The organism is Variovorax raffinosi (genome assembly GCF_051216615.1).
Classification (GTDB): domain Bacteria; phylum Pseudomonadota; class Gammaproteobacteria; order Burkholderiales; family Burkholderiaceae_C; genus Variovorax.
This window is the reverse complement of record NZ_JBPJZR010000003.1, coordinates 226,533-280,891: the sequence shown is the minus strand read 5'-3', so window position 1 is coordinate 280,891 and position 54,359 is coordinate 226,533. Positions and strand designations below refer to the sequence as shown.

At 65.9% G+C, this 54,359-nt stretch carries 58 protein-coding genes (2 of these 58 cut by a window edge); 26 read left to right on the top strand and 32 right to left on the bottom strand.

Going from position 1 to position 54,359, the window contains the following annotated elements:
- The 3 genes from ACSFB7_RS12405 to ACSFB7_RS12395 form a co-directional block, all read left to right on the top strand.
- On the top strand, positions 1 to 661 hold the 3' portion of the coding sequence (locus ACSFB7_RS12405; protein ID WP_435470439.1) for a Kdo hydroxylase KdoO. 209 nt of this gene lie to the left of the window's left edge; the window shows 661 of its 870 coding nt (coding positions 210-870); its start codon lies beyond the left edge, outside the window; its stop codon occupies positions 659 to 661.
- A gap of 65 nt (positions 662 to 726) precedes the next feature.
- Positions 727 to 1,203, top strand: coding sequence for a transcription elongation factor GreA (gene greA, locus ACSFB7_RS12400; protein ID WP_435470437.1), 477 nt, complete (start codon positions 727 to 729; stop codon positions 1,201 to 1,203).
- Between the two features lie 11 nt (positions 1,204 to 1,214).
- On the top strand, positions 1,215 to 1,631 hold the full coding sequence (locus ACSFB7_RS12395; protein WP_187110587.1) for a DUF4149 domain-containing protein: 417 nt from the start codon (positions 1,215 to 1,217) through the stop codon (positions 1,629 to 1,631).
- 33 nt (positions 1,632 to 1,664) lie between these two features.
- Here the strand turns inward: ACSFB7_RS12395 and ACSFB7_RS12390 are convergent, their stop codons facing one another.
- Positions 1,665 to 2,423: a glycosyltransferase gene (locus ACSFB7_RS12390; protein ID WP_435470435.1), complete on the bottom strand. Its 759-nt coding sequence runs from the start codon at positions 2,421 to 2,423 to the stop codon at positions 1,665 to 1,667.
- A gap of 2 nt (positions 2,424 to 2,425) precedes the next feature.
- Entirely contained in the window at positions 2,426 to 2,905 is a 480-nt protein-coding gene (locus ACSFB7_RS12385; protein ID WP_435470434.1) for a YhbY family RNA-binding protein, read from the bottom strand.
- A 31-nt stretch (positions 2,906 to 2,936) separates the two neighbouring features.
- On the opposite strand from ACSFB7_RS12385, the gene ACSFB7_RS12380 reads away from it, so the two are divergent.
- The 5 genes from ACSFB7_RS12380 to ACSFB7_RS12360 all read left to right on the top strand — a co-directional run bounded on the left by ACSFB7_RS12380 (position 2,937) and on the right by ACSFB7_RS12360 (position 8,439).
- Positions 2,937 to 3,605 carry an RlmE family RNA methyltransferase gene (locus ACSFB7_RS12380; RefSeq protein ID WP_435470432.1) on the top strand — a complete coding sequence of 223 codons (669 nt, stop codon included), beginning with the start codon at positions 2,937 to 2,939 and terminating at the stop codon, positions 3,603 to 3,605.
- Positions 3,606 to 3,772: 167 nt separating this feature from the next.
- A complete protein-coding gene (gene ftsH, locus ACSFB7_RS12375; RefSeq protein WP_187110583.1) occupies positions 3,773 to 5,689 on the top strand; it encodes an ATP-dependent zinc metalloprotease FtsH in 1,917 nt (638 codons plus the stop codon).
- 115 nt (positions 5,690 to 5,804) lie between these two features.
- Complete coding sequence (folP, locus tag ACSFB7_RS12370; protein WP_435470430.1) at positions 5,805 to 6,620, top strand: dihydropteroate synthase; 816 nt, start codon at positions 5,805 to 5,807, stop codon at positions 6,618 to 6,620.
- On the top strand, positions 6,617 to 7,954 hold the full coding sequence (glmM, locus tag ACSFB7_RS12365) for a phosphoglucosamine mutase (protein ID WP_435470428.1): 1,338 nt from the start codon (positions 6,617 to 6,619) through the stop codon (positions 7,952 to 7,954). The genes folP and glmM overlap by 4 nt, the downstream gene beginning before the upstream one ends.
- Entirely contained in the window at positions 7,951 to 8,439 is a 489-nt protein-coding gene (locus ACSFB7_RS12360; protein ID WP_435470426.1) for a GNAT family N-acetyltransferase, read from the top strand. The genes glmM and ACSFB7_RS12360 overlap by 4 nt, the downstream gene beginning before the upstream one ends.
- An 80-nt stretch (positions 8,440 to 8,519) precedes the next feature.
- Here ACSFB7_RS12360 and ACSFB7_RS12355 read toward each other — a convergent pair whose 3' ends face one another.
- From ACSFB7_RS12355 to lexA, 9 genes are all read right to left on the bottom strand, one after another.
- Positions 8,520 to 9,791, bottom strand: coding sequence for an acyl-CoA dehydrogenase family protein (locus ACSFB7_RS12355; RefSeq protein ID WP_187110580.1), 1,272 nt, complete (start codon positions 9,789 to 9,791; stop codon positions 8,520 to 8,522).
- 87 nt (positions 9,792 to 9,878) lie between these two features.
- Positions 9,879 to 10,985: a phosphotransferase gene (locus ACSFB7_RS12350; protein WP_435470424.1), complete on the bottom strand. Its 1,107-nt coding sequence runs from the start codon at positions 10,983 to 10,985 to the stop codon at positions 9,879 to 9,881.
- A 9-nt stretch (positions 10,986 to 10,994) separates the two neighbouring features.
- Positions 10,995 to 11,714: a Crp/Fnr family transcriptional regulator gene (locus tag ACSFB7_RS12345; protein WP_435470422.1), complete on the bottom strand. Its 720-nt coding sequence runs from the start codon at positions 11,712 to 11,714 to the stop codon at positions 10,995 to 10,997.
- A 61-nt stretch (positions 11,715 to 11,775) separates the two neighbouring features.
- Positions 11,776 to 12,555: an oxepin-CoA hydrolase, alternative type gene (locus ACSFB7_RS12340; protein WP_435470420.1), complete on the bottom strand. Its 780-nt coding sequence runs from the start codon at positions 12,553 to 12,555 to the stop codon at positions 11,776 to 11,778.
- Between the two features lie 42 nt (positions 12,556 to 12,597).
- Positions 12,598 to 14,118, bottom strand: a complete 1,521-nt coding sequence (locus ACSFB7_RS12335) for a 3-hydroxyacyl-CoA dehydrogenase (protein WP_435470418.1) — start codon at positions 14,116 to 14,118, stop codon at positions 12,598 to 12,600.
- A 113-nt stretch (positions 14,119 to 14,231) separates the two neighbouring features.
- Positions 14,232 to 15,407: an MFS transporter gene (locus tag ACSFB7_RS12330; protein ID WP_435470416.1), complete on the bottom strand. Its 1,176-nt coding sequence runs from the start codon at positions 15,405 to 15,407 to the stop codon at positions 14,232 to 14,234.
- Positions 15,408 to 15,411: 4 nt separating this feature from the next.
- The gene (locus tag ACSFB7_RS12325) at positions 15,412 to 16,419 is read right to left on the bottom strand and encodes a D-2-hydroxyacid dehydrogenase family protein (protein WP_124462567.1); all 1,008 of its coding nucleotides are present in this window, start codon (positions 16,417 to 16,419) and stop codon (positions 15,412 to 15,414) included.
- Between the two features lie 90 nt (positions 16,420 to 16,509).
- Positions 16,510 to 16,890: a hypothetical protein gene (locus ACSFB7_RS12320; RefSeq protein ID WP_435470414.1), complete on the bottom strand. Its 381-nt coding sequence runs from the start codon at positions 16,888 to 16,890 to the stop codon at positions 16,510 to 16,512.
- Positions 16,891 to 17,028: 138 nt separating this feature from the next.
- Entirely contained in the window at positions 17,029 to 17,712 is a 684-nt protein-coding gene (gene lexA, locus ACSFB7_RS12315) for a transcriptional repressor LexA (RefSeq protein WP_187110573.1), read from the bottom strand.
- A 73-nt stretch (positions 17,713 to 17,785) separates the two neighbouring features.
- Between lexA and ACSFB7_RS12310 the strand changes: the two genes are divergently transcribed.
- Complete coding sequence (locus tag ACSFB7_RS12310; RefSeq protein ID WP_435470412.1) at positions 17,786 to 18,748, top strand: asparaginase; 963 nt, start codon at positions 17,786 to 17,788, stop codon at positions 18,746 to 18,748.
- Between the two features lie 43 nt (positions 18,749 to 18,791).
- Here the strand turns inward: ACSFB7_RS12310 and adk are convergent, their stop codons facing one another.
- From adk to ACSFB7_RS12280, 6 genes are all read right to left on the bottom strand, one after another.
- Entirely contained in the window at positions 18,792 to 19,448 is a 657-nt protein-coding gene (gene adk, locus ACSFB7_RS12305) for an adenylate kinase (RefSeq protein WP_435470410.1), read from the bottom strand.
- Positions 19,449 to 19,584: 136 nt separating this feature from the next.
- Positions 19,585 to 20,358 (bottom strand): 3-deoxy-manno-octulosonate cytidylyltransferase, encoded by a 774-nt coding sequence (gene kdsB, locus ACSFB7_RS12300; RefSeq protein ID WP_435470408.1) that lies wholly within the window; start codon positions 20,356 to 20,358, stop codon positions 19,585 to 19,587.
- Entirely contained in the window at positions 20,355 to 20,537 is a 183-nt protein-coding gene (locus ACSFB7_RS12295; protein ID WP_057596378.1) for a Trm112 family protein, read from the bottom strand. Before ACSFB7_RS12295 ends, kdsB begins: the two co-directional genes overlap by 4 nt.
- Positions 20,518 to 21,543 carry a tetraacyldisaccharide 4'-kinase gene (gene lpxK / locus ACSFB7_RS12290; protein ID WP_435470405.1) on the bottom strand — a complete coding sequence of 342 codons (1,026 nt, stop codon included), beginning with the start codon at positions 21,541 to 21,543 and terminating at the stop codon, positions 20,518 to 20,520. The genes ACSFB7_RS12295 and lpxK overlap by 20 nt, the downstream gene beginning before the upstream one ends.
- The gene (locus ACSFB7_RS12285) at positions 21,544 to 21,969 is read right to left on the bottom strand and encodes an ExbD/TolR family protein (protein ID WP_410010807.1); all 426 of its coding nucleotides are present in this window, start codon (positions 21,967 to 21,969) and stop codon (positions 21,544 to 21,546) included.
- 11 nt (positions 21,970 to 21,980) lie between these two features.
- A complete protein-coding gene (locus ACSFB7_RS12280; RefSeq protein ID WP_093241076.1) occupies positions 21,981 to 22,613 on the bottom strand; it encodes a MotA/TolQ/ExbB proton channel family protein in 633 nt (210 codons plus the stop codon).
- 313 nt (positions 22,614 to 22,926) lie between these two features.
- Here ACSFB7_RS12280 and xseA point away from each other — a divergent pair, with 313 nt between their 5' ends.
- Entirely contained in the window at positions 22,927 to 24,240 is a 1,314-nt protein-coding gene (gene xseA, locus ACSFB7_RS12275; RefSeq protein WP_435470403.1) for an exodeoxyribonuclease VII large subunit, read from the top strand.
- Positions 24,241 to 24,290: 50 nt separating this feature from the next.
- Positions 24,291 to 24,872 (top strand): superoxide dismutase, encoded by a 582-nt coding sequence (locus ACSFB7_RS12270; protein ID WP_042578222.1) that lies wholly within the window; start codon positions 24,291 to 24,293, stop codon positions 24,870 to 24,872.
- A 69-nt stretch (positions 24,873 to 24,941) separates the two neighbouring features.
- Here the strand turns inward: ACSFB7_RS12270 and ACSFB7_RS12265 are convergent, their stop codons facing one another.
- The 3 genes from ACSFB7_RS12265 to ACSFB7_RS12255 all read right to left on the bottom strand — a co-directional run bounded on the left by ACSFB7_RS12265 (position 24,942) and on the right by ACSFB7_RS12255 (position 26,178).
- On the bottom strand, positions 24,942 to 25,400 hold the full coding sequence (locus ACSFB7_RS12265) for a DUF192 domain-containing protein (RefSeq protein ID WP_435470401.1): 459 nt from the start codon (positions 25,398 to 25,400) through the stop codon (positions 24,942 to 24,944).
- An 89-nt stretch (positions 25,401 to 25,489) separates the two neighbouring features.
- Positions 25,490 to 25,687, bottom strand: coding sequence for a hypothetical protein (locus tag ACSFB7_RS12260; RefSeq protein ID WP_435470399.1), 198 nt, complete (start codon positions 25,685 to 25,687; stop codon positions 25,490 to 25,492).
- A 152-nt stretch (positions 25,688 to 25,839) separates the two neighbouring features.
- Positions 25,840 to 26,178, bottom strand: a complete 339-nt coding sequence (locus tag ACSFB7_RS12255) for a cell envelope biogenesis protein TolA (RefSeq protein ID WP_435470397.1) — start codon at positions 26,176 to 26,178, stop codon at positions 25,840 to 25,842.
- A gap of 218 nt (positions 26,179 to 26,396) precedes the next feature.
- Here ACSFB7_RS12255 and icd point away from each other — a divergent pair, with 218 nt between their 5' ends.
- The 10 genes from icd to ACSFB7_RS12205 all read left to right on the top strand — a co-directional run bounded on the left by icd (position 26,397) and on the right by ACSFB7_RS12205 (position 36,439).
- Positions 26,397 to 27,656 carry an NADP-dependent isocitrate dehydrogenase gene (gene icd / locus ACSFB7_RS12250; RefSeq protein WP_435470396.1) on the top strand — a complete coding sequence of 420 codons (1,260 nt, stop codon included), beginning with the start codon at positions 26,397 to 26,399 and terminating at the stop codon, positions 27,654 to 27,656.
- A 362-nt stretch (positions 27,657 to 28,018) separates the two neighbouring features.
- Entirely contained in the window at positions 28,019 to 28,141 is a 123-nt protein-coding gene (locus tag ACSFB7_RS12245; protein WP_435470394.1) for a hypothetical protein, read from the top strand.
- A complete protein-coding gene (locus tag ACSFB7_RS12240; RefSeq protein WP_435470392.1) occupies positions 28,138 to 28,764 on the top strand; it encodes a hypothetical protein in 627 nt (208 codons plus the stop codon). Before ACSFB7_RS12245 ends, ACSFB7_RS12240 begins: the two co-directional genes overlap by 4 nt.
- Positions 28,765 to 28,900: 136 nt before the next feature.
- Complete coding sequence (gene clpS, locus ACSFB7_RS12235) at positions 28,901 to 29,260, top strand: ATP-dependent Clp protease adapter ClpS (RefSeq protein ID WP_187110542.1); 360 nt, start codon at positions 28,901 to 28,903, stop codon at positions 29,258 to 29,260.
- A gap of 67 nt (positions 29,261 to 29,327) precedes the next feature.
- Positions 29,328 to 31,649 (top strand): ATP-dependent Clp protease ATP-binding subunit ClpA, encoded by a 2,322-nt coding sequence (clpA, locus tag ACSFB7_RS12230; protein WP_435470390.1) that lies wholly within the window; start codon positions 29,328 to 29,330, stop codon positions 31,647 to 31,649.
- Between the two features lie 127 nt (positions 31,650 to 31,776).
- On the top strand, positions 31,777 to 33,222 hold the full coding sequence (gene cls, locus ACSFB7_RS12225) for a cardiolipin synthase (protein ID WP_435470388.1): 1,446 nt from the start codon (positions 31,777 to 31,779) through the stop codon (positions 33,220 to 33,222).
- A complete protein-coding gene (gene sbcB / locus ACSFB7_RS12220; protein WP_435470386.1) occupies positions 33,223 to 34,662 on the top strand; it encodes an exodeoxyribonuclease I in 1,440 nt (479 codons plus the stop codon). It abuts the gene before it with no gap.
- 27 nt (positions 34,663 to 34,689) lie between these two features.
- Positions 34,690 to 35,421, top strand: a complete 732-nt coding sequence (locus ACSFB7_RS12215; protein WP_435470384.1) for a CatB-related O-acetyltransferase — start codon at positions 34,690 to 34,692, stop codon at positions 35,419 to 35,421.
- A gap of 24 nt (positions 35,422 to 35,445) precedes the next feature.
- Positions 35,446 to 35,895, top strand: a complete 450-nt coding sequence (locus tag ACSFB7_RS12210) for a DUF3574 domain-containing protein (protein ID WP_435470382.1) — start codon at positions 35,446 to 35,448, stop codon at positions 35,893 to 35,895.
- On the top strand, positions 35,882 to 36,439 hold the full coding sequence (locus tag ACSFB7_RS12205) for a GNAT family N-acetyltransferase (protein ID WP_435470380.1): 558 nt from the start codon (positions 35,882 to 35,884) through the stop codon (positions 36,437 to 36,439). Before ACSFB7_RS12210 ends, ACSFB7_RS12205 begins: the two co-directional genes overlap by 14 nt.
- Before the next feature lie 380 nt (positions 36,440 to 36,819).
- Here the strand turns inward: ACSFB7_RS12205 and ACSFB7_RS12200 are convergent, their stop codons facing one another.
- The gene (locus tag ACSFB7_RS12200) at positions 36,820 to 38,103 is read right to left on the bottom strand and encodes an amidohydrolase family protein (protein ID WP_435470378.1); all 1,284 of its coding nucleotides are present in this window, start codon (positions 38,101 to 38,103) and stop codon (positions 36,820 to 36,822) included.
- Between the two features lie 89 nt (positions 38,104 to 38,192).
- Between ACSFB7_RS12200 and ACSFB7_RS12195 the strand changes: the two genes are divergently transcribed.
- Together ACSFB7_RS12195 and ACSFB7_RS12190 are read left to right on the top strand one after the other, a co-directional pair.
- Positions 38,193 to 39,029 carry an AraC family transcriptional regulator gene (locus ACSFB7_RS12195; protein WP_435470376.1) on the top strand — a complete coding sequence of 279 codons (837 nt, stop codon included), beginning with the start codon at positions 38,193 to 38,195 and terminating at the stop codon, positions 39,027 to 39,029.
- A 30-nt stretch (positions 39,030 to 39,059) separates the two neighbouring features.
- Positions 39,060 to 39,446 carry a hypothetical protein gene (locus ACSFB7_RS12190; protein WP_435470374.1) on the top strand — a complete coding sequence of 129 codons (387 nt, stop codon included), beginning with the start codon at positions 39,060 to 39,062 and terminating at the stop codon, positions 39,444 to 39,446.
- Positions 39,447 to 39,465: 19 nt separating this feature from the next.
- On the opposite strand, the gene ACSFB7_RS12185 is transcribed toward ACSFB7_RS12190, so the two are convergent.
- The 11 genes from ACSFB7_RS12185 to ACSFB7_RS12135 all read right to left on the bottom strand — a co-directional run bounded on the left by ACSFB7_RS12185 (position 39,466) and on the right by ACSFB7_RS12135 (position 52,705).
- The gene (locus ACSFB7_RS12185) at positions 39,466 to 39,927 is read right to left on the bottom strand and encodes a hypothetical protein (protein ID WP_435470372.1); all 462 of its coding nucleotides are present in this window, start codon (positions 39,925 to 39,927) and stop codon (positions 39,466 to 39,468) included.
- Entirely contained in the window at positions 39,927 to 40,850 is a 924-nt protein-coding gene (locus tag ACSFB7_RS12180) for an ABC transporter permease (RefSeq protein ID WP_435470370.1), read from the bottom strand. The genes ACSFB7_RS12185 and ACSFB7_RS12180 overlap by 1 nt, the downstream gene beginning before the upstream one ends.
- Before the next feature lie 136 nt (positions 40,851 to 40,986).
- Positions 40,987 to 42,051, bottom strand: a complete 1,065-nt coding sequence (locus tag ACSFB7_RS12175; RefSeq protein ID WP_435471033.1) for an ABC transporter permease — start codon at positions 42,049 to 42,051, stop codon at positions 40,987 to 40,989.
- The gene (locus tag ACSFB7_RS12170; RefSeq protein ID WP_435470368.1) at positions 42,051 to 43,652 is read right to left on the bottom strand and encodes an ABC transporter ATP-binding protein; all 1,602 of its coding nucleotides are present in this window, start codon (positions 43,650 to 43,652) and stop codon (positions 42,051 to 42,053) included. Before ACSFB7_RS12170 ends, ACSFB7_RS12175 begins: the two co-directional genes overlap by 1 nt.
- Complete coding sequence (locus tag ACSFB7_RS12165) at positions 43,649 to 44,344, bottom strand: alpha/beta fold hydrolase (RefSeq protein ID WP_435470366.1); 696 nt, start codon at positions 44,342 to 44,344, stop codon at positions 43,649 to 43,651. Before ACSFB7_RS12165 ends, ACSFB7_RS12170 begins: the two co-directional genes overlap by 4 nt.
- Before the next feature lie 47 nt (positions 44,345 to 44,391).
- On the bottom strand, positions 44,392 to 45,357 hold the full coding sequence (locus ACSFB7_RS12160) for a 5'-methylthioadenosine/S-adenosylhomocysteine nucleosidase (protein ID WP_435470364.1): 966 nt from the start codon (positions 45,355 to 45,357) through the stop codon (positions 44,392 to 44,394).
- Positions 45,357 to 48,164, bottom strand: coding sequence for a polysaccharide deacetylase family protein (locus ACSFB7_RS12155; RefSeq protein WP_435470362.1), 2,808 nt, complete (start codon positions 48,162 to 48,164; stop codon positions 45,357 to 45,359). Before ACSFB7_RS12155 ends, ACSFB7_RS12160 begins: the two co-directional genes overlap by 1 nt.
- A gap of 15 nt (positions 48,165 to 48,179) precedes the next feature.
- Positions 48,180 to 49,184 carry a BMP family protein gene (locus ACSFB7_RS12150; protein ID WP_435470360.1) on the bottom strand — a complete coding sequence of 335 codons (1,005 nt, stop codon included), beginning with the start codon at positions 49,182 to 49,184 and terminating at the stop codon, positions 48,180 to 48,182.
- A gap of 95 nt (positions 49,185 to 49,279) precedes the next feature.
- Positions 49,280 to 49,909 carry a uracil phosphoribosyltransferase gene (gene upp / locus ACSFB7_RS12145; RefSeq protein WP_435470358.1) on the bottom strand — a complete coding sequence of 210 codons (630 nt, stop codon included), beginning with the start codon at positions 49,907 to 49,909 and terminating at the stop codon, positions 49,280 to 49,282.
- Positions 49,910 to 49,943: 34 nt separating this feature from the next.
- Positions 49,944 to 51,350: a URC4/urg3 family protein gene (locus ACSFB7_RS12140; RefSeq protein WP_435470356.1), complete on the bottom strand. Its 1,407-nt coding sequence runs from the start codon at positions 51,348 to 51,350 to the stop codon at positions 49,944 to 49,946.
- Positions 51,347 to 52,705: a GTP cyclohydrolase II gene (locus ACSFB7_RS12135; protein WP_435470354.1), complete on the bottom strand. Its 1,359-nt coding sequence runs from the start codon at positions 52,703 to 52,705 to the stop codon at positions 51,347 to 51,349. The genes ACSFB7_RS12140 and ACSFB7_RS12135 overlap by 4 nt, the downstream gene beginning before the upstream one ends.
- A 112-nt stretch (positions 52,706 to 52,817) precedes the next feature.
- Between ACSFB7_RS12135 and ACSFB7_RS12130 the strand changes: the two genes are divergently transcribed.
- The 3 genes from ACSFB7_RS12130 to ACSFB7_RS12120 all read left to right on the top strand — a co-directional run.
- Positions 52,818 to 53,411, top strand: a complete 594-nt coding sequence (locus ACSFB7_RS12130) for a sigma-70 family RNA polymerase sigma factor (protein ID WP_435470352.1) — start codon at positions 52,818 to 52,820, stop codon at positions 53,409 to 53,411.
- Complete coding sequence (locus ACSFB7_RS12125) at positions 53,408 to 54,049, top strand: NrsF family protein (protein ID WP_435470350.1); 642 nt, start codon at positions 53,408 to 53,410, stop codon at positions 54,047 to 54,049. Before ACSFB7_RS12130 ends, ACSFB7_RS12125 begins: the two co-directional genes overlap by 4 nt.
- A gap of 125 nt (positions 54,050 to 54,174) precedes the next feature.
- On the top strand, positions 54,175 to 54,359 hold the start of the coding sequence (locus ACSFB7_RS12120) for a DUF6351 family protein (protein ID WP_435470348.1). It continues 2,179 nt past the right edge of the window; the window shows 185 of its 2,364 coding nt (coding positions 1-185); the start codon lies at positions 54,175 to 54,177; the stop codon falls past the right edge of the window.

Sequence of the window (54,359 nt, the reverse complement as noted above, 5' to 3'; positions counted from 1 at the left end):
GGGCGCCGTAGGTGATGAGGCGGTGCAGCACACGGCGGCCGCGATGGTCGGGCGGTTCCGTACGCAGGCGCAGCAACTGATTCATGGGCTGCTGCCGCACTACACGCCGGCCCTGCGCCTCGCACCCACGAGCTACCGGCCGGCACAGGTCGAGACGCGCGTGCAGTCGTGGCGTGCCGACGACCGGCGGCTGCATGTCGACGCCTTCCCGTCGCGGCCCAACTACGGCGAACGCATCCTGCGGGTGTTCACCAACGTCAATCCCGAAGGCGCACCGCGCGTGTGGCGCGTGGGCGAGCCTTTCGAGGACATCGCCAAGCGCTTCCTGCCGCGTGCCAAGCCCTACGCGCGCTGGCAGGCGAAGCTGCTGCAGGCGCTGCATGTGACCAAGTCGTTCCGCAGCGAGTACGACCACCTGATGCTGCAACTGCACGACGCCATGAAGTCGGACATGGCGTACCAGGAAAGCTCGCCGCAAGAGACAGCGAAATTCCCGCCCGGCTCGGTGTGGGTTTGCTTCTCCGACCAGACCTCGCACGCCGTGATGGCGGGCCAGTACATGCTCGAGCAGACGCTTCATCTGGCCGCGTCGAAGCAATACAATCCCGAATCGAGCCCGCTCGCCATCCTGAGCCGGCTGACCGGACGCACACTCGTCTGATCTTGTCCCTCATCGACCGCCGAACGGCAGCGTTCGGCGGTTTCGCTTTATGGAGAACCAACAACATGGCCACCATCCCCATCACCAAGCGCGGCGCTGAAAAACTGCGTGCGGAACTGCATCAACTCAAGACGGTGGAGCGTCCCTGGGTCATCAACGCCATCTCGGAAGCGCGTGCCCAGGGCGACCTGAGCGAGAACGCCGAATACGAAGTCGCGAAAGACCGCCAGGGCTTCATCGAAGGCCGCATCCAGGAAGTCGAAGGCAAGCTGTCGGCCGCACAGATCATCGATCCGAGCGAGCTCGATGCCGGCGGCAAGGTCGTCTTTGGCTCGACCGTCGAGCTCGAAGAAGAAGAGAGCGGCGACGCGGTGAAGTATCAGATCGTTGGCGAAGACGAGGCCGACCTGAAGCTCGGTCTCATCAACATCTCCAGCCCGATCGCGCGTGCGCTGATCGGCAAGGAAGAGGGCGACACGGCCGAAGTGCAGGCGCCGGGCGGCCTGAAGCGCTACGAGATCGTGGCTGTTCGCTACCTCTGAGCACGCATTCGATGAAAGACCGCGTGGCGCTGATGCTGGCCGCCTTCTGGTGGGGCAGCCTCACCACGATCGGCTTTCTGGTGGTGCCGATGCTGTTCGCCAGGCTCGGCAACCCCTCGGTGGCTGGCAACTTCGCCGGTCAGTTGTTCGAGGCGCAAAGCTGGATTGCGATTGCCTGCGGGCTGATCCTGCTGATCCATTTCCGCGCCAAGGCGGACGAGCGCATGGATGGCCCTGCGTTGACGGCCATCTTCCTGATCCTGGGGGCTTTGCTGCTGGCGCTGCTTCAGCAGTACGCCGTGGCGCCGCGCATTCTTGCGCGTGAAAACCTCAAGCTCTGGCACGCCGTGGGCAGCGGCATGTACCTTGTGCAATGGCTGTGCGCCGGTGTGCTGCTTTGGCGCATGGGCGCTCGCGCGCCGCGCTGAACGGAAGTGGCGGCCTTCGAGGCCGCCAGCTGCTCACTCTTTCCAGAACTTCGCGACCCAGTTCGCCGGCCGGATGTAGCGGAAGGCACGGTTGCGCCGACCAGCCAATGCATCGGGCGGATTGCACTCGCCATGGAACACCATGATGCGTGCGCCTTCGGGCACGAAAGGTTCTTCCCAGTAATTGGTGGGCCAGGTCGGGATGCCGTGGTACTTGAAGCTCGGGCACCAGGCTTCGGGCCAATAGGCGAGCTTGCCCTGGCCATGGAGCACATCCGAGAGGTAAGCCTGCTCGTTGCGGTACTCGGCCTGGACCTTGTTCATGTTGGCGCGAAAGTACGCCAGCACGTCGGCATGGGCACCCAGTTCGAAGCGGTAGACCGACGAGTTGCCTGTGATTCGTCCGCGCCGCCAGGGGCGTGCGTAGTCGTGAATGATCAGGAATTCGCCGGGCTGCTCGAAGAAGGCGTCCAGGCTGCCCACGATGACCACGTCGACATCGAGGAACAGGGCGGTGCCGCGCAGGCCGTGCAGGTCCTGTTCGAAGGTCGTGAGCTTCTTCCAGGCACCGTCGCGCTGGCCAGGGGCCAGTTGCAGGTTGAGCGGGGGAATCGGCAGGCACGTCACCTCGGGGCGAATGCCATTGCCATCGTCGGTCAGGCACACGAACTTGAAGTCGCCGCTGAGGTTGCGGCGGACCATCGCATAGAGCCGGTTGACGTATTCGGGGCCGTACTTCGTGCCCCACTTCATGCAGAGGATGTGGCGCTGTGCGCCTTGCACTGCCGCCAAGCTCAGTCTGCCTGGTTGCGCTTCTTGGCCGACAGCGGCCGCTTGGCCTTGGCGCGCTTGATGGTGCCGCCAGGCGTGAGGCGCTGGTTGCCGAGCACGCGCAGGGTCTTGATTTCGGGGCGTTGGCCGCCGCGCTTGCTGTACTTCAGGATCTTGACGTCGCGCGGACCGGGCATGCGGTCTTCATCGATCACCTTTTCCTTTTCGGGGATCGGGCGCCAGAGCACCAGCAGCTTGCCGATGTGCTGGATCGGGGCCGCATTGAGCTCGTTGGCGAGTTCTTGCAGCATGGCGTCGCGGGCGAGACGGTCGTCGGAGAACACGCGCACCTTGATCAGGCCGTGGGCCTTGAGGGCGGCATCCGCCTCTTTTTTCACGGCAGGGGTGAGCCCGTCTCCACCGACCATGACGATCGGATCCAGGTGGTGAGCTTCGGCGCGGTGCACCTTGCGCTCGGCAGGGGTAAGTTGAATGGCGGGCATCCCCGTATTATCGAGGGTAGATAAGCACCTCATGAGCACTAAAGCAAAAAGCAAAAAAGTCAATAAAGCCTGGCTTCACGATCACATCAATGATCCATACGTGAAATTGGCCACGCGAGAGGGGTACCGCGCACGCGCTGCCTATAAGCTCAAGGAGATCGACGAGTCACTCGGATTGATCAAGCCGGGCCAACTTGTGGTCGACCTGGGCTCCACGCCCGGGGCCTGGAGCCAGTACCTGCGGCGGCGCATGTCGCCCGGAGGCGCCGCAGCCGGCGAGCTGAACGGCACCATCATCGCCCTCGACATGCTGCCGATGGACCCGATCGAGGGCGTGACCTTCCTGCAAGGGGATTTCCGTGAGGCAGAGCTGCTGGAGCAGGTCCTGGGCGTGCTGGCGGGCCGCAAGGCGGATGTGGTGGTGTCGGACATGGCGCCCAACCTGTCGGGTATCCATTCGGCCGATGGCGCCCGCATTGCGCACCTGATCGAGCTTGCGATCGACTTCGCCCAGCACCATCTGAAGCCCGAAGGGGCACTGGTGGCCAAGCTCTTCCATGGCGGCGGATATGACGAATCGGTCAAGCTCTTCAAGGCCAGCTTCCGTACCGTCAAGCCGTTCAAACCCAAGGCGTCCCGGGATAAATCATCCGAGACTTTCCTGGTCGGCATGGGTCTAAAGGCCACAGATACGCCTTGATACCTTGCCGCAGGGGCGTGCGCCCAGGGCGCAAACCCCTGTCAGCCTATGGCTGCTTTAGGGAAATGCCCGCTTTTCGCAGCTTGAAAAGCCTAAAATGGGGCGCAATTGCGTACCCACAGCGCGTATTTCACATTCTCGTCACGCGCTTTCGACTGGAGCTTCGTTTGAACAATCAGTGGTTTTCCAAAGTTGCCGTATGGCTCGTCATTGCCATGGTGTTGTTCACTGTGTTCAAGCAGTTCGACACCCGCGGTGGCGTCGGCTCTGGAGCAGTCAGCTACTCCGAGTTCCTTGACCAGGTCCGGAACAACCAGATCAAAAGTGCCGTCATTCCCGAGGGCGCCGGCGGCGGCGAGATCATCGCCGTCACCAATGACGACCGCAAGATCCGCACGACCGCCACGGTCCTTGACCGCGGCCTCGTGGGCGACCTGATCGACCACAACGTCAAGTTCGACGTCAAGCCGCGCGAAGAGGGCTCGCTGCTCATGACGCTGCTGGTCAGCTGGGGCCCGATGCTGCTGTTGATCGGCGTCTGGATCTACTTCATGCGCCAGATGCAGGGCGGCGGCAAGGGCGGGGCGTTCAGCTTCGGCAAGAGCAAGGCCCGCATGATGGACGAGAACAACAACACGGTGACCTTCGCCGACGTCGCGGGCTGCGACGAGGCGAAAGAAGAAGTCCGTGAAGTGGTCGACTTCCTGAAAGACCCGCAGCGCTTCCAGAAACTCGGCGGCCGCATTCCGCGCGGTCTGCTGCTGGTCGGCCCTCCGGGTACCGGCAAGACCTTGCTGGCCAAGTCGATCGCCGGCGAAGCCAAGGTGCCTTTCTTCTCGATCTCCGGTTCCGACTTCGTTGAAATGTTCGTCGGCGTGGGTGCTGCCCGTGTCCGCGACATGTTCGAGAACGCCAAGAAGAACGCGCCTTGCATCATCTTCATCGACGAAATCGATGCGGTGGGTCGCCAGCGTGGTGCCGGTCTCGGCGGTGGCAACGACGAACGCGAACAAACGCTCAACCAGATGCTGGTCGAGATGGACGGTTTCGAAACCAACCTTGGCGTGATCGTGGTGGCTGCCACCAATCGCCCGGACATCCTGGACGCCGCTCTGCTGCGCCCCGGCCGTTTCGACCGTCAGGTGTATGTCACGCTGCCCGACATCCGCGGCCGCGAACAGATCCTCGGCGTGCACATGCGCAAGGTCCCGCTGGGCCAGGACGTGAACCCGAGCGTGATCGCCCGCGGCACGCCCGGCATGTCGGGTGCCGACCTGGCCAATCTCTGCAACGAAGCAGCCCTGATGGCTGCCCGCCGCAATGCGCGCGTGGTCGAGATGCAGGACTTCGAGAAGGCCAAGGACAAGATCTTCATGGGCCCCGAGCGCAAGAGCATGGTCATGCCCGAGGAAGAGCGTCGCAACACGGCCTACCACGAGTCCGGCCACGCCCTCATCGGCAAGCTGCTGCCCAAGTGCGACCCGGTCCACAAGGTCACCATCATTCCGCGTGGACGCGCTCTGGGCGTGACCATGAGCCTGCCGGCGCAAGACCGCTACAGCTACGACCGCGAATACATGCTCAACCAGATCAGCATGCTGTTCGGTGGCCGTATCGCCGAAGAAGTGTTCATGCACCAGATGACCACCGGCGCCAGCAACGACTTCGAGCGTGCGACCTCCATCGCCCGCGACATGGTCACGCGCTACGGCATGACCGACGCGCTGGGCCCGATGGTCTACGCCGAGAACGAAGGCGAAGTGTTCCTGGGCCGCTCGGTCACCAAGACCACGACCATGAGCGAACAGACCATGGAAAAGGTTGACGGCGAAGTGCGCCGTATCATCGACGAGCAGTACGCCCTGGCGCGTGGCCTGATCGAAGCGAACAGCGACAAGATGCACGCGATGGCGAAGGCGCTGCTCGAATGGGAAACCATCGACAGCGAGCAACTCGACGACATCATGGCCGGCCGCGCACCGCGTCCGCCCAAGGACTGGACGCCGCGCACCCCTCCTTCGGGCAGCGGTGGCAGTGGCGGCACGCCGGCCGTCAATACCGACCCGGCGCCAACCGCCGCTTGAGGTGGGCTTGATATCAAGCAACAACGGGGCCTCTGGCCCCGTTTTCCATGGTGCACCGTCGGGAGCGGTCTGGCAGACCTCGCGTTTCGCGATCGATCTTGCGCAGCCGCGTGTGATGGGCATCGTCAACGTCACGCCCGATTCCTTTTCCGACGGCGGTGCGCACGCGTCCACCGGCACCGCGCTTAAGCACTGCGAGCAGTTGCTGAAAGAGGGCGCGGACATTCTCGACATCGGCGGCGAATCGACCCGCCCCGGCAGTCCGGCTGTGCCGCTTGACGCCGAACTGGCGCGTGTGCTGCCCGTGGTGCGCGAGGCCGTGAAGCTGAACGTGCCGCTGTCCATCGACACCTACAAGCCCGAAGTCATGCGCGCCGTGCTCGACCTCGGCGCTGACATCGTCAACGACATCTGGGCGCTGCGCCAGTCGGGCGCGCTCGAAGCCGTCGCCGCTCATCCGTCATGCGGCATCTGCCTGATGCACATGCACCGCGATCCGCAGACCATGCAGGCCACGCCCATGGATGGCGACGTCATCCCCGAGGTGCTGTCGTTCTGGGCCGAGCAGGTGGCACGGCTTCGGGCACTGCGCATCGATCCTTCTCGCATCACGCTCGACCCGGGCGTCGGCTTCGGCAAGACCGTGGCGCAGAATTTCGCGCTGCTGGCGCGGCAGGGCGAACTGCTCGAAGGCGGCTATCCGCTGCTGCTGGGCTGGTCGCGCAAGTCGTCCATCGGCGCCGTCACCGGGATCGATGCGGCGAACGAGCGCATCGCGCCCAGCGTGGCTGCGGCGCTGCTTGCCGTCGAGCGCGGCGCGGCTGTGGTGCGCGTGCACGACGTGCGTGACACGGTCGCAGCCATCGCGGTATGGCGTGCCATGAGGGCGCAAGAGTCACAACAAACACAAGAACGAACACCATCACCATGACCCGCAAATATTTCGGCACCGACGGCATCCGTGGCACCGTCGGCCAGGCGCCCATCACACCCGACTTCGTGCTGCGCCTGGCGCATGCCGTGGGCCGCGTGCTCAAGAAAACCGAGGCCCGGCCTCGTGTGCTGATCGGCAAGGACACCCGCATTTCCGGCTACATGCTCGAATCGGCGCTCGAATCGGGCTTCAATTCGGCCGGTGTCGACGTGGTGCTGCTGGGCCCGCTGCCCACGCCCGGCGTGGCGTACCTCACGCGCGCCCAGCGCGCGAGCCTCGGTGTGGTGATCAGCGCGAGCCACAACGCTTTTCCCGACAACGGCATCAAGTTCTTCAGCGCGCAGGGCACCAAGCTCGACGACGCCTGGGAGCTGGCCGTCGAAGCCGCGCTGGAGGAAGCACCGGTGTGGGTGGACTCCGTCAACCTCGGCAAGGCCCGGCGCCTGGACGATGCGTCCGGCCGCTACATCGAGTTCTGCAAGAGCACCTTCGCCAACGACCTCTCGCTGCGCAACATGAAGCTCGTCGTCGATGGGGCGCATGGTGCGGCCTACCAGGTGGCGCCCAACGTGTTCCACGAACTGGGCGCGGAAGTCACCAGCATCGGCTGCGCCCCTGACGGGCTCAACATCAACAAGGGCTTCGGCGCGACGCATCCCGAAGCGCTGGTCGCCGCAGTGACGGCGCAGAAGGCCGACTACGGCATCGCACTCGATGGCGACGCCGACCGCCTGCAACTGGTCGATGCCAGCGGCCGCCTGTTCAATGGCGACGAGTTGCTTTACCTGATGGTGGCAGAGCGCATCGCGCGCGGTGAAAAGCCGGCAGGCGTGGTCGGCACGCTGATGACCAACAAGGCCGTCGAAGTGGCGTTGCGCGGACAGGGCATCGAGTTCGTGCGCGCCAAGGTCGGCGACCGCTACGTGCTCGAAGAGTTGGACAAGCGCGGCTGGCTGCTCGGCGGCGAAGGCTCGGGGCACTTGCTGGCGCTTGACCGCCACACCACGGGCGACGGCATCGTGAGCGCGCTGCAGGTGCTGCAGGCTTGCGTGCGCAGCGGCAAGACGGTGGCGCAACTGCTCGAAGGCGTCACGCTGTTCCCGCAGACCCTGATCAACGTGCGCCTTGCGCCCGGCCAGAACTGGAAGGACAACGAGGCGCTCGCCAGCGAAACGCAGCGCATCGAGGCCGAACTCGGCGATGCCGGCCGCGTGCTGATCCGTGCGAGCGGCACCGAGCCGCTGGTGCGCGTGATGGTCGAGGCGCGTGATGCAAAGCAGTCGCTGTCTTGCGCGCAGCGCCTCGCCGCAACGCTGGAGCCGGCGAAATGAGCAACAACATCGAAACCCTGGTGGCGAACTACCGCGATGCGGTGCAGGCAGCGGCCGTGGTCGACCTGCTCAACGCCTACGCGAGCGACCCCGCGGGCGGCGGCACACCGCTCGATACAGCCGTGCGCGACAAACTGCCTGCCGCACTGGCGGCACGCCCGCAAGCCTTCAGCGTACTGGCCTTCGACGGCGACACACCGGTGGGCCTCGTCAACTGCATCGAAGGCTTCTCGACCTTCGCCTGCCAGCCGCTGGTGAACGTGCACGACGTGGTCGTGCTGCCCAGCCATCGCGGCCAGCGCGTGGCGCAGAAGATGTTCGCGCAGGTGGAGCTGGAGGCGCGCAGGCGCGGTGCCTGCAAGCTCACGCTCGAAGTGCTGTCGGGCAACGCGCCCGCGCTGCGCACCTACGAGCGCGAAGGCTTCACCAACTACCAGCTCGATCCCGCCTTCGGCAGCGCGGTCTTCCTGCAGAAGAAGCTCTGAAAGCAAAAAGGGCCGAGGCGAGTTCATCGCCGTCGGCCCTCACCTCAACCCTCTCCGCGAGGGAGAGGGGGTAAGACAGATCAGAAGCGGGTGACAGGCATGTCGGCTTCGGTCTTGTCGGCCGAGTAGCGGCCCAGCTCCCACTTGGCAATCGCGTTGCGGTGCACTTCGTCCGGGCCGTCCGCAAAGCGCAGCGTGCGCGCGTGGGCATAGGCGTTGGCCAGCGGGAAGTCATCACACATGCCGCCACCACCGTGGACCTGCATGGCCCAGTCGATCACCTGGCAGGCCATGGTCGGTGCCACCACCTTGATCATCGCGATCTCGTTCTTGGCGACCTTGTTGCCGGCCACGTCCATCAGCCATGCGGCCTTGAGCGTGAGCAGGCGCGCCATGTCGATCTTGCAGCGCGCTTCGGCAATGCGTTCCTGGGTCACGGTCTGCGAGGCGACGGTCTTGCCGAAGGCCACGCGCGACGAGGCGCGCTTGCACATCAGCTCCAACGCGCGCTCGGCCAGGCCGATCAGGCGCATGCAGTGGTGGATGCGTCCGGGGCCAAGGCGACCTTGGGCGATCTCGAAGCCGCGGCCTTCGCCGAGCAGGATGTTGCCCACCGGCACGCGTACGTTCTCGAAGTACATCTCGACGTGGCCGTGCGGCGCGTCGTCGTAGCCCATCACGTTCAGCGGGCGCACGATGCGGATGCCCTTGGCGTCCGCCGGCACGATGACCATGCTCTGCTGCGAATGGCGGGGCGCATCGGGGTCGGTCTTGCCCATGGTGATGTACACCGCGCAGCGCGGATCGGCCGCGCCGGAAATCCACCACTTGTGGCCGTTGATCACGTACTCGTCGCCCTGGCGTTCGATGCGCGTCGAGATGTTGGTGGCGTCGCTCGAGGCCACTTCGGGCTCGGTCATCGCGAAGGCCGAGCGGATCTGGCCTTCGAGCAGCGGCTTGAGCCAGCGCGCCTTGATCTCTTCCGAGCCGTAGCGCGCGATGGTTTCCATGTTGCCGGTGTCGGGCGCCGAGCAATTGAAAGCTTCACTCGCCCACGGCACCGCACCCATGATCTCGGCCAGTGGTGCGTATTCCTGGTTGGTCAGGCCCGCACCGGCATAGCCGGAGGCCGAGGCGCTGTCGACCGGCAGGAACAGGTTCCACAGGCCCTGGGCCTTGGCCTTGTCCTTGACCTTCTCGACCGTCTTCAGCGCGGTCCAGCGCTTGCCCGCGACCGTGTTGGCGGCCAGCTCGGCGCTGTACTCGGCTTCGGCCGGGTAGATGTTTTCATCCATGAACGCCTTGACGCGTTTCTGCAGATCTTTGGTTTTGGCCGAGTATTCGAAATCCATCTTCGTCTCCTGGTGGGTGTAGGGGGCTGGTTTACTGAGTAACCTTCGCCTTCGGCTGCGGTATTCGCCTTGGGGCGGCCCTGCGGCTCATGCCTTTTGGGCAAACTGCCAGGCCATGTCGGCCATCGGACGCGCGCCGCGGGCCGAAGCCACAGCTTGCTCGCTCGATGCGGTACCGGCCTCGACCCGCTTGGCAATGCCTTGCAGGATCGCGGCCATGCGAAACAGGTTGTAGGCCTGGTAGAAATTCCAGTCGGGCGCCAGCGCCTCGGGCGTGCTGATGCGCGTGCGCTCGCAATAGCGGCGGATGTATTCGCTCTCGGTGGGAATGCCCAGCGAGGCGACGTCCACGCCGCCGATGCCGCGCCCCGTGGTGGGCGGCATGTGCCACGACATGCAGTGGTAGCTGAAGTCGGCCAGCGGATGGCCCAGCGTGGAAAGCTCCCAGTCGAGCACCGCGATGATGCGCGGCTCGGTGGCGTGGAACATCACGTTGTCCAGGCGGTAGTCGCCATGGACGATCGACACCTTGCTTTCGTCGCGTGCGCTGGCCGGCATGTGGGCGGGCAGCCAGTCGATCAGCCGCTCCATCGCCTCGATGGGCTGCGACAGCTCGCCGGCGCCATCCGCCGAGGCCTTGTACTGCTTGCTCCAGCGACCGATCTGGCGCTCGAAGTAGTTGCCGGGCTTGCCGTAGTCGGCCAGGCCGCGGGCGGCGAAGTCGACGGTGTGCAGCGCCGAGATCACGCGGTTCATCTCGTCGTAGTAGGCGGCGCGCTCGGCATTGCTCATGCCGGGCAGCGACTGGTCCCACAGCACGCGGCCCTGCATGAACTCCATCACGTAGAAGGCGCGGCCGATGATGGCTTCGTCTTCGCACAGGCAGTGCATGTGCGGCACCGGCACGTCGGTGCCGGCAAGGCCACGCATGACCTTGAATTCGCGTTCGACCGCATGGGCCGAGGGCAGCAGCTTGGCGACCGGGCCCGGCTTGGCGCGCATCACGTAGCTCTGCGAAGGCGTGACCAGCTTGTAGGTCGGGTTCGACTGCCCGCCCTTGAACATCTCGACCGTCAGCGGTCCCTTGAAACCATCGAGATTTTTTTCGAGCCAGGCGGAGAGCGCATCGACGTCGAAAGCGTGCTGTTGCGAAACGGCGCGGGTGCCGATGAAGTTGGAGAAGTCCTGGCTCATTTCAGTTTTCTAGCTTTCTGCTTCCGAGACGCGCATCAAGGCCGAGCGGTCGAGCACGACCAAGCCTGCCGGCTCGATGCGGATGGTGCCCTCGCGCTCCATGGTCTTGAGTTCCTGGTTGACCCGCTGGCGCGACGCGCCCAGCAGTTGCGCGAGTTCTTCCTGCGCGAGCTGCAGGCCGATACGCGTCTGGCTGCCGTCTTCCAGATTGGGCACGCCGTAGCTGCGCACGAGGTGAATGAGCTGCTTGGCCAGCCGTGCCCGCAGGGGCAGGGTGTTGAGGTCTTCCACCAGGCCGAACAGCGTGCGGATGCGGCGCGCCTGCAGCCGCATCAGGGCTTCGTACAGCTCGATGTGCGACGCCAGAATTTTCTGGAAGTCGGCCCGCGCCACGCAGAGAACGGTGGTTTCGCCGTGCGCATAGGTGTCGTGCGTGCGTCGCTCCCCGTCGAACATCGACACGTCGCCGAACCAGATGCCCGGCTCGACATAGGTCAGCGTCACCTGCTTGCCCGAGACGGACGTCGAGCTCACGCGCACCGCACCCTTGGCACAGGCGATCCAGCGTTCGGGCGGATCGCCACGGGCGGCCATCAGGTCGCCGTCTTTGTAGCGTTGAACAAAAGAGCATCGAAGGATGTCGTGCCGTAGCGATGGAGATAGGGAAGAAAACCAGCGACCACTGTTGATCGCTTCACGTTCTTCGATGGTAAGAATGGGGTCGTCCATTGGTCTGTCCTCTCGGCGACTGAAAAGCTGAAGGGTGTCACGGGAGCGACGCCGTCAGGCGTTACTCGTATTGCGGCGGTTTCTTGTCGAGGAACGCGGCGATGCCGATGCCCGCGTTCGCATGGTGCAGGTTGCGCACGAAATGGTCGCGCTCCTGCGAGAGCTGAGAGGCCAGCGTGGCGCCGTGCGCCTCGCTCAGCAGCTCCTTGATGCTGGCCAGCGAGTTCGGCGCGCGTGCGTTGAGCTTGCCGGCAAGCGCCAGCGCGCCCGCAAGCGCCTGGCCGTTTTCGGTCAGCTCGTTCACCAGCCCGAGCGCATGCAGGCGCGGTGCGCCGATGCGCTCGCCGTTCATGAGCCATTCGCTGGCCAACTGGCGCGGCAACTGCTGCCCCAGGTGCCAGCTGAGGCCTCCGTCGGGCGACAGCGCCACGTTGCTGTACGAGGCCGCAAAGACCGCGTCGCGCGCGGCCACCACGAAGTCGCAGGCCAGCGCGAGCGAGAAGCCCGCGCCCGCCGCCGCGCCTTCGACCGCCGCGATGATCGGCTTGGGAAAGGTGCGGATCGAGTCGATCCAGTTGTGCAGGCCCTCGATGCTCTCGGCCTGTACCGAGCGATCGAGCTGGCGGTTGGCCAGCAGCCGCTGCAGCGAGCCGCCGGCGCAGAACCATGCGCCTTCGCCCACGATGACGACGCTGCGGATCTCGGCGCTGCCCTCGGCGCCATTCAGCGCCTCGATGCCGGCGGCGTAGATCTCGGGGCCCAGCGCATTGCGCTGGGTCGGGTTGGCGATGGTCAGCACCATGGTGCTGCCTTCGCTGGTGCTCTTGAGTTCGGCGGTCATCGCTGTGTCGCGTTTCCAGTCGGTCGGTTGTTGGTTTCTTATTTATTCTTCTTCGTGCAGCAGGCTCAGGCCCAGCGCGCCACGGCGGCGCAGCCACGGGCTCGGGCGATAGCGCGGATCGCCGTACACGGTCTGCAGGTTGAACAGCACTTCGAGCATGTTGGTCGGACCGTAGAGGTTGCCCATGGCCAGCGGGCCGCGCGGATAGCCCAGGCCCAGTTGCACCGCGGTTTCGAGGTCGGCCGGCGAGCACACGCGCTGCTGGCACATGTCGGTGGCGATGTTGACGATGGTGCCGATCACGCGCTGCGTGACGAAGCCGCCGCTGTCGCGGATCACGCTGACCGCCTTGCCGTCGCGTGCGAAGAGGGCGTGCGCGGCATCGCGGATGTCGCGGCGCGTGGCGGGGTTGGTGGCGAGCACGCGGCGCTTGGTGGCGGCGTCGTCGATCAGCATGTCGATGCCGATGGTGCGCGTGGCGTCCAGCCGTTCGACGGCGGCGACGGTGGTCACGTCGAAGCCCAGCGGCGCGACCAGGACCAGCGAATGCGGCGCGGCGGCGGCGCCGCTGTCGATCTGCGCGCCGAGCGTGTTGACCAGGCGCAGCAGTTCGGCACGGCGTGCGGCGCGCGGCGACACCCACACCGAAGGCGTGCCCTCGACCACGGGCGCCGGCGCCTCGGGCGTCTGCTGCATCACGCCGTCGGTGTAGCGGTAGAAGCCTTCACCGGTCTTGCGGCCCAGTGCGCCGGCCGCCAGGCGCTGCGCGGTGATCACGCTCGGGCGAAAGCGCGGTTCCTCGAAGTACTGGTGGTAGATCGACTCCATCACCGGATGCGACACGTCGAGCGCCGTCAGGTCCAGCAACTCGAAGGGGCCGAGGCGAAAGCCTGCCTGGTCTTTCAGGATGCGATCGACGGTCGCGAAGTCGGCCACGCCTTCGCTGACGATGCGCAGCGCCTCGGTGCCGTAGCCACGGCCTGCGTGGTTGACGATGAAGCCGGGCGTGTCTTGCGCTTGCACGGCGCTGTGGCCCATCTGGGTGGCGTAGCCGGCGAGTTGCTTGCAGACCTCGGGCGCGGTCTTGAAGCCCGCGACCACCTCGACCACCTTCATGAGCGGCACGGGGTTGAAGAAGTGAAAGCCCGCGATGCGTTCGGGACGCGCCAGCCCGGCTGCGATGGCCGTGACCGAGAGCGACGAGGTGTTGGTGACCAGCGTGGCCGTCGGGGCCACCACGGCTTCGAGTTCGCGGAACAGCTTGCGCTTGACTTCGAGGTCTTCGATCACGGCCTCGATGACCAGATCGCAGCCGGCCAGGGCCTGGATGGAGTCGACCGCCTTGACGCGGGCAATCTGGGCATCGCGCGCAGCGGCGTCGATCTTGCCCTTCTCTTGCAGCTTGTTCCATTGGGCGACGAGGGCTTCGCGGCCGCGCTCGGCGGCGCCGGCAAAGCTGTCGAGCAGCAGCACCTCGCTGCCCGCCTGGGCGGCGATCTGAGCGATGCCGCGACCCATGGCGCCGGCGCCGATCACGCCGATTCGGGTGTAGTTCACTGTCATTGGATGAAGATTTTCGCTGGTTGAGTGGTATCCGGGCCGCAGCGCCGAGAGGGGGCGAGGCGCGGCGGCAAGCTCCGATTTTGCAATCCCGCGCGGGCAGGGCGTGACGGGTTTTACGCGGAGGCGCGATTCAGGGCCGAACGCTGGCTGCGGTCGATGGCCGCGCTGAGGGCGATGGCGACCAGCAGCAGCGCAAAACCGACCCAGCTCATCCATGCCGCCGCGTCGTTGGCCAGCAGCCAGCCGCCCAGGGCCGCGCCCACCGCCTGGCCGGTATAGATGCCCGAACTGTTCAATGCCACGGAGCCCGGCGCGAGAGCGGGCGCCAGGCCCACCAGACGGGCCTGCTGGGCCGAGTTGGCGGCAAAGCAGCCCAGACCCCAGGGAATCAGCACCACGGCCAGCCAGGCGAGCGTGGAAGCCAGCGGCCACAGCAACAGGCTCAGTGCAATCAGCACCGTCGTGACCAGCACCATGCGCCCGGCGCCGATGCGGTCGATGAAGCGGCTGACCACCATGTTGCCCACCAGCCCGCAGGCGCCGAACAGGGCCCACATCACGCTCAGCGTGGTGGCATCGGCACCGAAGCTCTGCTTGAGGATCGGGCCGAAATAGCTGAAGAGCACGAACTGGCCCGCGCCCTGCAGCGCGGTGACCGAGACGATGCCCATCAGCACCGGGCTGCGCAGCACGCGCGACCACGCTGCCGCCGTCAGCGCGGCCGGGCGAATGCCTTGGGGAAGGGTGAGCCAGATCGACGCGGCGCTCACGACACTCAGCGCCGCAATCGCCATGAAGGCCATCCGCCAGCCCAGGTGGCCGCCGATCAGCGCGCCGATGGGCAGGCCCAGCACCGAGGCCATCGACCAGCCCAGGAAGACGAAGGTCACGGCCCGCCCGCGCTGGTCGGGCGGCACGAGCATGCCGGCGCAGGCGGCGGCCTGCGGCGTGAAGATCGCGGGGGCGATCACCGTGAGCATGCGCATCGGCAACAAGGTGCCGAAGCTCGGCATCAGCGCCGACAGGGCGTGTCCTGCGGCGTACCAGAGCAGGGTCAGGGCCAGCAACTGCCGGCGGTCCCAGCCTGCGACTGCAGCAGCCAGCAGCGGCGCGCCGATGCACATCACCGCCGCGGCGGCTGCGATCAGTTGGCCCGCGGTTGCGGCACTGACGGCGAGCGATGTGCTGATTTCATTGAGCGTGCCGGGCACGACCATCACGCCCGTGCCGATCACGAAGTTGCCGGCCAGCAGCGCCCAGAGGGCGCCCCGTGGCGCAGGCCGGCTCATGATTTCACCGCCGAACCTGCAGCGCGCCTGGATTCACGATGTTCGTGGGGTTGCCGTTGATGTAGCTCACGACGTTGTCGAAAGCCTGGCCGAAATAGCTCTCGTAGCTTTCCTGCTCGACATAGCCGATGTGCGGCGTGCAGATGCAGTTTTCCAGGCGCAGCAGGGCGTGGCCCTGCAGCGGCGGCTCGCTCTCGAACACGTCGATGGCGGCCAGCCCCGGGCGGCCGCGATTGAGCGCGGCAAGCAGGGCGTCGGCTTCGACCAGTTCGGCGCGGGAGGTGTTGACGAACAGCGCCGTCGGCTTCATGCGCGAGAGGTCTTCCAGCGTGATGAGTCCGTTGGTTTCTTCGTTCAGCCGCAGGTGCACCGACAGCACGTCGGCCTGGGCAAAGAATTCGTGGCGGTTCTGCGCCACCTGGAAGCCGTCGGATCGGGCCTTGGCGCAACTCGCTTCGCGGCCCCAGATCACGACCTGCATGCCGAAAGCCTGCCCATAGCGCGCGACCAGTTGGCCGATGCGGCCGTAGCCCCAGATGCAGAGCGTCTTGCCCTTGAGCACCGAGCCCAGCCCGAAGTTGGGCGGCATCGAGGCCGACTTGAGCCCCGATTGCTGCCACGCCCCGTGCTTGAGGTTGCTGATGTACTGCGGCAGCCGGCGCATGGCGGCCATGATCAGCGCCCATGTGAGCTCTGCAGGCGCCTGGGGAGAGCCAGTACCCTCGGCCACCGCAACGCCCCGCTCGGTGCAGGCCGTGACGTCGATGTGGCCGCCGACCCGACCGGTCTGCGAAATGAGCTTGAGCTTGGGCAGTTTTTCGATCAGCTGGCGCGAGATTTGGCTGCGCTCGCGGATCAGCACGATCACGTCGGCATCCTTGAGGCGAACCGACAGTTGCCCGATGCCCTTGACCGTGTTGGTATAGACCTTGGCCGCGTACGCGTCCAGCTTGGCGGCACAGCGCAATTTGCGCACGGCGTCCTGGTAGTCGTCGAGGATCACAATGTTCATGGCGTGCCATTGTGCCTCGCAGCATTGGGATGTCGCGCGTGTGAACGTTTGGATACCCGCCCCCGAAGGGGCTCGCAGGGGCGTTTGGGCTCAGTGCAGGCGTGTGGAGCGGGGCACCGTGCTCATGGTTTCCGCAGTCTCGAGCGCCGCGAGGCGGTCGAGTTCCGCGCACACGTCGGCCATGCGGCCGGAGATGACGACGCGGTTGCTGGTGCGTTGCGAGCCTTGCCGGTCGACCACGCGAACCACGCGCAATGGGCGCGCTGGTGCGGCGGCTGCCGTTGCCGACGCGGCGGCGTTGCCGGACCGGGTGGTGCAGGCGGGGCGCACCGCGACATAGCGCAGCCCCGCCGAGCTTTCGCTGTGATCGAGCGGGTCCCGGCGATGAGGGCGGCGAGCGGGCATCAGGCGGCTTGCGAGCGATTGCAGCGGCATCCAGAAATCAGCGATGGCGAGGAGGGCGATTCCCATGTGAACTCCAAAAAAATATGAGGTTGAACACAGGCAGGATTTCTTGAATCGGCCGCGACAGGGTGATGGCGACTTTGCGCCATACGCCCGCCACCTGTTGCGGCCGGATGAGGTGCTGCTGCGAGCAGGCCGCGCGGCCTACATCAGCATGGTGTTGCGGATGAGTCCGACGGCGAGGCCTTCGATTTCGAAAGGCTCGCCGGGCTGCACGATGATGGTCGGGTAGTCGGGGTTTTCGGCGTGCAGCTCGATCACCAGCTTGTTGCGCTTCAGGCGCTTGACCGTGACTTCGTCGCCAAGGCGCGCCACCACGATCTGGCCGTTGCGCGCTTCCTTGGTGGCCTGCACGGCGAGCAGGTCGCCGTCCATGATGCCGGCGTCGCGCATCGACATGCCGCGCACCTTGAGCAGGTAGTCGGGCTGGCGCTGGAACAGCGTGTTCTCGACGTAGTAGGTCTGGTCGATGTGCTCTTGCGCCAGGATGGGCGAGCCGGCTGCGACGCGGCCGATGAGCGGCAGCGCCAATTGCGCCATGCCGGGCAGCGAGAGCGAGAACTGGCCGCCTTCGCGATGGCGTGTTTCGTTGAGCGAACGCAATGCGTCGCCCTTGAGGCGGATGCCGCGCGAGGTGCCGCTGACGAGTTCGATCACGCCCTTGCGGGCGAGTGCCTGCAGGTGTTCTTCGGCGGCGTTGGCCGACTTGAACCCCAGCTCGTTGGCGATTTCGGCGCGCGTTGGCGGCGCACCGGTACGAGCGATGGCGCTCTGGATCAAGTCCAGGATCTGCTGCTGGCGGGCTGTAAGCTTCACGGCGAACTGCATATGTGGTTCCTTGCGGCACTGGCTATTTATCCAGTGCCTGTATTTTTAACCAGTTTTTAGAAGTTGACAAGCCATGGCCAATTCCCCTTTGCCCGAGTTGCGTCGCGTGGTGGTTCTGGGCACCGGCGGCACCATTGCCGGCCGGGCCGCCAGCAGTGGCGACAACATCGGCTACACCGCCGGACAGGTGGGGGTGGCCGATCTGCTGGGAGGCATCGAGGCGCCGGAGGGTGTGACGCTGGTGGCGGAGCAGGTGGCGCAGCTCGACAGCAAGGACATGTCGTTCGACATCTGGCAGAAGCTGGCGCAGCGCTGCGTGCATTGGCTGGCGCAGCCCGATGTGGCCGGCGTGGTGATCACGCATGGCACCGACACGCTGGAAGAAACGGCGTTCTTCCTGCATTCGGTGCTTGCGTCGGCCAAGCCCGTGGTGCTGACCTGCGCGATGCGTCCGGCCACTGCCTTGGCGCCGGACGGCCCGCAGAACGTGCGTGACGCCATCGTGGTGGCGGCAACGGCTGGTGCGCAAGGTGTGACGGTGGTTTGCGCCGGCACGGTCCACAGTGGTGTGGACATTCAGAAGGTGCACACCTACCGGCTCGATGCCTTCGCCTCAGGCGATGCCGGCCCGATCGGATATGTGGAAGAGGGCGCGGTGCGGCGTGTCAGGGCATGGCCTGAAGGTGCTGTACCCGGGGGCTCGAAAGCCCTGGACGCCGTGGGTCAGTGGCCCCGCGTCGAGATCGTCATGAGCCACGCCGGCGCAAGCGGTGCGCTCGTCGATGCGCTGCTGCAGGCGGGTGGCGCCGAGCCTGTGCGTGGACTGGTTCTGGCCGCGACCGGCAATGGCACGCTGCACCATGCGTTGGAAGCGGCAGCGCTCAAGGCGCAAGACAGTGGTGTTGCAGTGCTACGCGCCACGCGATGCGCCAACGGACGCATCCTGCCCAGGCCGGACGACCGGCTGCGCGATGCCGGCGCGCTCACGCCCGTGAAGGCGCGCATCGCGCTGATGCTGGAATTGCTGGGGAAATAAAAACCGCCGTCTCGACTTGTCGAGGGGCGGCTGGAAAGTCAGATCAACTGCTCAGTGCAGCCAGTGCACGTTGCGTGATTTCATCGACCGTGCCCACGCCCTTGATGGCGCGGTATTTCGGCGCGGCGGCCGGATCGGTCTTGGCCCAGGCCGAGTAATAGTCAACCAGCGGGCGCGTCTGCTGGCTGTAGACGTCGAGCCGCTTGCGCACGGTTTCTTCCTTGTCGTCCTCGCGCTGGATCAGCTCTTCGCCGGTCACATCGTCCTTGCCCTCGACCTTGGGCGGATTGAACTTGACGTGGTAGGTGCGGCCCGAGGCAGGGTGCGAGCGGCGACCGCTCATGCGTTCGATGATGTCGCCGAAAGGCACATCGATTTCAAGCACGTAGTCGAGCTTGACGGCTGCCGCCTTCATGGCGTCGGCCTGCGGAATGGTGCGCGGGAAACCGTCGAACAGAAAGCCACTGGCGCAATCGGCCTGTGCAATGCGTTCTTTCACGAGATTGATGATCAGGTCGTCGCTGACCAGCGCACCGGCGTCCATCACGGCCTTGGCTTGCAGCCCCAGCGGCGTGCCGGCCTTGACGGCGGCGCGCAGCATGTCGCCGGTCGAGATTTGAGGGATGCTGTATTTCTGGCAGATGAAGGCCGCTTGCGTGCCTTTGCCCGCTCCGGGCGCGCCCAGCAAAATTAGTCTCATGGTGTCCTCGGACGGTTCTTAGATTTTGTGTCGCGCCGAGCGTCGGCCCGAAGGCTGGGCAAGGCGGAATTGCATCGAGGATAGCACGCGTGCCAGTGAGGATTTTCCCTTGTCTTCACTCGGGCGACACCTCGCCTCAGGGGCCGGTTTTCGCTGCGAAGACCGCGCGCACGCGCGCCAGGTCTTCGGGGGTGTCGATGCCCGGTCCGGGGGCAACGTGGCTCACATGCACCGCAATGCGATGCCCATGCCACAGCGCGCGCAACTGCTCGAGCGCTTCGGTCGCTTCGACGGGAGACGGTGGCAGCGACGGAAACTTGCGCACGAAGCCCGCGCGATAGCCGTAGATGCCGATGTGGCGTAGGGGGGCGGGCGTCGGCAGCACGGTCGGCGCCGCACCGTTGGCGGAGCCATCGCGCCACCAGGGAATCGGCGCACGGCTGAAGTAAAGGGCGTGGCCCTGCGCGTCGAGCACGGCCTTCACCACGTTCGGGTTCATGAAGTCGCCGATCGAATCGATCTCGTGGGCCGCGGTGCTCATTGCGGCTTGCGGATGAGCCGCCAGCTCGGCCGCCACGGCGTCGATCAGGGCGGGGTCGATCAGTGGCTCGTCGCCCTGGACGTTGACGACGATGTCGTCACCGTCCAGGCCCAGTTGCTCGCAGGCTTCTGCCAACCGGTCGGTGCCGCTGGGGTGATCCTGGCGCGTCAGGATGGCTTCGACACCATGCGCTTCACACGCCGAAATGATGGATGCATCGTCCCCGGCGACGACCACGCGCGCGGCACCCGATTCACTGGCGCGCTGGGCCACACGCACCACCATGGGCACGCCGGCGATGTCGGCAAGGGGTTTGTTGGGCAGCCGTGTCGACGCCAGTCGCGCCGGCACAAGGACGGTGAAGCTCACAGCCCCAGCTCGTCGTCGGACAGCGTGCGGGCTTCGTTCTCGAGCAGCACCGGGATGCCGTCGCGCACCGGATAGGCCAGACGCGCACTGCGCGAGCACAGCTCCTGCTTCTCGGGGTTCCAGGTCAAAGGGCCCTTGGTGACAGGGCAGACGAGCAGTTCAAGCAGCTTGGTATCCATCGAGCGATGATAACTTTGCGTCGAGCGCGGTGAAGAATTCCGGGGAGGGGGCGAAGTGCAGCGGCACGGCCAGTGCGTCGGGTGCCTGGCGCCACAACTTGACCGCATCTTTTTCGGTGCAGACAAGGGTGTGGGTGGTGTTGAGGGGGCGCTGCCAACCGTCGAAATCATGGTGATCGGGCAGTGCGATGGTCTCGGCGAGCGTCAGGCCGCGCGCGCGCAGCATCTCGAAGAACGCCTCGGGTCGTGCAATGGCCGCCAGCGCGGTCACCGCCTGGCCTTCGAGGGTCTGCAGGGGCACGTGCTCTCCGCCGCTGGTCAAGGCGTCTGCTGCAAGGCTGCGGGTGGCGGTGTAGCCGCCGGCGAATGCGGGCCGCTCGCCACTGTGCAGCACGAGGTCGCAGCGACGCGGCCAGGCCTCGCGCAAGGGGCCCGCGGGCAGCCGCCAGCCGTTGCCGATGCCACGGTCGTCGAACACGCAGATCTCGATATCGCGTCCCAGCGCCAGATGCTGCAGGCCGTCGTCGCTGACGATGACCTGTGTGGCCGGATGCCGGGCCAGCAGGGCGCGTGCGGCTTCGATGCGCTGCCGCGCGACGAAGACCGGCGCGTTCGTGGCATGGCGGATCAGTGCGGGTTCATCGCCGACGTCGCGCGGATCGCTGTCGCCGAGCACCTCGCGGCAGTCGTCGGTGCGGCGCCCGTAGCCGCGCGACACCACGCCGACTTGCAACCCTCGCGCCTGGAGATGCCGAACGACGGCCATCACGACGGGGGTCTTGCCTGCGCCGCCGGCAATCACGTTGCCCACGACGATCACGGGCACCGGCACACGCTCGGTCCGAAGCCACCCCAGGCGATAAAGCCAGCCCCGCACAGCAAAGAGTGCGGCGTACAGCAGCGACAGCGGCCAGAGCAGGCAGGCCAGCGGCCCGCGATGCAGCCAGGCGTCCTGCAGCCGCGAGCCCGACGAGCCGATGCTGCTGCTGCGACCTTCTGAAGGCACTCAGTGCCCGGCTTGCGCCGTCGACTGGGCCGCGAAGGTGATCTGCATCAGGCCGACGCGGCGAGCCGCTTCCATCACTGTGATGACGGCCTGGTGCGGGCTGCTTGCGTCGGCGCTGATGATCACCACGCTGTCCTTGCCGCCGGTGGCTGCGGCGGCGAGCGCTGCGGCCACGGTTTCCACATTGCGGTCCGCCACCGCGGCCTTGTTGACCGAATAACGGCCATCGGCCGAGACCGTCACGATCACTTCCTTGGGGTAGTCGCGCTGCGCGTCGACGTCCGCCGTCGGCAGCCGCAGCTGCATCTCGGTGAACTTGCTGTAGGTGGTCGACAGCATCAGGAAGATCAGCACGACCAGCAGCACGTCGATGAACGGGATCAGGTTGATCTCGGGCTCATCGCGTGAGCCATGCCGAAACTGCATGCGGGCGCGGCTCATTTGCGCAAGGCGTTGAGGTGGCGGGCGAAGCGTTCGCCGGACAGTTCAAGGTTCAGCAGATATTCGTCGACGCGACTGCGAAAGTAGCGCCAGAAGATCAGCGTGGGAATTGCCACGATCAGCCCGAACGCCGTGTTGTAGAGCGCGATCGAGATGCCGTGCGCCAGTTGTGCCGGGTTGCCCGAGCCGACGGCGCCGCTGCCGGGCGACTGTGAACCGAAGATTTCGATCATGCCGATCACCGTGCCCAGCAGGCCGAGCAATGGCGCGGCAGAGGCGATGGTGGCCAGCGCGGGCAGGTAGCGCTCCAGCCGATGCGCGACCGTGCGGCCCGAGGCTTCCATGGCCGCGCGCAGGTCGTCTTCGGTGCAGCGGGGGTTGGCGTTGAGCGCCCGAAGGCCGGCGGCCAGCACCTGGCCGAGCATCGAGTTGCTTTCCAGCTTCGTCACGACATCGGGGCCGGGAATGGCGCCGCGCGAGACGGTGATGGTTTCGTCGAGCAGCTTCGGCGGCAGTACCCTCACGGTCTTGAGACTTGTGAAACGTTCTATAACCAGCGCGAGCGCAATGACGGAACAGGCGAGCAATGGCCAGATAGGCCAACCCGCGGCAACAATGATGGAAAACAAGAAAATCCTCCGGCCCATAGACTGCAAATGCGCGGCGATTATCCACTGAGCCCACCATCGCCACGGGGCTTGTTTTCGTGTCGGCAAGGACGCACAGATTCTGTGGATAACTTTGTGATTAACCTGCTGCGCAATGCGCCCGAACCCGCATGGGACGGGCTTTCCGCTAGATCGATCGAATTTTGAGCAGCACTTTCTTCAATAAAATCAATGACTTGCACGAGAAGTCGTGCGTCTGTCCCGCCCTGGGGCAGGAAAACACGGGCTACACCGCCTGTTGTGGAAGAGTGGCGTTGGGCCATGCGTGCATTCCATGAACCTGCGTGAGGCGAATTCCGCGCCCGGGCCGCGCATCTGGGCGGTCGGCGCGTTGTGCCGCGCGGTCGCCGACGCGCTCGACGCGCGCTTCAATCCGGTCGCCGTGCGCGGCGAGATCTCCGGTTTTTCGCGCGCGTCGAGTGGACATTGTTACTTCTCGCTCAAGGACGAGTCCGGCCAACTGCGCTGCGCGATGTTCCGTCGAGCCGCCGGATTGCTCGACTTTTCGCCCCGCGACGGCGACCAGGTCGAGGTGCGTGGACGGCTCGCTGTGTACGAGCCACGCGGCGATCTGCAACTGGTGGTCGAGAGCCTACGTCGTGCGGGGCAGGGCGCCTTGTTCGAGCAGTTCATGCAACGCAAGGCGCGCCTGGAAGCCGAAGGGCTGTTCGATCCGGCGCGCAAGCGGGCGCTGCCGGCCATGCCGCGTGCTGTGGGCGTCGTCACTTCGCTCGGCGCGGCGGCATTGCATGACGTGGTCACCGCGCTGCGGCGGCGCGTGCCACACATTCCGGTGGTGCTGGCGCCCGCGGCTGTGCAGGGGGCCAATGCTCCGGCCGAACTGGTGCGGGCATTGCAATCCCTCTACGCGCTGGAGCCTGCGGTCGACGTGATTCTGTTGGTGCGTGGCGGTGGCTCCATCGAAGACCTCTGGGCCTTCAACGACGAAGCGCTGGCGCGCACCATCGTTCAGAGCCCGGTGCCGCTGATCAGCGGCGTGGGGCACGAGACGGACTTCACCATCGCCGATTTCTGCGCCGACCTGCGCGCACCGACGCCCACCGCGGCGGCGGAACTCGTCAGCGCGCCGCGCGACCTGTGGCTCGGTGCGCTCGACCTGCTCGATGAGCGGCTCGGCGATGCCTTGGGTGGACGCCTCGATGCGCTCGGGCAGCGTCTCGACCAGGCGGCGGGACGTCTCGGACGGCCGTCGAATCTGGTGGCTCGCCAGCAGCTTCGGCTGGCGCATCACGCGCAACGCCTTCAGTACGCGGTGCTATCGCGGCGAGAGCGCCTGGCGCAAGCACCGCGTTCGATTGCGGCCGATTTTCCTTTGAAGTTCGAGCGCGCCCTGGTGCAGCGACGCGAACGCCTGGAGCGTGTGGCCTTGCGCCTGCGGCTGCTCGATCCGGCCCTGGTCCTGCAGCGCGGGTATGCGTGGCTGACCGATCCAGGCGGCCGTGCGATCGTCAGCGCGAGGCAATTGGCGCCCGGCGACGCAGTCGTCGCGCGGCTCGCCGATGGCGAGGTCGACTTGACCGTCACGCCCGGCGATGCAACGGGCCCGCGTCCGACGCGCCCTCAATAATTACTTCCTAGAATCCTGCATTCCCCACAACCAACCCACGAGAAAAAACCATGGAACATGTGCTCCCACCCCTGCCGTACGCGCTCGACGCGCTGGCCCCGGAATATTCGAAGGAAACCCTCGAGTACCACTACGGCAAGCACCACAACGCCTACGTCGTGAACCTGAACAACCTGCAAAAGGGCACCGAGTTCGAAGCCCTGACGCTGGAGGAGATCATCAAGAAGGCCAGCGGCGGCATCTACAACAACGCCGCCCAGATCTGGAACCACACCTTCTTCTGGAACTGCATGAAGCCCCAGGGCGGCGGCGCTCCCACCGGCGCGCTGGCCAAGGCCATCGATGCCAAGTGGGGCAGCTACGACGCCTTCAAGGAAGCCTTCGTGAAGTCGGCCGTGGGCAACTTCGGTTCGGGCTGGACCTGGCTCGTGAAGAAGGCCGACGGTTCGGTGGACATCGTGAACACCGGCGCCGCCGGCACGCCGCTGACCACGGCAGACACCGCGCTGCTGACCGTCGACGTCTGGGAACACGCCTACTACATCGACTACCGCAACCTGCGCCCGAAGTTCGTCGAGACCTTCCTGGCCAAGCTGGTCAATTGGGACTTCGTCGCCAAGAACTTCGGCTGAAGCCGCGTTTTTCCATAGAAAAAGCCGACCCATGGGTCGGCTTTTTTGTGGGCTTCAGGCAGCAGAAGCTCAGCGCTTGGTGGCTGAGAACAGCTCGCCGCTGAGCTTGGCGCCCTTCTTGATGTTCTTCTTGGCAAACCAGCCCTGGTTCATTTCAAGCACGTAGCGCACGGGTTCGAGGGAGCAATGCGAGTTCTCGGTCATCGGCTGCATGTCGACCAGGTTGACGATGCGGCCGTCGTCGGCCACGAAGGCGGCGGTCAGCGGCAGGATCGTGTTGCGCATCCAGAAGCACTGCGTCGCAGGCTGCTCGAACACGAAGATCATGCCTTCGGCCTGCGGCATTTCCTTGCGGAACATCAGGCCGATTTCCCGTTGCAGGGGCGTTTGCGCGATCTGCACATCGATCTTGTACAGGCCGACCGACAACTGCGTGCGCGCCAGATCGGTTTGAGGTTGCTGCTGGGCATGCGCCGGCATCATGAAGGACGCGGACAACAGGAGCAGGGCGGCGAGACGCTGAAACATCGGATAACTCTTTCAGGGCGGGGTCAGGGCCCGGCCCGTAACCAATAAAAATGCCCGCTGAAGCGGGCATTGCCGGTGAGCTGGAAAGCTTACACCTTCTTGGCGGCGGCCGTGTGGGCCTTGGCGACGTGGCGAACCTTGTGCTTCTTGGCCGCAGCGTGCTTCTTCGAAGCGTGCTTGGCAACCTTGGGAGCGGCAGCAGGAGCTGCAGTGGTGGGTTCGGCTTGTTGAGCGAAGGCACCGGCAGCGAAGAGACCGGCGATCAGGGCTGCGAGCAGCTTGTTCATGAGAAATCCTTTGATATCGTTGATTTGGATAGCCCTCCCTGCGGAAGGTAGACATTCAACGGAGGCCGCTTCCGGCGGTTGACAGCAATGCAGTCGCCGCAGGCGAAAAAAAGCGCTCCGAAGAGCGCTCTTTTTTAGGGGGTCAGGCTGACTTACTTGGCGCCTGGCATGTCGGGCGTGCCGCCTTGGGTCGTCTTGCGCTTCACGCTGCCGTCCTTGTTGCGACGGCGTTGGTCGCGGGTGCTGGCGCGCTTTTCGCCAGAAGCAGCAGCCTTGTCGGCACCGATGGCGCCGCCTTCGGGGGTCTTGGCTTCGTCGCCAGCAGGACCGGCAACCTTGCCAGCGGGCTTGGCAGCCTTCTTGGCTTCAGCGCGTTGCTGCGACTTGCTGTTGGTGGCGTTCCCTTGTTCGGGCGTCGTGCCGGCCGGGTTTTGGGCGTAGGCGCCAGCGGCGAACAGGCCAGCGATCATGACTGCGAGAATTTTGCTCATTGATGATTCCTCTATCGAGAATTGGTTGGAAACGCCTCCCGGCGAGCAGAAGGTCAGCCACTAACGAGGCCATTGGCCCTATGGTTGACAAACGCTTGCTGATGGGTTGCGTCTAAAATGTACAGCGATTTGTTCACGGGCTGTACAGCGATTCCCCGTCGTGTCTGAATTCGCTGACAGTCGTCAAAATTACGCCACTCCCGGAGCCATCCCCCCTCATGTCCAGCTACCAGCACATCAAAGTTCCGACTGAAGGTCAGAAGATCACGGTCAACGCAGACAACTCGCTCAATGTGCCGGACCAACCGATCATCCCGTTCATCGAAGGCGACGGAACCGGTCTGGACATCACCCCGGTGATGCTGAAGGTAGTGGACGCGGCTGTGGCCAAGGCCTACGGCGGCAAGAAAAAGATCCACTGGATGGAGGTCTACGCCGGCGAGAAGTCGACCAAGGTCTATGGCCCCGACGTCTGGCTCCCTGAAGAAACGCTGCAAGCCGTGCGCGACTACGTGATCTCCATCAAGGGCCCGCTGACCACGCCCGTCGGCGGCGGCATCCGTTCGCTGAACGTTGCGTTGCGCCAGGAGCTCGATCTTTACGTCTGCCTGCGCCCCATTCAGTACTTCGAAGGCGTCCCTAGCCCCGTGCGCGAGCCGCACAAGACCAACATGGTCATCTTCCGCGAGAACTCGGAAGACATCTACGCCGGCATCGAATTCGAAGCCGAAAGCGACAAGGCCAAGAAGCTCATCAAGTTTCTGCAGGACGAATTGGGCGTCAAGAAAATCCGCTTCCCGAACACTTCGGGCATCGGCGTCAAGCCTGTGTCGATCGAAGGCACCGAGCGCCTTGTGCGCAAGGCGTTGCAGTACGCCATCGACAACGACAAGCCCAGCGTGACCATCGTGCACAAGGGCAACATCATGAAGTTCACCGAAGGTGGCTTCCGTGACTGGGCCTACAACCTCGCCGCCAAGGAGTTCGGCGCCGAGCTGATCGACGGCGGCCCGTGGATGAAGTTCAAGAACCCGAAGACGGGCAAGGAAATCACCGTCAAGGACAGCATCGCCGATGCGTTCCTGCAGCAGATCCTGTTGCGTCCCGCCGAGTACAGCGTGATCGCCACGCTCAATCTCAATGGCGACTACGTCTCCGACGCGCTGGCCGCACAGGTCGGCGGCATCGGCATCGCTCCGGGCGCGAACCTCAGCGACACCGTCGCCATGTTTGAAGCCACTCACGGCACGGCGCCCAAGTACGCAGGCAAGGACTACGTGAACCCCGGCTCGGAGATCCTCTCGGCCGAGATGATGCTGCGCCACATGGGTTGGACCGAAGCGGCCGACCTGATCATCAGCTCGATGAAGAAGTCGATTGCCAGCAAGAAGGTCACCTATGACTTCGCCCGCCTGATGGATGGCGCCACGCAAGTGAGCTGTTCGGGTTTTGGCCAGGTAATGATCGACCACATGTAATTGCGACTGCCGACGTCTTCTGACGTCGACCATCAAGCCCTTGAATTTCCGAAAGGAATTCGAGGGCTTTTTTATTGGCCGACGCGGGCCTTTATTGAATTGAAATTACTACTTTAGTAAAAGCCGAATAAGGCACTGCAGGACAAACTTCACGGATCAATCGCCTGCTTTCCTGGGTTAACTATTGGTAGAAACTGTGCTTGCTGCACGCCCATGCAAGCCCTCCAGAATCGCGCCTATTCGAAAAAGCATAGGGAGGTTTGAGTGGGCAAGAAAACCGCAGAGGCCGGCGTCGTGCTGGTGGGCGCCGTGTGCAATGGCATTGAGCGCGTGGTGCCGTATGTCGGGCATTGGATCGCATCATGACGATCTCCCGACGAGCACTCTTCGGAAAGCTCGACCTCAAGCGCTTCGCGCTGGTTGCCGACGCGATTCCGCTCGACCTGCTGCGGAAATGGGATGCAGAAGGGGAGTCACCACGATGACGCAGGCCCAACTCGGCTTCCTGATCGTTTGCCTGGCTGTTGGCGTGCTGGGGGCGGTGCTGGGTGCATGGGCCTGTTCGCGCAGTTGTCGCGCACAACTCGATGCGCAGAGCGCAGCCTTCGAGGCCGCCCGGGAAAAGGCCAACCGCGATCTGCAGCAGGCGTTGCTGTGCGTTCCGCAACGGATGAATCAAACCTTCCGGGTCGAGCTGGATTTTCTGAAGCGGCGACAGGCAGAGCGTTGGAAGGAACTGATTGGCGAACAACAGCGCTGGCAATCCGAGCAGGACGCAGTGAGGCTGGCTGAATGGCGGGCATTGCTGGCCGGCTCGCCGCTGCAGTCCCGTAAGGCGCCGGCCGCAGTTGCTCCAGCGGAGCGACCGGCTCCCGCGCCTGCGCGCGTACCCGTTCCAAGCCCGATCCCGGCACCACCATCGGCCCGGCCACCGGAACTGCCGGAAACCCCGCGACCACAGCCCGTGCCCGTATACGCTGCGGAAGTACCCGAACGCGAACTCAGCGACGAGGAAATCGACGCCTTGCCACCCGATCTACCGGCACCGACCCGGTTGTCAAGTCGAAAATTACCGGCTCCCAAAGGGCCAGTCCTGCGCAATATCTGAGAAGACCGGCAGCCTGCCGGTTTTTTTATGCCCTTTGGGCTGTCGCACACGACGCAAGCCCCTTGATTTGTCGAATACGCGCCACCAAGTCTGCTGGCGTCGGCACGGTGCTTGCACGCTCTATAGAATCTTTTTCATGGCAACGAGAATTCCCAAGACTCCCAGCACCCCTCCGGCTCAAAAACCGGCCGGGGATGACGGAGATTCGGTCGTCCTGGAGCGCCGGCCGCAGAAAACTGCGCCGCCCCAGATGTACCAGGTGGTGATGCTGAACGACGACTACACGCCGATGGAGTTTGTGATCGTCGTGCTGCAGGAATATTTCAGCAAGGACCGCGAATCCGCGACCCAGATCATGCTCAAGATCCACCTCGATGGCCGGGGCGTCTGTGGGGTTTATTCCCGCGACATGGCGGCCACCAAGGTCAACCAGGTGATGGAAGCTGCGCAGCAGGCCGGGCATCCGCTGCAATGCGTGAGCGAGCCTGTTGCATGAACCAGTTGAATTGCGCAAGCTCCAACCCATCTGAGAACTTATTTACAGCAAGGCAAAAGGAAATCACATGATTGCCCAGGAACTGGAAGTCAGCTTGCACATGGCCTTTGTCGAGGCCCGGCAGCAGCGCCACGAGTTCATCACCGTGGAGCATCTGCTGCTCGCTTTGCTGGACAACCCGAGCGCCGCGGAAGTTCTGCGCGCCTGCTCGGCGAACGTCGACGACCTGCGGGCGTCGCTCACCAACTTCATCAAGGACAACACGCCCCAGGTGGCGGGTACCGATGATGTCGACACCCAGCCCACGCTGGGTTTCCAGCGCGTGATCCAGCGCGCCATCATGCATGTGCAGTCCACCGGCAACGGCAAGAAGGAAGTCACCGGCGCCAACGTGCTGGTCGCGATCTTCGGCGAGAAGGACTCGCACGCGGTGTACTACCTCCACCAGCAGGGCGTGACCCGTCTGGACGTGGTCAATTTCATTGCCCACGGCATCAAGAAGAGCGATCCGCCCGAAGCCGTCAAGGGCAGCGGTGAAGCACCTTCCGGCGAAGGCGAAGAGGGCGGCGGTGAACGCAACGAGAAGGCATCGCCGCTCGAGCAGTTCACGCAGAACCTCAACCAGCTCGCCAAGGACGGCAAGATCGATCCGCTGATCGGCCGCGAATACGAGGTCGAGCGCGTCATCCAGATCCTGTGCCGCCGGCGCAAGAACAACCCTCTGCTGGTGGGCGAGGCCGGTGTCGGCAAGACCGCCATTGCCGAGGGGCTGGCCTGGCGCATCACGCAGGGCGACGTGCCCGAGATCCTGGCTGAGGCGCAGGTCTATTCGCTCGACATGGGCGCATTGCTGGCCGGCACCAAGTACCGCGGTGATTTCGAGCAGCGCCTGAAGGGCGTGCTCAAGTCGCTCAAGGACAAGCCGAACGCCATCCTGTTCATCGACGAAATCCACACGCTGATCGGTGCGGGCGCAGCCTCGGGCGGCACGCTCGACGCTTCGAACCTGCTCAAGCCGGCGCTCTCCAGCGGCCAGCTCAAGTGCATCGGTGCGACCACCTTCACCGAGTACCGCGGCATCTTCGAAAAAGACGCGGCCCTGTCGCGTCGCTTCCAGAAGGTCGACGTGGTCGAGCCGACGGTGCAGGAAACCGTCGACATCCTGAAGGGCCTGAAGTCGCGCTTCGAGGAACACCACGGCGTGAAGTACGCCGTGGCTGCCCTGCAGGCCGCCGCCGAGCTGAGCGCCAAGTACATCAATGACCGCCATCTGCCCGACAAGGCGATCGACGTCATCGATGAAGCGGGCGCCGCCCAGCGCATCCTGCCGCCGAGCAAGCGCAAGAAGACCATCAGCAAGGCCGAGGTCGAGGACATCGTCGCGAAGATCGCGCGCATTCCCCCGGCCAACGTCAGCAACGACGACCGCGGCAAGCTGCAGACCATCGAGCGCGACCTCAAGAGCGTCGTGTTCGGTCAGGACAAGGCACTCGAAGTGCTGGCCTCCGCGGTCAAGATGGCGCGCTCGGGCCTGGGCAAGGGCGACAAGCCGATCGGCTCGTTCCTGTTCTCCGGCCCCACGGGTGTCGGCAAGACCGAAGCCGCGAAGCAGCTCGCCTACATCATGGGCATCGAGCTGATCCGCTTCGACATGTCGGAATACATGGAGCGTCACGCAGTGAGCCGCCTGATCGGTGCGCCTCCGGGCTACGTCGGTTTCGACCAGGGCGGTCTGCTGACCGAAGCTGTCACGAAGAAGCCGCACTCGGTGCTCTTGCTCGACGAAATCGAGAAGGCGCACCCGGACATCTTCAACGTGCTGCTGCAGGTCATGGACCACGGCACGCTGACCGACAACAACGGGCGCAAGGCCGACTTCCGCAATGTCATCGTCATCATGACGACCAATGCGGGCGCCGAGACCATGAACAAGGCGACCATCGGCTTCACCAACCCGCGCCAGGCGGGCGACGAAATGGGCGACATCAAGCGCCTGTTCTCGCCCGAATTCCGCAACCGGCTGGACGCCATCGTCAACTTCAAGGCGCTCGACGAAAACGTCATCCTGCGCGTAGTCGACAAGTTCCTGCTGCAGCTCGAAACGCAACTGGCCGAGAAGAAGGTCGAAGTCACGTTCAGCGACAAGCTGCGCAAGCACCTGGCGAAGAAGGGCTTCGATCCGTTGATGGGCGCCCGCCCGATGCAGCGCCTGATCCAAGACACGATCCGTCGTGCACTGGCCGACGAACTGCTCTTCGGCCGCCTGACCGACGGTGGCCGCCTCGAAGTCGACCTCGACGACAAGGACGAAGTGCTGCTCGACATCCAGCCGCTGCCGAAGAAGGAAGGCAAGTCCAAGCCTGAAGCGGAAGAAGCCGCAACCGGTTGAACGAACCACCGGGCAATCCGTGGCCGATGAGGCCGCGGAACAGCCTCCAAAGGCCGGTAGCATCGCGCTACCGGCCTTTTTCTTTGGGGCGGCGAAACCGCACAGCCGCTCCAACCACTTTCAGACCTTGATCCTTCCAGAACTCAGCAACGAATGGAAAACCGGCCTCTCCCTGGCGTGGAGCGGCTACATCGCTGTGCTGTCGGTCTGGATCGTGATGCAAAAGCGCGCTCCGGTGTCCACCATGAGCTGGATCCTGTCGCTGGCGCTGCTGCCGTTCGCCGGTTTCGTCATCTATTACTTTCTCGGGCCGCAGCGCCTGCGCAAGCAGCGCCTCAAGCGCCTGCGCAACCGCGCCAGTGCCTATGCCCAGGCCGACCTTGCGCGCCTGCGCGACGTGGCGCAGAACGCGCCGCCGGCGCTGCAGCAGATGGCGCGGCTGGGCACCGCGACCTGCGGCCTGCCGGTGTCGAGCGCCACGGGCGTGGAACTGCTGTCCGGCGGGGCGCGCACCTTCGATGCGATCTTCGAGGCCGTGCGCGCGGCGCGTGACCACATCCACCTCGAGTACTACATCTTCGAGCCCGACAAGATCGGCACCGCACTGCGTGACCTGCTGATCGAGCGCGCGAAGGAGGGCGTGAGCGTGCGCCTGTTGATCGACGCACTGGGCTCCAAGCGCATCGGCCGCAAGTTCATGGCGCCGATGCACGAAGCGGGCGTGAAGGTGGCGCTGTTCCATGACACCAAGATCGGCCGGCGCCTGCGGCCGGTGACCAACTACCGCACCCACCGCAAGATCGTGGTGTGCGACGGCCGCGTGGGCTTCACGGGCGGCGTGAACATCACCGACGAGGAAGACAAGCGCACCAACCCCGACGCGTACCACGACGTGCATCTGCGCATCGAAGGCAGCGCGGTGCGCTGGCTGCAAACCACCTTTCTCGAAGACTGGACCTATGCCACCGGCGAAGACCAGCGCGGCATGGACAAAACCATGGACGCGATGCTGCCGCAGCTTGAAGCCGGCGATGTCCCCGTGCAGATCGTGACCAGCGGCCCCGACAACACGCTCGAAGCCATCCACCGCATGCACGTCGAGGCGATCCATTCGGCCACGACCCGCGCCTGGCTCACCACGCCGTATTTCGTGCCCGGCGAGCCCGCCATGATGGCGCTGACCAGTGCCGCGCTGCGCGGTGTCGATGTGCGCCTGCTGGTGCCGCGCCGCAGCGACTCGGCCATCGTGAGCGCCGCCGCGCGTTCGTATTTCGACGAGCTGATCGCCGCCGGCGTGAAGGTCTGGGAGTACAAGGCGCGCATGCTGCACTCCAAGACCTTGGTGGTCGACGACCATTGCGCGATGATCGGCACCGCGAATTTCGACAACCGCAGCTTCCGGCTCAACTTCGAGGTCTGCGCCGTGGTCTATGGTCCGGCACTGGCCCGGCCATTGGCGGCGCAGTTCGAGACCGACCTGCACAGTTCCGGCGCGGTGCGCGCCCACCGCCCCCAAAGTTTCTGGCGTCGCCTTGGCGATGCGATTGCGCGCCTGTTTTCACCCTTGCTCTGAATGAACCACACCTTTCTCTGGCACGACTACGAAACCTTCGGCGCGGTGCCGCGCCGCGACCGGCCCTCGCAGTTTGCAGCCATCCGCACCGACGCCGAGCTGAACGAAGTCGGCGAGCCGCTCATGGTCTATTGCAAGCCCGCACCGGACTACCTGCCCAGCCCCGAGGCCTGCCTCATCACCGGCATCACGCCGCAGGTGTGCCTGGAGCGCGGCATTCCCGAGCACGAGTTCGCCGCGCAGATCGAGCAGGCCTTCTCGCAGCCCGGCACCATCGGCGTGGGCTACAACACCATCCGCTTCGACGACGAGGTCACGCGCTTCATGTTCTGGCGCAACCTGATCGATCCGTATGCGCGCGAATGGCAGAACGACTGCGGCCGCTGGGACCTGCTCGACGTGGTGCGCCTCATGTATGCGCTGCGTCCCGACGGCATCCAGTGGCCGAAAAAAGAAGACGGCAAGCCCAGCTTCAAGCTCGAAGACCTGGCACGCGCCAACGGCCTGCTGCACGAGTCGGCGCACGATGCGCTGTCCGACGTGCGCGCCACCATCGCGCTGGCCCGGCTCATCCGCGACAAGCAACCCAAGCTGTTCGACTTCGCCTTCGGCCTGCACCGCAAGGACCGCGTGGCCAGCGAACTCGGCCTGCCCGCGATGCGCGAAACCGCCAAGCCCTTCCTGCATGTCTCGGGCATGTTCCCGGCAGAGCGCGGTTGCCTCGCTGTGATGTGGCCGCTCGCGAGCCATCCGACCAACAAGAACGAGCTGATCGCCTGGGACCTGTCCCACGACCCGAGCGAGCTGCGCGATATCGATGCCGACACGCTGCGCCTGCGCCTGTTCACCCGCACCGCCGACCTGCCCGAAGGCATGGTCCGGCTGCCCGTGAAGGGCATCCACCTCAACAAGTCGCCGATGGTGGTGGGCAACCTGCGCACGCTGGCGCCGGCCATGGCCGAGCGTTGGGGCATCGATCTCGACATGGCCATGCGCCACGCAGCGATTGCACGCGATCTGCCCGACATGAGCGCCATCTGGTCGAAGGTGTATGCCCGACCAAAGGAAGCCACGCCTGATGTCGATGAAGACCTCTACGGCGGCTTTGTCGGCAACGCCGATCGTCGGCGCCTGAACCAGCTGCGTGCGTTGTCGCCGGAAGAACTCGCCAAGGACCGCACGGGTTTCGACGACGGGCGGCTCGACGAAGTCCTGTTCCGCTACCGCGCGCGCAACTGGCCCGAGCTGCTGGCCCCCGAAGAAGTCGAACGCTGGGAGGCGCTTCGCGTGGCCCGGTTGTTCAAGGGTGAGGGCGGGGCACGCACCATCGAGCAGTTGTTCAGCGAAGTCGATGCGCTGTCCGAAACCGCCGACGAGCGCGGCGAAGAGATCCTGGGCGCGCTCTACGAGTACGCCGAGGCCATCGCGCCCGAAGCCTGAGAGACAAGAAGACTTGGTGCACGGCCCATGATCCTGAACATCACCTCCGAGATCTCGCCGGCACTTGAGCCGTATGGGTTGTTTCTCGCGCCGAGTGTCGTTTTGTCCCTGCCTTTTCGCTTTGAGACGCCCGTACGCCTGTGGCCGGGCGTTCATCTGTACGGCGTGTCGGTGGGCGCTTATTCGTATGTCGCGTCCTCGGTTCAGTTGCATCAGATGCAGATCGGACGCTATTGCTCGATAGGCGACAACCTGCACCTGCTGAGCCAGCATCCGACGGATTGGCTCACGGCGCATCCGTTTTCGCATCAGCACATCTTTCCCGAGCCGTTTCGCAATTCCGCCATCGACCCGTATCCGCAGCTGATGCCCACGGTGATCGGCAACGACGTCTGGATTGGCTCGCGGGTGAGCCTCAAGGGCGGCGTGACCATCGGCGACGGCGCGTTGATCGGCGCAGGGGCGGTGGTGACGAAGGACGTGCCACCGTTCGCGATTGTGGGCGGCGTGCCCGCGCGCGTGATCCGGCGGCGTTTTGCCGACGCGCTCATCGACCGCATCCAGGCCTGCCCGTGGTGGGACTGGGATCTGCGCGAACTGCCGCTGGACTGGCGGCATCCGGAGGCGGCCCAGACCACGCTGGAAGCAGCCGTGGCCGAGGGGCGCGTCTCGCGATGGAGTCCGGGGTGGCGCCAGCTCGAATTCGGTACGCCTGCCGAAGAGGGCGGGGGTGCACCGCTTGTCTTCCGGCAGGTGTGATCCAAGACGAAAGAAGATCCTTTCATGACATACATCTCCTCTCGCGCCCGTGCCGCAACCTTCGTGCTGGCTGGCGTCGTGATCTCCGCGCTCGCGGGGTGCAGCGCCTTGCCTTCGACGGGCGGCACGGCCAAGGCTTGCGCCACCGGCTTCGACAGCGTCGAGCGCGACACGCTCTATTTCGGCCGCGCCATTCCCGCCGGCGGCCAGGTTTCGGACGCCCAGTGGACGGCCTTCCTCGATGCCATCGTGACGCCCGCCTTCCCGCAGGGCCTGACAGTGACCGATGCCGTCGGCCAGTGGCGCGGAGCTTCGGGCGGCGTGGTGCGCGAACCCTCGAAGCTGGTGGTGTTGCTGCATCCGCGCAGCGCGAAGGACGATGAGGCCATCGCCGGGATCATCGACACCTACCGCAAGAATTTCGGCCAGGAGTCGGTTCTGCAGGAAAGGCAATCCGCCTGTGTCCGCTTCTGAGAATGACCACAACATCGTCCGGCGCCTGAAAGCAGCAGACGCCGCGGCCTACCGCGTGGTGATGCTCGATGCCTACGCCACGCATCCCAGTGCCTTCACTTCGACGGTGGCTGAGCGTTCGGGCTTGCCGCTGCTCTGGTGGGAACAACGCCTTGGCGCCGATGCAGATGTACCGAGCGTGGTCTACGGTGCGTTCGACGATGACGGCGCGCTGGTCGGTGCAGCCGGGCTGGCCTTTGAGACACGCGAGCGCACGCGCCACAAGGCCACCTTGTTCGGCATGTCGGTGATGGCATCGGCGCGCCGCTCGGGCTTTGGTCGCCGTCTGGTGCTGGCCTTGCTGGACGACGCGCGCGCACACGAGGGGCTGCGGCAGGTGCAGCTGACGGTGACCGAGGGCAACACGTCCGCGCAGGCGCTGTACGAACGTTGCGGCTTCAAGGTCTTCGGTGTCGAGCCTATGGCCATTGCGCTCGACGGTGCCTGGTTGGCGAAGGTGCACATGTGGTGTGACCTTGAAGAGGCTCGCCGTTCGGCGTCGTGATGCAGCCGCGCAGCGAGGCTTAGTCGGCCTGCTGTCGTTCGTCCGGGGCGAGTGCAAATGACACCAGGAGCTCCCCTCCGCGAATGTCCCCCGCTTCGCTCCTCCTTTATTTCGCTGCGGGGAGCACCTGGCGTCATTCGCACATGGGCACGCTGCCGGTGACCGCCGATCAACAAGTGCTCTGAGCGCTCACGTCGATACGGGGCTCTTTTTCGCGAAATAAAGGAGGAGCGAAGCGGGGGACATTCGCGAAAAAGAGCCCCGTGTCGGCGTGAGCGTCGCCCTGAACAGCAGCAGCCCCAAAAAGAACAACGCGGCGAACAGAAAAGCAGGCGCTCATCCGAACAGCCGCATGCTGCCCGACGGAGCGAAATGACCCGTCAGGCCTTCTTCGGAATCATCCAGCCGGTTTCGCTGCCACGGCCCGGCAGATGCAGCGCGGCCGTTGCCGCGGGTGTTTCCGCCAGCAGCTTGCCCTTGCGAAACACCTTGAGCCGTGTAGCGCGCAGGCGGATCGCCTCGACAGGATCGCGCGCCTGCAGCAGCACGAAGCTGGCGTCGCAGCCGGCCGCGATGCCATAGCCCTCCAGGTGCATCACGCGCGCGGCGTTGGTGGTCACCGCCTCGAAACACTGGCGGATGCCGGCCTGGCTGGTCATCTGTGCCACGTGCAGGCCCATGTGCGCCACTTCGAGCATGTCGCCCGAACCCATGCCGTACCACGGGTCCATCACGCAGTCGTGGCCGAAGGCGACGTTCACGCCAGCGGCCATCAACTCGGGCACGCGGGTCATGCCGCGTCGCTTGGGGTAGCTGTCGTGGCGGCCCTGCAGCGTGATGTTGATGAGCGGATTGGAGATCACGGCCACGCCGCTCTGCGCGATCAGCGGCAACAGCTTGCTCACGTAGTAGTTGTCCATCGAATGCATCGAGGTGCAGTGCGAGCCGGTCACGCGGCCCTGCATGCCCAGGCGCTGCGCCTCGAAGGCCAGGGTTTCGATATGGCGCGAGAGCGGGTCGTCGGACTCGTCGCAGTGCATGTCGACCAGCTTGCCGCGCTCGGCCGCCATCTCGCACAGCAGCTTCACGCTCGCGGCGCCGTCGGCCATGGTGCGCTCGAAATGAGGGATGCCGCCGACCACGTCCACGCCCTTGTCGAGAGCGCGCTCGATGTTCTCGACGCCGCCCGGCGAGCGCAGCACGCCGTCTTGTGGAAAGGCGACCAGTTGCAGGTCGAGGTATGGCGCCACCCGGCGCTTGACTTCGAGCAGCGCATCGACCGCGAGCAGGCTCGCATCACTGGTGTCCACGTGCGAGCGCACCGCCAGCAGCCCCTTGGCCACGGCCCAGTCGCAATACGCCAGTGCGCGTTCGATCAACGCATCGGCCGTGAGCAGCGGCTTCAGCTCGCCCCACAACGCGATGCCTTCGAGCAGCGTGCCGCTTTCGTTGACGCGCGGCAGGCCGTAGCTCAGCGTGGCGTCCATGTGGAAGTGCGGGTCGACGAAAGGCGGCGCGAGCAGAAGGCCCTGCGCATCGAGCTTCTCGTGCGCCGGTGCGTCGAGGCCTTCGGTGACCTCCGCGATGCGGCCGTCCTGCACGGCAATCGACATGCCGGTGCGGCCGTCGGGGAGGGTAGCGTTGGTGATGAGGAGGTCGAGCATCGTGGTGAGGTCTCTGGAGGACGGATGGGTGAGCGGTATTTTCCGCCGCGATGCCGCCGGAACGCCGGGCGCGCCGTGAAAATCCCGCGATGGCAAAGAAACCCGCGACAAAGACCGAGGCCGGCGGCGGCATGCCCGACCTCAGCGAGCGTGCGGATGGCCCCGCGCTGATCGCGCTGTGGGGCGACGATGAAGCCGGCAACGAATTTCGCCTCGGCACCCGCGAATACGACTGGCACAGCCATCTGCGCGGGCAGGTCTTCTGCGTCGAAAGCGGCCTTGTGCATGTGCGCACCGCCCACGGCTCCTGGCTGCTGCCGCCGCATCGTGCCGGCTGGCTGCCGCCCGGCGAGGCGCACAAGGTCAGCATCAGCGGCGCCATGAGCGGCTGGAGCGTGCTGATCACGCCCCAGGCCAGCCATGAGTTGCCCGAGCGCCCCTGCGTCATCGGCATCAGCGAGCTGATGCGGGCGCTGGTGCGTCGCGCGGTCACCTGGACCGAGCAGGCACGGCTTGAGCCCGAACAGGAGCGGATGATCGCCGTGCTGCTCGACGAAATGCGCCGCGCACCGCACGAGCCGCTGCACCTGCCGATGCCCACCGACCGCCGCCTGCTGCGCATCGCGACAGCCATCTATGAAGAGCCCGAGAACGGCCGCACGATGGACGAATGGGCACGATGGGCGGGCCTGTCCGCGCGCACGTTGAGCCGCCTGTTCCTGGCCGAGACGTCCGTGAGCTTCGCGCAATGGCGCCAGCAGGCGCGGCTGGTGCATGCGCTGGAGCGGCTTGCGCGGGGCGAGGCAGTGGCGGACATCGCCGATGCGCTCGGCTATGCGACGCCGAGCAACTTCATCGCGATGTTCAGGCGCAGTTTTGGGGAATCACCGGCGCGGTACTTCGCTCGCCGCGGCGACCCGCGTTAAGCTGCCTTGGTTGAAGATCGAATGTCACCGATGAAAACCACCCTTGCTCTGTCCGCCTTGCTTGCCGGCACACCGTCGTGTTTCGCGTTGACCTTCGCGGGAGCCACGGAAAACCTGCAGTACTTCGAATACGCGACGCTTGCCAATGATCACTGCGAGAAGCGGAACGTGCCGACCCGTCAAGCACTCACTGCCTGGCAGGCGCAGCATGAGCCTCTTTTTCGGCAAACCATCGATACCGTGCGGGCGGAGGGGAAAAGGCGTGGCCTTGCCACGGAGCACGAGCAGGATGCGTTGCTGTTCGAAATCATGAACATGGCTCGCACGAATGCGCAGGGGAGCATGGCTCGCAAGGGTGTCCCCTGTTCCAAGTTCAGCACCTACATCGACAGCCTCGCGAGCTTCTTCAAGCGCTGAGGGCCGCCGGGGATCGGTGTCAGCGCGTGCGTTGCGCCCGATACCGATACTGCCCAGCCGCCGGCCCGACCTCGATCGTCACGCGCCGCAGCTTGTCGTCATGCCCCGACGAGGCCTTGGCCGTCACCACAACGCCACGTGGTGTCGCGCGGCAAGTGAGATCCGACAGCGCGATCTCCGCATGGTCGTTGTCCAGCTCGGCGATGGCGACGGTGTGCTCGGCCTGCAGGCTGCCGTTGGTATCGCGCGCCATCCACTGCACGTAGAGGAAAGACTGCGCGAACTGTTCGGCGTGCACCACGCGGTAGGTGCCCTGGTGGTCCTTGCCCCAGGTGCCGCAGAGTTGCACCCAGTTGACCGCGTCCGCCGTCTTGAAGGTCTCGTAGCTGTAGTCGGCACCCAGCGCCTGCGCGTTCGCGCCACACAGCGCCAGCAATGCGGCCAGCAGGGCGCCGCGCGTGGAGAAGGGCGTTGTCTTCATCAGCGTTCTCCTTTGCGATAGGGTTTCATCAGCGCCTGCGGATAGCTGGCCTTGCGCGCCACCAGCACCAGCGCCAGGATCGAAAGCAGGTACGGCAGCATCAGGTACAGCTGGTAGGGCAATACCGCATCGCCCGATTGCTGCAGGCGCAGCTGCAGTGCGTCGAAGAATGCGAAGAGCAGGGCGCCGAGCAAGGCCTTGCCGGGCCGCCACGAGGCGAACACCACCAGCGCCACGCAGATCCATCCACGCCCGTTCACCATGTTGAAGAAGAAGGCGTTGAAAGCCGACAGCGTGAGGAACGAGCCCGCCATGCCCATCAGCGCCGAGCCCGCGACGATGGCGCCGGTGCGCGTGGCCGCGACCGACACGCCCTGGCTTTCTGCGGCCTGCGGGTTCTCGCCGGCCATGCGCAGCGCAAGGCCCAGTGGGGTGCGGTACAGCACCCAGCCGACTAGCGGTACCAGCAACAGCGCGAAGAGCGTGAGCGCGGTCTGTGCGTTCAGGATCGGCACGGGCAGCCAGTCCATCGGCGCGAACGGGGTGATGGTCGGCGGTGTGTTGACCTTCGGGAAGCTCACGCGGTAGCCAAAGTAGCTGAGCGCGGTCGCGAGCAGGGTGATGCCCAGGCCCGACACGTGCTGCGACAGCGCAAGGCCCACGGTCAGGAAGGCATGCAGCAGGCCGAACACCATGCCCGTGAGCGCGGCCACGCCGACGCCCACCCACAGCGGCGCACCGGCATACACCGCGAGCCAGCCGGTGAAGGCGCCCGCGACCATGATCCCTTCGATGCCCAGGTTGAGCACGCCCGCGCGCTCGCACAGCAGCACGCCGAGCGTGCCCAGGATGAGCGGCGTGGCGATGCGCAGCACGGCGACCCAGAAGGCCGGGTTGGCAAGAATGTCGAGAAGGTCGGTCATCGGGTATTTCTCCCTCCCCTTCCGGGGGAGGGTTGGGGTGGGGGCAAGCGGCGCTCGAAGTGGAGGCCGATGCCCCCATCCCAGCCTTCCCCCAGCGGGGGAAGGAGCAAGGCAAAAGAAGAAACGAAGGCTGCCGTCATTTCTTCATCCTCACCCGGTACTGCGTCAGCAAGGTCGCCACCAGCACCGCGATCAGCGATGCGGCCACGATCACGTCGGCGATGTACGTCGGCACGCCCACCGCGCGGCTCATGGTGTCCGCGCCGACCAGCACACCGGCCACGAACACGCCGGCGGCAATCACGCCCAGCGGATGCAGCCCCGCGAGCATCGCGATCACGATGCCGGTGTAGCCATAGCCCGGCGACATGTCGAGCGTGACGTAGCTGGTGCGGCCGGCCACCTCGATGGCGCCGGCCAGTCCGGCCAATGCGCCCGAGAGCAGCGCCACCATGACCACGGTGCGCGTCACCGGCACGCCGGCAAAGGCGGCGGCGCGCGCGTTGGCGCCCACGGCGCGGATGTCGAAGCCCAGCACGGTGTATTTGAAGATCGCCCAGACGATCACCGCGAGCGACACGGCCCACAGCAGGCCGGTGTGCACGCGCGTCTGCGCGATCAGCTTGCCGAGTTCCAGGTCGGACTGCAGCGACACGCTCTGCGGCCAGCCCATCGCGGTCGGGTCTTTCATCGGCCCGTCGAGCAACGCGGACACGCCCAGCAGCACGATGAAGTTGATCAGCAGCGTGGTCACCACTTCATCGACGCCCAGCTTGTTCTTCATCAGCGCCGGGCCCAGCAGCATCAGCGCGCCGGCCACGGCCGCCGCCAGCATCATCAGTGGGAACAGCAGCCAGGGCGCCAGTTCGAAGCCGGTGCCGCCGTGCATGCCGCCCACCGCCACGGCCGCCAGTGCGCCTGCGTAGAGCTGGCCCTCGGCCCCGATGTTGAACAGCCGTGCCTTGAAGGCGACCGTGGCCGCCAGGCCGGTGAGGATCAGCGGGATCGCGCGCGTCAGCGTTTCGCTCCACGCGAACACCGAGCCGAAGCCGCCCTGCAGCAGCAGTGCATAGGTGCGGCCGACCGGCGCACCGGCCCACAGCACCAGCAGCGCGCTCACCGCCATCGTGAAGACAACCGCGCCGATCGGTGCGAGCACCAGCGCGGCGCGCGAGGTCTCGTGGCGTCGTTCGAGCCGCATCATGACGAGGCTCCCGTGCGTTGTGGGGTAGCAGCGGTTGCGCCAGCCATGGCTAGGCCGATGGCTTCGCGCGTCCAGGCCGCGGCGGGGCGTGCCTCGCCCAGGTGGCCGCCGTGCATCACGGCCACGCGGTCGCCCAGCGTGAGCACTTCGTCGAGGTCGTCGGAAATCACCAGCACCGCAGCGCCGGCATCGCGTGCGGCAATGAGCTGCTGCTGCACATAGGCGACCGCGCCGATGTCGAGGCCCCAGGTCGGCTGGTGCGCCACGATCAGGCGCGGCGCGCGCGTCGGGTACTTCTTGTTGTCTCGTTCCTTGGCATCTTCTGCCTGCTCGGGCGCCAGCAATGCGCGCCCCAGAATCAATTTCTGCATGTTTCCGCCAGAGAGCGAGCGGGCCGGCGCCATCAGGCCGGCACCGCGCACGTCGAATGCTTTTTCGATGCGCCGGGCGTGCAGGCGCGCGGCCGCACGCTTCACGATGAACGACCAGCGCGAGAAGACCGGGCTGCGCAGCCGCTCCGACACCGCGTTCTCCCACACCGGCAGGTCGCCGACCACGCCGACTGCGTGCCGGTCTTCCGGGATGCGTGCCACGCCGCGCTGCACCAGCCGGGCGGGCGAGGGCGGCAGCGCGCGGCCCATCAACTGGGCCGTGCCGGAGACGGCGCGGCGCGTGCCGCACAGCAGCTCGGCCAGTGCCACCTGCCCGTTGCCCGACACACCCGCGATGGCGGTGATTTCGCCCGCGCGCAGGGTCAGCGACACCTCGCGCAGCCGATCCTGCCCGCCGTCCTTGCTGGCCGCAGTGCTCACATGGTCGAGCACGCAGATCGCGTCGCCGACCGACTTGGCGGGCCGACGCTGCGGCGCCTCGACCGCATGGCCGACCATCCACAGCGCGAGCTGCGCCTGCGTGGTGTCGGCCGTACGCGCCTCGGCCACCAGCTTGCCGCCGCGCAGCACGGCCACGCGGTGCGACACGCGTAGCACCTCGCCCAGCTTGTGGCTGATGAAGATGACCGACAGGCCCTGCGCCACCATCTGCGCGAGCGTGGCGAACAGCGCCTCGCTTTCCTGCGGCGTCAGCACGGCGGTCGGCTCGTCGAGGATCAGGATGCGTGCGCCACGGTACAGCGCCTTGAGAATCTCGACGCGCTGGCGTTCGCCGACCGACAGGCTGCCGATCTTCGCGTCGGGCTGCACCGGCAGGCCAAAGCGCTGCGCCACGTCGAGCAGCCGTTCGCGCGCGGCCGCGCGGCGCGACACCGGGCGCCACAGCGGCTCGGTGCCCATCATCACGTTGTCGAGCACGCTCAGGTTGTCGGCCAGCGTGAAGTGCTGGTGCACCATGCCCACGCCGGCGGCGAGCGCGGCCTTGGGGTTGCCGGGCGGCAGCGGCGCGCCGAACACTTCGATGTGGCCTTCGTCGGCGACGTAGTGGCCGAACAGGATCGACATCAGCGTCGACTTGCCTGCGCCGTTTTCGCCGAGCAGCGCGAGCACCTCACCGGCTTGCAGGTCGAGGGAAATGGCATCGTTGGCCACCAGTTCGCCGAAGCGCTTGGTGATGCCGCCTAGCCGAAGCACGGTGGTATTCATGGGGTGGCGGGCTCGGGGTTGCCAAGCTCGCGGCAAAAAGTTTCGATGGCCCGGGCGGCGGCGACGGGCGCAGCCTGCAGCAGGCCGTGCGGCCCTTCCAGGCGCACGATGCGAAGGCCCGACAGGGCACGCTGAACGATGCGGGCCGCCCGCTCGGGCACGATGCGGTCGTGCATGGCTTGCAGGTACATCGCGGGCACGCGCACCTGCGAGAGTTTGTCGACCACGTTCACGCGCTGCACTTCTTTCATGCGGCGCGCCATGACGGCGGCCGTCACCTGCCGCAGCGAATCCTGCAGCGATGCCGCAAGGTGCGGCGTGGCAAAGCGGCCCAGCAGCATGTGGCGCATGGGCCCACGCATCAGGCCGGAGTGCATGAACTTCATCGACATCTCGAGCAGGCCGCCGCGCAACAGCGCCAGCCCCGGCTTGGGGCTGCGGGCAAAGCTGCAGCACAAGATCAGCCCGCGCAGCCCCGGTGGAGGGGATGCCGCGATCGAGATGGCCAGCGGGCCCGAGAAGGATTCGCCGAGCAGAACGAAAGGCTGGCTGGCGGGCAGTTGCGCACGCACCAGCCGTTCGAGTTCGTCATAGCCCAGCGGCTCGGTGCCGGGGTAGCGCACCACGTCGATGGTGTCGCGCTGCCCCATGGCTTGCGCCAGGGGCTCGAAGAGATCACCCGTGCCGTCCATGCCCGGAAGCAGAACAAGTCGAAGGGGACGAAGAACGGGCGCCGCCGTCACTTCCAGGCGGCCAGGAACGCCAGCATGACCTTGGCGGAGTTGTCCGCCGCGATGCTCATGAAGGTGCCCATTTCGTTCTCGCCGTCGCCACCGCCCGCGAGGTCGCTGAGCGAGCGGAAGGCAATGAACGGCACGCCGTTGCTGTAGGCCACCATGCCCACGGCCGCGGTTTCCATGTCGAGCACGTTGGCCTGGAAGGTCTTGTAGGTGTATTCGCGGTACGCCTTGTTGTCCATGAAGGCCTGGCCCGAGACGCCGTTGCCGCCCACCACCAGTTGCGGCTTGCGCGCGAGGCACTTGCCGGCGTTGCAGTTCGCCAGGTCGACATTGCGGATGCTGCGCGCCACCTCGAGCATCTTCGGATCGGCCTCGAACCAGAACTTGCGCACGATCTCCGGCTTGGCTGCCGAGCGCACCTCGACCGGACGCGGAAACATCATGCCGAAATTGGGCAGCGTGGCGTCGGTGATGAAGGGGGGCGCGCTGTACTTGCCCGGCGCGGTTTCACGCGCCATCAGCACTTCGAGGTACTGGCCCCATTGCGCGGGCACGGTGACGTCGCCCACGTGCAATTGCGGATTCACGCCGCCCGCGATACCGCTGAACACGATGTTGGTGATGCGAAAGCGGTTGAGCACGAGTTGCGTGTTCATGGTCGCGTTCGTCATGCTGATGCCCGACAGGAACAGCACCACCGGCTTGCCTTCGAGCGTGCCGGTGGTGAACTCCACGCCGTTCACGCTGTGCTTCACGGGGTCTTGCAAGCGGGTCAGCAGCAGCTTCAGCTCGGGCTCGAAAGCCGAGAGCACCGCGATGCGCGGCGTGTCGTCCAGCCGCGTGCTGCTGTTGATGCTGACCGTGCCGGACTTGTAGACACCGACGCAGCCCGTGAGCGCGAGGCCGAGCGCGGCGGCCAGGAACGGACCGCGCAGGCGCTGAAGAAGCGAGGAGGTGTTCGTCATCATGAGTTCGTTGGCGGTAGTTGAGGGCGGTGTTCCGCGTCGGGCGCAGCAATCCAGGCCTGTAGCGACGCAACGCGCGCATGCTTGGGCGACAGTCCGACGAAGGTGGTGTAGGCGGCCAATGCCTTGGCATCGTTGCCGGCCTGCAGGTACGCATCGCCAAGGTTCAGGTAGGCGAGGGCGCGGCTGCCGTCCATGTCGATCGCCTGCTCGAACCAGCGCGCAGCCTCGACCGGCTTGCCGCGCTTGAAGTACACGAAGCCCAGGTTGTTGGCCGCCAGCGCAAAGCGCGGCTGCAGCTTCAGCGCCTCGGTGAAGGCGGCTTCGGCTTCGTCGTAGCGGCGCTCGCGATAGAGCTGCAGGCCGCGGTCGTTGGCGCGTTGGGCGGCCACGCGCGGTGCCACCGGCGCGGCGGCCGGCATGGTCAGCTTGGCGTCGCCGCCTTCGAGGTTCTTCACCACCACTTCGATGGCTGCTGGCCCGGCCTTTGGCGTCGCGGCCGCATGCACGGCCTGCTCGTTGGCCTCGTCGATGCGCTTGTTGACCTTGCTGGCGGCAGCGTCGAGCTGCAGGCTGTCGCCGCTGAGGCCTTCGCGTTCGACGGGCAGCGCGAACACGAACTCGCCACCCTCCGAGCCCGGCAGGCTGCCGAAGGCCGGCGTCTGCCGCGCGATGGCCGAGACGGCCGGTGCCACGTAGGCCGCGAGTTCGGTGCCGGTGATGACGCCGTCGCCGTTCAGGTCGGCCTTGCCCGACAGCGCCTGCAGCACCGTCCAGGTAAAGACGGAATGGCCACCGGGGCCGTCATCGGCCACTTGCTGGTCGGCACCGCCGGCGGTGAGCATCTGGCGGCCGACGCGGCGCGCGTTGTCGGTCAGAAAGTTCTTGTTGCCCTGCGGTGCGCCACCGCGCGTGAGGCCCAGGCCCGAGTAGCAGGCGTCCACCAGAAAGAGAACGTGCTTGGCCGACAGTGCTTCCGCCACCTCCTGCAGTTGCGGCATGGAGATGGCGTCGGAGGCCAGGTCGTCCAGCGCCGCATCGACCGGAACGATGTAGCCGACGTCGCGCCCGCTGGCGAGCTTGCGGGTGCTGCCATGGCCGGCAAAGAACACCAGCACGCGGTCATCGCGCTTCACGCGCTTGCTGTCGGCCAGCTTGTCGTTGAGCACGCGCAGGATGTTGGCGCGTGTGGCTTCTGCGTCGTACAGCGCCGTGATGTTCTCGGGCTTGAAGCCGAAGCGCGTGACGAGCAACTGCTCCATCGCCTTGGCATCGGGCACCGCGTGGTGCAGGCCGGGCCACTTGGCGTACTTGTCGATGCCGATCACCAGCGCGTGGCTTTCGCGGTAGAGCGTGTCGCCGGAGGTGGCGGCCACGCCGTCATCGGGCGCCGCCTTCTTGGGTGCGTTGACGATGAACTTGCCATCGCGCCATGTGGCGAAGCGGTAGCCGTCGGCCACCAGCTGGTCGAGCACGGTGGGCAGGGCTTGCACGGTGCGGCCCTGGATGTCGTGGAACAGGATCACGCCGCGCTTGGCCTTGTCGACCTCGGCCAGCACGCGATCGGCAATCGACTTGGGCACCGGGTCGGCCCAGTCCATCGAGTCGACGGTCCAGAGCATGGAGCGCAGCTTGAGCGCTTCGACGGTGCTCAGCTTGTCTTCGTTGCGCGCACCGTAGGGAAAGCGGAACAGCGTGGATTGCGGGCGGCCGGTGGCGTCGAGCAGGGCCTCGGTTTCGGTGGCCTCGGTGCGCACCGCGTCGTCGCTCATCTTGGCCATCATGCTGTGGCTGAAGCTGTGGTTGGCCAGCACGTGTCCGGCGGCCAGCACGCGCTTGGCCACCGCGCCGTTGGCGCCGAGCTGGGCCTTGCCCTGCGCGTCGAGCTTGCCCAGGTTCTGGCCAAGCTCGAAGAAGATGGCCGGTGCGTCGTAGCGCTTCAATATCTCCAGGATCTCGTCGGTGTGCTTGGCGTGCGGGCCGTCGTCGAAGGTCAGCACCACGGTCTTGGAGGGCAGCGAGGTGCCGAAGATCTCGCGCACGTCGCCGCCTTCCTTGGCGCTGCCTGCGGGCTGCGTGTAGGGCACGATGGCGCCGAAGTCCTTCAGGATCTTGTCGCGTGAGTACAGGCCCTGCAGCTTGGCCACGTAGTCGGCCCACTTCTCGCGCTGGGGCTCGATGCCGCGCTGCGCAAAGCGGCCGAACACGTCTTTCAGCTCGCGGTCGTAGGCCTGTTCGATCTCGGCGAGCACGGCCAGGTCTTCGCTGGCGCGGCGGCCAAGCTTGAGGCCGGGCAGCGACTGCGCCTGCCCGTAGCGCGTGCTCAGCTCGCTCAGGAATTCCTTGAACGCCAGGCGGTCGGCGTCGAACCAGCTCGGCTCGCTTTCGATGCGGTCCAGCAGCGCGTTCAGGGCCGGCACTGTGGCCGGGTCGGCCATGTCACCGGCCTGCGCGATCAACGCGCGCTGGCGCTCCTGCATGTCATGAAAAAGCAATTGCCCGACCGCACTGACGGCGCGCTTCTCGGCCGCATCGAGCTTGCGTTCGCCGGTCATGAGCACAATCATCTGGCGATGCGCCGCGAGCAGGGCGTAGGAGCGCTCCTGCAACGCGGCGGGAATGCCGACCGGCGCCGCGACCACAGGCACCACCGCAGCCGAGGCCGCAGCGGCAGGCGGTGCTGCCGCCGGCGCTACGGGCGGCGCTGCCGTACCAGCAGGCTCAGGCTTGCATGCGGTGAGCGCGACGACGGCCAACGCCGCAACAGCCACACCATGGATTGCGGTCCGCCATCGCGCACGATTCATAGGTTCTCGGAGTGCTTATTTCGCGGTGGACTTGGGCTGGCTGTCGTCCACCTTCACGGTGAACTTGCCGGCGAGGATGTCGGCCTGCCTGGCCTTCACCTTGGCGATGATGTCGGCCGGCACCTTCTTCTCGAACGTGCCGAGCGGCGCCAGCTCCGAGCCCTTGTGCTTCATCTGCGAGTACACGCCGTAGTCTTCGGCGGCGAACTTGCCTTCCTTCACGAGCTTGATCGCACGGTCGGCCGAGGGCTCGAAGTTCCACAGCGCAGAGGCGACCACCGTGTCGGGGTACTGCGCCTGGGTGTCGATCACGTTGCCGATGGCGAACTTGCCCTTTTCCTTGGCCGCGTCCGACACACCGAAGCGCTCGGCGTACATCACGTCGGCGCCCTTGTCGATCATGGCGAAGGCCGCTTCCTTGGCCTTCGGCGGATCGAACCAGCTGTTGATGAAGCTCACGCTGAACTCGACCTTCGGGTTCGTTTCCTTGGCGCCGGCCATGAAGGCGTTCATCAGGCGGTTGACCTCGGGGATCGGGAAGCCGCCGACCATGCCGATGCGGTTGCTCTTGGTCACGCCGCCGGCCACCATGCCGCTCAGGTAGGCCGGCTCCTGGATGTAGTTGTCGAACACGCTGAAGTTGGGCGCCTGCGGCTTGAGCGACGAGCCCATCAGGAAGGCGACCTTCGGGAAGTCTTTCGCGACCTTGCGCGCCGCTGCTTCCACGCCGAACACTTCACCCAGGATGAGCTGGTTGCCGCCGGTGGCGTACTCGCGCATCACGCGTTCGTAGTCGGCGTTGCTGACGTTCTCGGTGGCCTTGTATTCGATCTCGCCGCGCGCTTCGGCCGCCTTCAGCGCCTTGTGGATGCGGCCCACCCATTGCTGCTCGAAGGGCACGGTGTACACCGCCGCCACCTTCAACTTGGCCTGTTGCGCAAGCGCAAGGCCGGGCGCGCCGGCCGCAAGTGCTGCGGCAATGGCGACGGAACGAATGATCAACTGGCGGCGTGCTGTCACGGTGCTTCTCCTCGGGGTGTGGAAATATTGTTCTGGGCTGTCCCATGGACAGCCGGACGCCCCTCGGAACCGGAGGGGGCGTCGGGTGGGGCGGTTTACTTCGTGCCGAAGATGCGGTCGCCGGCGTCGCCGAGGCCAGGGAGGATGTAGCCGTGGCTGTCGAGTTCGCGGTCGATGGCTGCCGTGTAGATCGGCACATCCGGGTGCGCCTTCTGCATCGTCGCCACGCCTTCAGGGCAGGTCAGCAGGCAGACGAACTTGATCGACTTGGGGTTGAGTTCCTTCAAACGCTCCACAGCGGCCACGGCCGAGTTGCCGGTGGCCAGCATCGGGTCGACCACGATCACGTCGCGGTTCTCCATCTCGCCGGGCATCTTGAAGTAGTACTCGACGGCGGTGAGGGTCTTGGGGTCGCGGTACAGGCCGATGTGGCCGACGCGCGCGCCCGGCACCACGGTCAGCATGCCGTCCAGGATGCCGGTGCCGGCTCGCAGGATCGACACCAGAACCAGCTTCTTGCCGTCGATGACCTTGGCCTGCATGGTCTCGAGCGGCGTTTCGACTTCGATGTCCTGCATCGGCATGTCGCGCGTGACCTCGTAGGCCATCAGCATGCTGATTTCATTGAGGAGCCGGCGGAAGCTGTTGGTGGACGCATCCTTGCGGCGCATCAGCGTGAGCTTGTGCTGGACGAGGGGGTGATTGACGAGATGGACGTTGCTCATTTGAATTTTTTCTACCGTTGCTGAACCGGGGAGTCTAAAAGACGGTGCCGTCGCTCTCGATCAACAGGGGCGGAGCACCATTACGCAAGCGTTGTGCCAGCGCCCGGCCGGCGGCCCAGGTGCCGCCTTCGAGGATGCAGGCCAGCGGCAGTTCTTCGGCGGTGCGGTCGAGCACCTTGCGCACGCGCGGTGCCACTTCGTCGAGCAGCGCCACGGTCAGCGCGCGCCATTCGACGATGAATTCGTCGCTCGCCTTCCAGCGGCGGGTGAGGAAGGCCGGGTCCCTGGGCACGATCACGCCGCTGTCGATCAGCAGGCCGCCGTTGCGGTATTCGGGCAGGGCGGTGAGCGCATCGAGGTGCCGCACCTTCACGCCCGCCCACTCGAAGGGTTCGAGCAGCGAGTAGGTGAGCCATTGCGACAGCTTGTGGAACGGCATCCAGCCGTTGGTGAGGCCAGGCCCGCGCACCGCGCTGTGGCGCCAGCAGTCGCCCAGCGCCAGCGCAGGATCGCCCGAGCCGATGCCGCCCGCGTTGTCGCTGCCGTCGGCCGCGATGCTGTCGACCGCATTGGCCGAGGGCCAGATGCGCGAGAGCGAGTCGAGCAGCAGCGACAGGATCTGGTGCGCCGTGATCTCGGCGGTGGGCGGCGCGGCCGGGCCGTAGGGGCCGACCAGTGCGTCGAACAGCCGGCCGGGCCGGCCGTCGTCGCCGAAGATTTCGGGCTGCTCGTTCATTGCCTCGCCCAGCCGGCGCAGCAGCGTGGCACGGCCCGCCAGGCCGACCAGCGGATTGACCTCGCTGACCTGGAAGGCGTCGCCCAGCCGGTCGGTGACAAGGGCGCGCAGGCCGGCCGAGTCGACCTGGTAGGGGTGGTCGGGGTCCGAAGAGAACATCCCGCTCATGAAGGCGTGGAAGCTCGCCACGCCCAGTCCTTCGGAGCGCGTGAGGCGCTCGCCGGTGGCCGATTCGGTGTAGTGCCAGTCGGGGCCGGCACCGGCGTCGAGCAGCACGCTCACCAGCACGAGGTCGATCTGCGCACGGGCGCGCTGGCGTGCATCGAGGGCGCCCAGCCGGGTGTTGAGTTCTTCGATGCGATCGACGCCGCCGGCCTCGAAGTGGCGCCAGCGGCTGTGGTACGGGATGGTGTCCCACGGATAGCGCTCGCGCGTGACTTCGGCCACCGTGCGCGCCGCGTCTTCCAGCGCGTCGTCGTCGCCGATGCGGAACCACTGCGACTCGCCGTTGCGCGCGCGTGCCAGCAGGGCGCCGGCGCGCTGGCGGATGGCGGCTGTGGTGCGCAGCAGGCTGGCCGCGCCGGCCGGGTGGGCGGTGTCGGCGGTGAATTCGATCGACGGATCGACCTTGCCCGCGCCGCCGGGCGGCAGGCTGCCGGAACCGTCGACGGGCATGTTGGGGTCGGTGTTGCGGCTGGTGGTCATTCGGTGAGTCCGCGGCCCTTGGCCTTCTTGAGTTCTTCTGCGTCCGGCACCGGGCCGGGGGTGAAGTAGCCGGCCGCCATCTTGGCGTCCATCTCGACGCGGGCGTCGGCCGGAATCAGTTCGTCGGGAATGTTCACGCGCTCGCCGATCTCGATGCCCGAGCCGGTGATCGCGTCGAACTTCATGTTGCTCATCGACACGAGGCGATGGATCTTCCTGATGCCGAGCCAGTGGAAGACGTCGGGCATCAGCTCCTGGAAGCGCATGTCCTGCACGCCGGCCACGCATTCGGTGCGCGCGAAATACTGGTCGGCCGTGTCGCCGCCCACCTGCCGCTTGCGCGCGTTGTAGACCAGGAACTTGGTGACCTCGCCGAGCGCGCGGCCCTCCTTGCGCGAGTAGGCGATCAGGCCGACGCCGCCGCGCTGCGCGCCCATGATGCATTCCTCGATGGCGTGCGTGAGGTAGGGGCGGCAGGTGCAGATGTCGGAGCCGAACACGTCGGAGCCGTTGCATTCGTCGTGGATGCGCGCGGTGAGTTCGACCTCGGGGTTGGCCAGGTCGCGCGGATTGCCGAAGATGTAGAGCGTCTGTCCGCCGATGGGCGGCAGGAACACTTCGAGGTCGGAGCGCGTGACCAGCTCGGGGTACATGCCGCCGGTTTCCTCGAACAGCGTGCGGCGCAGGTCGTTCTCGGAGCAGCCGAAGCGGCGCGCCACCTCGGGCAGGTACCACACGGGCTCGATGGCCGCCTTGGTCACCATCGCGGCGCCGCCCGCGGTAAGGAAGTGGCCATCGGCCTTGAGGCGGCCGCTTTGCAGCGCCTCGATCACCTCGGGCAGGATCACGTGCGCCTTGGTGATCGCGATGGTCGGGCGGATGTCGTAGCCGGCCGCGAGTTCGGCCGAGAACACATCGGCCACCAGCGCGCCCCAGGGGTCCAGCGAGACGATGCGCCCCGGCTCGCTCCACTGCGGATACGGCCCGATCACGTCGGTCGGCGCGGTGTTGGTCAGGTCGGCCTTGTGCTCGCGCTTGAGCGCGCCGGCCGCCACCGCCAGCGCGCGGTACACGCTGTACGAGCCGCTGTGCGTGCCGATGACGTTGCGGTGCGCGCGCTTGGTGGTGGTGCCGACGACGGGGCCGCGCTCGGTGGCGGTGGCCGCGCCCCACTGGATGGGCAGCGCGCCGAAGCCGCCTGCGTGCGAGGTCAGGCGGATGTGGCCGGTCGATGTCGAGGGGTGAAGCGGGGGGAAGGGCGTGGTGCCGGCCGGCGCTTCGGGTGGCGCGAGCGGCGTGGCGAACGGCGTCGCAAGGGGTGTCGCTGAAGGGATCGTTGTGCTGTCGGCAGACATTGGTAGCCCTCAAAAAACACAATGTACCGATGGTGTGTGGTGCTTGCAAGCGGACAGCTTCGGCACAATCGACCGGAATCTTTTTTCGACAAGGCTGTAACCGGCCGGCGAGATGGCACGAAACACCGTAGGCAGCAGGATGCAGCAGATGGGCGACGCGGAAGCGGCGCTGCGGAGCCTGTTCCTTCGTGGCCTCGACGGCGACGCCGGTGCCTACCGCGACTTCCTGCAGAAACTCAGCGCGCACCTGCGCGCCTTTCTGGGCAAGCGCCTCTTTGGCTGGCCCGATGAAGTGGAAGACCTTGTCCAGGAATGCCTGCTCGCCATGCACAACCAGCGCCACACCTACCAGAGCGACCAGCCGTTGACGGCCTGGGTGCATGCGATTGCGCGCTACAAGATGATCGACCTGCTGCGCGCCAAGTCGGTCCGCGAAGACCTGCATGACCCGCTGGACGACGACCTGGCCGTGTTCGCCGAGTCGGCCACCGAGGCCAGCGACGCCAGGCGCGACCTGGGCGGCTTGCTCGACAGCCTGCCCGAGCGCCAGCGCCTGCCCATCGTGCACGTGAAGATCGAAGGCCTGTCGGTGGCCGAGACGGCGAGCCTGACGGGCATGTCGGAATCGGCGGTCAAGGTCGGCATCCACCGGGGGCTGAAGGCCCTGGCCGCCAGGTTCGGCAACAGCTGGGGCGGTGCCGCATGAAGACCGACGACCTCGTGGCGATGCTGGCCACCGGCGACGTGGCGGTGCGGCGGCGCGGCGCGAGCGGGCGCATCGGGCTGGCGGTGCTGGCCGGGCTGCCGCTGTCGTTCGTGATCCTCTTCGTCGAATACGGGCTGCGGCGCGACCTGGTGCAGGCCATGTTCTGGCCGATGTTCTGGGTCAAGGTGCTGTTTCCGCTGTGCATCGCGGCGGCCGGTTTCGTGATGGTGCAGCGGCTCGCGCGGCCGGGCGTCGCGGTGCGGCGCGCATGGGTCGGTGCTGTGCTGCCGGTGCTGGGGGTCTGGGCGCTGGCCGTCGTCGCATGGTTCACCATGCCGGCCGAGGACCAGATGCCCTCGCTCATGGGGCAGTCGTGGCGCATCTGCGCGGCGAGCATCGGGCTGATGGCGCTGCCGGTTTTCGTGGCCACGCTGGTGGCGCTCAAGGGGCTCGCGCCCACGCAGCCCGCACTGGCGGGCGCAGCGGCGGGAGCGCTCGCCGGCGGTGTCGGCGCGGCTGTCTACGCGCTGCATTGCATGGAGCTCACCGCGCCGTTCCTGGCGGTCTGGTACGTGAGCGGGATCGCGGTGCCGGTGCTGGTCGGCGCCGCGCTGGGCCCGCGCCTGCTGCGCTGGTAGGGCCCCGATGTCCCTGTGTGGGACAAACCCTAGTCGGGCCTGAAATGTCGTTCCCATAACAGTCCGCAGAAAACGAAAGTAGTGGAATCGCGTCGCCTTTTTCCTCAAATAACGAAGGAGACACGATGCGAGACATCTATCGAGCAGGGCTCAGGGTACTGGGCCTGTGTGTTTTGGCTTTCCTCATCAACTGCGGCGGAGACGGGGGCGGTGGCAGCGGCTTCCTGCCGATCGTTGCGCCATCGGGCAACACACCGCCCGCGAACAATCCGCCTGACGGCCCTCCGGTGTCGGCAACCGGCGAGCTGAA

Excerpts from the sequence above, each read along its gene's own strand:
- greA (WP_435470437.1), top strand. The coding sequence starts at position 727 with ATGGCCACCATCCCCATCACCAAGCGCGGCGCTGAAAAACTGCGTGCG.
- ACSFB7_RS12395 (WP_187110587.1), top strand. The coding sequence starts at position 1,215 with ATGAAAGACCGCGTGGCGCTGATGCTGGCCGCCTTCTGGTGGGGCAGC.
- ACSFB7_RS12385 (WP_435470434.1), bottom strand. The coding sequence starts at position 2,905 with ATGCCCGCCATTCAACTTACCCCTGCCGAGCGCAAGGTGCACCGCGCC.
- ACSFB7_RS12380 (WP_435470432.1), top strand. The coding sequence starts at position 2,937 with ATGAGCACTAAAGCAAAAAGCAAAAAAGTCAATAAAGCCTGGCTTCAC.
- folP (WP_435470430.1), top strand. The coding sequence starts at position 5,805 with ATGGGCATCGTCAACGTCACGCCCGATTCCTTTTCCGACGGCGGTGCG.
- glmM (WP_435470428.1), top strand. The coding sequence starts at position 6,617 with ATGACCCGCAAATATTTCGGCACCGACGGCATCCGTGGCACCGTCGGC.
- ACSFB7_RS12360 (WP_435470426.1), top strand. The coding sequence starts at position 7,951 with ATGAGCAACAACATCGAAACCCTGGTGGCGAACTACCGCGATGCGGTG.
- ACSFB7_RS12355 (WP_187110580.1), bottom strand. The coding sequence starts at position 9,791 with ATGGATTTCGAATACTCGGCCAAAACCAAAGATCTGCAGAAACGCGTC.
- ACSFB7_RS12350 (WP_435470424.1), bottom strand. The coding sequence starts at position 10,985 with ATGAGCCAGGACTTCTCCAACTTCATCGGCACCCGCGCCGTTTCGCAA.
- ACSFB7_RS12345 (WP_435470422.1), bottom strand. The coding sequence starts at position 11,714 with ATGGACGACCCCATTCTTACCATCGAAGAACGTGAAGCGATCAACAGT.
- ACSFB7_RS12340 (WP_435470420.1), bottom strand. The coding sequence starts at position 12,555 with ATGACCGCCGAACTCAAGAGCACCAGCGAAGGCAGCACCATGGTGCTG.
- ACSFB7_RS12335 (WP_435470418.1), bottom strand. The coding sequence starts at position 14,118 with ATGACAGTGAACTACACCCGAATCGGCGTGATCGGCGCCGGCGCCATG.
- ACSFB7_RS12330 (WP_435470416.1), bottom strand. The coding sequence starts at position 15,407 with ATGAGCCGGCCTGCGCCACGGGGCGCCCTCTGGGCGCTGCTGGCCGGC.
- ACSFB7_RS12325 (WP_124462567.1), bottom strand. The coding sequence starts at position 16,419 with ATGAACATTGTGATCCTCGACGACTACCAGGACGCCGTGCGCAAATTG.
- ACSFB7_RS12320 (WP_435470414.1), bottom strand. The coding sequence starts at position 16,890 with ATGGGAATCGCCCTCCTCGCCATCGCTGATTTCTGGATGCCGCTGCAA.
- lexA (WP_187110573.1), bottom strand. The coding sequence starts at position 17,712 with ATGCAGTTCGCCGTGAAGCTTACAGCCCGCCAGCAGCAGATCCTGGAC.
- ACSFB7_RS12310 (WP_435470412.1), top strand. The coding sequence starts at position 17,786 with ATGGCCAATTCCCCTTTGCCCGAGTTGCGTCGCGTGGTGGTTCTGGGC.
- adk (WP_435470410.1), bottom strand. The coding sequence starts at position 19,448 with ATGAGACTAATTTTGCTGGGCGCGCCCGGAGCGGGCAAAGGCACGCAA.
- ACSFB7_RS12295 (WP_057596378.1), bottom strand. The coding sequence starts at position 20,537 with ATGGATACCAAGCTGCTTGAACTGCTCGTCTGCCCTGTCACCAAGGGC.
- ACSFB7_RS12285 (WP_410010807.1), bottom strand. The coding sequence starts at position 21,969 with ATGCAGTTTCGGCATGGCTCACGCGATGAGCCCGAGATCAACCTGATC.
- xseA (WP_435470403.1), top strand. The coding sequence starts at position 22,927 with ATGAACCTGCGTGAGGCGAATTCCGCGCCCGGGCCGCGCATCTGGGCG.
- ACSFB7_RS12270 (WP_042578222.1), top strand. The coding sequence starts at position 24,291 with ATGGAACATGTGCTCCCACCCCTGCCGTACGCGCTCGACGCGCTGGCC.
- ACSFB7_RS12265 (WP_435470401.1), bottom strand. The coding sequence starts at position 25,400 with ATGTTTCAGCGTCTCGCCGCCCTGCTCCTGTTGTCCGCGTCCTTCATG.
- ACSFB7_RS12260 (WP_435470399.1), bottom strand. The coding sequence starts at position 25,687 with ATGAACAAGCTGCTCGCAGCCCTGATCGCCGGTCTCTTCGCTGCCGGT.
- ACSFB7_RS12255 (WP_435470397.1), bottom strand. The coding sequence starts at position 26,178 with ATGAGCAAAATTCTCGCAGTCATGATCGCTGGCCTGTTCGCCGCTGGC.
- icd (WP_435470396.1), top strand. The coding sequence starts at position 26,397 with ATGTCCAGCTACCAGCACATCAAAGTTCCGACTGAAGGTCAGAAGATC.
- ACSFB7_RS12245 (WP_435470394.1), top strand. The coding sequence starts at position 28,019 with ATGACGATCTCCCGACGAGCACTCTTCGGAAAGCTCGACCTCAAGCGC.
- ACSFB7_RS12240 (WP_435470392.1), top strand. The coding sequence starts at position 28,138 with ATGACGCAGGCCCAACTCGGCTTCCTGATCGTTTGCCTGGCTGTTGGC.
- clpS (WP_187110542.1), top strand. The coding sequence starts at position 28,901 with ATGGCAACGAGAATTCCCAAGACTCCCAGCACCCCTCCGGCTCAAAAA.
- clpA (WP_435470390.1), top strand. The coding sequence starts at position 29,328 with ATGATTGCCCAGGAACTGGAAGTCAGCTTGCACATGGCCTTTGTCGAG.
- sbcB (WP_435470386.1), top strand. The coding sequence starts at position 33,223 with ATGAACCACACCTTTCTCTGGCACGACTACGAAACCTTCGGCGCGGTG.
- ACSFB7_RS12215 (WP_435470384.1), top strand. The coding sequence starts at position 34,690 with ATGATCCTGAACATCACCTCCGAGATCTCGCCGGCACTTGAGCCGTAT.
- ACSFB7_RS12210 (WP_435470382.1), top strand. The coding sequence starts at position 35,446 with ATGACATACATCTCCTCTCGCGCCCGTGCCGCAACCTTCGTGCTGGCT.
- ACSFB7_RS12200 (WP_435470378.1), bottom strand. The coding sequence starts at position 38,103 with ATGCTCGACCTCCTCATCACCAACGCTACCCTCCCCGACGGCCGCACC.
- ACSFB7_RS12195 (WP_435470376.1), top strand. The coding sequence starts at position 38,193 with ATGGCAAAGAAACCCGCGACAAAGACCGAGGCCGGCGGCGGCATGCCC.
- ACSFB7_RS12190 (WP_435470374.1), top strand. The coding sequence starts at position 39,060 with ATGAAAACCACCCTTGCTCTGTCCGCCTTGCTTGCCGGCACACCGTCG.
- ACSFB7_RS12185 (WP_435470372.1), bottom strand. The coding sequence starts at position 39,927 with ATGAAGACAACGCCCTTCTCCACGCGCGGCGCCCTGCTGGCCGCATTG.
- ACSFB7_RS12180 (WP_435470370.1), bottom strand. The coding sequence starts at position 40,850 with ATGACCGACCTTCTCGACATTCTTGCCAACCCGGCCTTCTGGGTCGCC.
- ACSFB7_RS12175 (WP_435471033.1), bottom strand. The coding sequence starts at position 42,051 with ATGCGGCTCGAACGACGCCACGAGACCTCGCGCGCCGCGCTGGTGCTC.
- ACSFB7_RS12170 (WP_435470368.1), bottom strand. The coding sequence starts at position 43,652 with ATGAATACCACCGTGCTTCGGCTAGGCGGCATCACCAAGCGCTTCGGC.
- ACSFB7_RS12165 (WP_435470366.1), bottom strand. The coding sequence starts at position 44,344 with ATGGACGGCACGGGTGATCTCTTCGAGCCCCTGGCGCAAGCCATGGGG.
- ACSFB7_RS12160 (WP_435470364.1), bottom strand. The coding sequence starts at position 45,357 with ATGACGAACACCTCCTCGCTTCTTCAGCGCCTGCGCGGTCCGTTCCTG.
- ACSFB7_RS12155 (WP_435470362.1), bottom strand. The coding sequence starts at position 48,164 with ATGAATCGTGCGCGATGGCGGACCGCAATCCATGGTGTGGCTGTTGCG.
- upp (WP_435470358.1), bottom strand. The coding sequence starts at position 49,909 with ATGAGCAACGTCCATCTCGTCAATCACCCCCTCGTCCAGCACAAGCTC.
- ACSFB7_RS12140 (WP_435470356.1), bottom strand. The coding sequence starts at position 51,350 with ATGACCACCAGCCGCAACACCGACCCCAACATGCCCGTCGACGGTTCC.
- ACSFB7_RS12135 (WP_435470354.1), bottom strand. The coding sequence starts at position 52,705 with ATGTCTGCCGACAGCACAACGATCCCTTCAGCGACACCCCTTGCGACG.
- ACSFB7_RS12130 (WP_435470352.1), top strand. The coding sequence starts at position 52,818 with ATGGCACGAAACACCGTAGGCAGCAGGATGCAGCAGATGGGCGACGCG.
- ACSFB7_RS12125 (WP_435470350.1), top strand. The coding sequence starts at position 53,408 with ATGAAGACCGACGACCTCGTGGCGATGCTGGCCACCGGCGACGTGGCG.